This window comes from Streptomyces sp. DT190, from assembly GCF_049846985.1.
Lineage (GTDB): Bacteria > Actinomycetota > Actinomycetes > Streptomycetales > Streptomycetaceae > Streptomyces.
In genome coordinates, this window is record NZ_JBNCNM010000017.1 from 8,296 (window position 1) to 65,587 (window position 57,292).

Annotated in this window: 47 protein-coding genes, 1 pseudogene and 1 riboswitch (1 of these 49 cut by a window edge); of the genes and pseudogenes, 13 read left to right on the forward strand and 35 right to left on the reverse strand. The window is 72.5% G+C overall.

Annotation, left to right across the window (positions count from 1 at the left end):
• A pseudogene (locus ACPXCS_RS26530) lies at positions 1–750 on the reverse strand (tetratricopeptide repeat protein); the annotation flags it as partial.
• A 160-nt stretch (positions 751–910) separates the two neighbouring features.
• On the opposite strand from ACPXCS_RS26530, the gene ACPXCS_RS26535 reads away from it, so the two are divergent.
• The 3 genes from ACPXCS_RS26535 (at position 911) to ACPXCS_RS26545 (ending at position 3,294) form a co-directional block, all read left to right on the forward strand.
• Positions 911–1,414 carry a DUF6668 family protein gene (locus tag ACPXCS_RS26535; RefSeq protein ID WP_425949955.1) on the forward strand — a complete coding sequence of 168 codons (504 nt, stop codon included), beginning with the start codon at positions 911–913 and terminating at the stop codon, positions 1,412–1,414.
• The gene (locus tag ACPXCS_RS26540; RefSeq protein WP_425950200.1) at positions 1,411–2,601 is read left to right on the forward strand and encodes an amidase family protein; all 1,191 of its coding nucleotides are present in this window, start codon (positions 1,411–1,413) and stop codon (positions 2,599–2,601) included. Before ACPXCS_RS26535 ends, ACPXCS_RS26540 begins: the two co-directional genes overlap by 4 nt.
• Positions 2,602–2,712: 111 nt before the next feature.
• Positions 2,713–3,294: a flavodoxin family protein gene (locus tag ACPXCS_RS26545; RefSeq protein WP_425949957.1), complete on the forward strand. Its 582-nt coding sequence runs from the start codon at positions 2,713–2,715 to the stop codon at positions 3,292–3,294.
• Positions 3,295–3,315: 21 nt separating this feature from the next.
• Here the strand turns inward: ACPXCS_RS26545 and ACPXCS_RS26550 are convergent, their stop codons facing one another.
• The 4 genes from ACPXCS_RS26550 to ACPXCS_RS26565 form a co-directional block, all read right to left on the reverse strand.
• Positions 3,316–4,191, reverse strand: a complete 876-nt coding sequence (locus ACPXCS_RS26550) for an ABC transporter permease (protein WP_425949958.1) — start codon at positions 4,189–4,191, stop codon at positions 3,316–3,318.
• Complete coding sequence (locus ACPXCS_RS26555; RefSeq protein ID WP_425949960.1) at positions 4,178–5,158, reverse strand: ATP-binding cassette domain-containing protein; 981 nt, start codon at positions 5,156–5,158, stop codon at positions 4,178–4,180. Before ACPXCS_RS26555 ends, ACPXCS_RS26550 begins: the two co-directional genes overlap by 14 nt.
• 65 nt (positions 5,159–5,223) lie before the next feature.
• The gene (locus ACPXCS_RS26560) at positions 5,224–6,477 is read right to left on the reverse strand and encodes a LolA family protein (protein ID WP_425949962.1); all 1,254 of its coding nucleotides are present in this window, start codon (positions 6,475–6,477) and stop codon (positions 5,224–5,226) included.
• Between the two features lie 231 nt (positions 6,478–6,708).
• Positions 6,709–7,719 carry a polyprenyl synthetase family protein gene (locus ACPXCS_RS26565; protein WP_425949964.1) on the reverse strand — a complete coding sequence of 337 codons (1,011 nt, stop codon included), beginning with the start codon at positions 7,717–7,719 and terminating at the stop codon, positions 6,709–6,711.
• Between the two features lie 503 nt (positions 7,720–8,222).
• A riboswitch (cyclic di-AMP (ydaO/yuaA leader) is annotated at positions 8,223–8,401 on the forward strand.
• Between the two features lie 3 nt (positions 8,402–8,404).
• Here ACPXCS_RS26565 and ACPXCS_RS26570 point away from each other — a divergent pair.
• The gene (locus tag ACPXCS_RS26570; protein WP_425949965.1) at positions 8,405–9,163 is read left to right on the forward strand and encodes a transglycosylase SLT domain-containing protein; all 759 of its coding nucleotides are present in this window, start codon (positions 8,405–8,407) and stop codon (positions 9,161–9,163) included.
• On the opposite strand, the gene ACPXCS_RS26575 is transcribed toward ACPXCS_RS26570, so the two are convergent.
• On the reverse strand, positions 9,127–9,975 hold the full coding sequence (locus ACPXCS_RS26575) for an HAD family hydrolase (RefSeq protein ID WP_425949967.1): 849 nt from the start codon (positions 9,973–9,975) through the stop codon (positions 9,127–9,129). The genes ACPXCS_RS26570 and ACPXCS_RS26575 overlap by 37 nt on opposite strands.
• A 171-nt stretch (positions 9,976–10,146) precedes the next feature.
• On the opposite strand from ACPXCS_RS26575, the gene ACPXCS_RS26580 reads away from it, so the two are divergent.
• The 3 genes from ACPXCS_RS26580 to ACPXCS_RS26590 all read left to right on the forward strand — a co-directional run bounded on the left by ACPXCS_RS26580 (position 10,147) and on the right by ACPXCS_RS26590 (position 13,446).
• Entirely contained in the window at positions 10,147–11,232 is a 1,086-nt protein-coding gene (locus ACPXCS_RS26580; RefSeq protein WP_425949969.1) for a GNAT family N-acetyltransferase, read from the forward strand.
• A gap of 19 nt (positions 11,233–11,251) precedes the next feature.
• A complete protein-coding gene (locus ACPXCS_RS26585) occupies positions 11,252–12,547 on the forward strand; it encodes a glycosyltransferase (protein WP_425949971.1) in 1,296 nt (431 codons plus the stop codon).
• A gap of 143 nt (positions 12,548–12,690) precedes the next feature.
• Positions 12,691–13,446, forward strand: coding sequence for a polysaccharide deacetylase family protein (locus tag ACPXCS_RS26590; RefSeq protein ID WP_425950202.1), 756 nt, complete (start codon positions 12,691–12,693; stop codon positions 13,444–13,446).
• 4 nt (positions 13,447–13,450) lie between these two features.
• Here ACPXCS_RS26590 and ACPXCS_RS26595 read toward each other — a convergent pair whose 3' ends face one another.
• The 5 genes from ACPXCS_RS26595 to ACPXCS_RS26615 form a co-directional block, all read right to left on the reverse strand.
• Complete coding sequence (locus tag ACPXCS_RS26595) at positions 13,451–14,599, reverse strand: glycosyl hydrolase (RefSeq protein ID WP_425949972.1); 1,149 nt, start codon at positions 14,597–14,599, stop codon at positions 13,451–13,453.
• Positions 14,596–15,036 (reverse strand): hypothetical protein, encoded by a 441-nt coding sequence (locus tag ACPXCS_RS26600; RefSeq protein ID WP_425949974.1) that lies wholly within the window; start codon positions 15,034–15,036, stop codon positions 14,596–14,598. The genes ACPXCS_RS26595 and ACPXCS_RS26600 overlap by 4 nt, the downstream gene beginning before the upstream one ends.
• A complete protein-coding gene (locus ACPXCS_RS26605; RefSeq protein ID WP_425949975.1) occupies positions 15,033–17,033 on the reverse strand; it encodes a glycosyltransferase in 2,001 nt (666 codons plus the stop codon). The genes ACPXCS_RS26600 and ACPXCS_RS26605 overlap by 4 nt, the downstream gene beginning before the upstream one ends.
• 65 nt (positions 17,034–17,098) lie before the next feature.
• Positions 17,099–19,717 (reverse strand): lipopolysaccharide biosynthesis protein, encoded by a 2,619-nt coding sequence (locus ACPXCS_RS26610; protein ID WP_425949976.1) that lies wholly within the window; start codon positions 19,715–19,717, stop codon positions 17,099–17,101.
• A gap of 4 nt (positions 19,718–19,721) precedes the next feature.
• Entirely contained in the window at positions 19,722–20,972 is a 1,251-nt protein-coding gene (locus tag ACPXCS_RS26615; protein ID WP_425949977.1) for a DegT/DnrJ/EryC1/StrS family aminotransferase, read from the reverse strand.
• A 317-nt stretch (positions 20,973–21,289) separates the two neighbouring features.
• On the opposite strand from ACPXCS_RS26615, the gene fahA reads away from it, so the two are divergent.
• Together fahA and ACPXCS_RS26625 are read left to right on the forward strand one after the other, a co-directional pair.
• Positions 21,290–22,501, forward strand: a complete 1,212-nt coding sequence (gene fahA / locus ACPXCS_RS26620; RefSeq protein ID WP_425949978.1) for a fumarylacetoacetase — start codon at positions 21,290–21,292, stop codon at positions 22,499–22,501.
• A gap of 397 nt (positions 22,502–22,898) precedes the next feature.
• A complete protein-coding gene (locus tag ACPXCS_RS26625; RefSeq protein ID WP_425950203.1) occupies positions 22,899–23,837 on the forward strand; it encodes a M56 family metallopeptidase in 939 nt (312 codons plus the stop codon).
• Positions 23,838–23,888: 51 nt separating this feature from the next.
• Here ACPXCS_RS26625 and recQ read toward each other — a convergent pair whose 3' ends face one another.
• Complete coding sequence (gene recQ, locus ACPXCS_RS26630; RefSeq protein WP_425949979.1) at positions 23,889–26,006, reverse strand: DNA helicase RecQ; 2,118 nt, start codon at positions 26,004–26,006, stop codon at positions 23,889–23,891.
• A 414-nt stretch (positions 26,007–26,420) separates the two neighbouring features.
• Here recQ and ACPXCS_RS26635 point away from each other — a divergent pair, with 414 nt between their 5' ends.
• On the forward strand, positions 26,421–27,017 hold the full coding sequence (locus ACPXCS_RS26635) for a hypothetical protein (protein WP_425949980.1): 597 nt from the start codon (positions 26,421–26,423) through the stop codon (positions 27,015–27,017).
• Between the two features lie 73 nt (positions 27,018–27,090).
• Here the strand turns inward: ACPXCS_RS26635 and nuoN are convergent, their stop codons facing one another.
• The 14 genes from nuoN to ACPXCS_RS26705 are packed head-to-tail and all read right to left on the reverse strand — an operon-like array spanning position 27,091 to position 43,210.
• A complete protein-coding gene (gene nuoN / locus ACPXCS_RS26640) occupies positions 27,091–28,740 on the reverse strand; it encodes an NADH-quinone oxidoreductase subunit NuoN (protein WP_425949981.1) in 1,650 nt (549 codons plus the stop codon).
• Positions 28,737–30,308: an NADH-quinone oxidoreductase subunit M gene (locus tag ACPXCS_RS26645; protein WP_425949982.1), complete on the reverse strand. Its 1,572-nt coding sequence runs from the start codon at positions 30,306–30,308 to the stop codon at positions 28,737–28,739. The genes nuoN and ACPXCS_RS26645 overlap by 4 nt, the downstream gene beginning before the upstream one ends.
• A gap of 5 nt (positions 30,309–30,313) precedes the next feature.
• Positions 30,314–32,278, reverse strand: coding sequence for an NADH-quinone oxidoreductase subunit L (gene nuoL, locus ACPXCS_RS26650; protein ID WP_425949984.1), 1,965 nt, complete (start codon positions 32,276–32,278; stop codon positions 30,314–30,316).
• Between the two features lie 15 nt (positions 32,279–32,293).
• Positions 32,294–32,593, reverse strand: coding sequence for an NADH-quinone oxidoreductase subunit NuoK (gene nuoK / locus ACPXCS_RS26655; RefSeq protein WP_003992252.1), 300 nt, complete (start codon positions 32,591–32,593; stop codon positions 32,294–32,296).
• Entirely contained in the window at positions 32,590–33,432 is an 843-nt protein-coding gene (locus tag ACPXCS_RS26660; RefSeq protein WP_425949986.1) for an NADH-quinone oxidoreductase subunit J, read from the reverse strand. Before ACPXCS_RS26660 ends, nuoK begins: the two co-directional genes overlap by 4 nt.
• A complete protein-coding gene (nuoI, locus tag ACPXCS_RS26665; protein WP_425949988.1) occupies positions 33,429–34,094 on the reverse strand; it encodes an NADH-quinone oxidoreductase subunit NuoI in 666 nt (221 codons plus the stop codon). The genes ACPXCS_RS26660 and nuoI overlap by 4 nt, the downstream gene beginning before the upstream one ends.
• Positions 34,087–35,463 (reverse strand): NADH-quinone oxidoreductase subunit NuoH, encoded by a 1,377-nt coding sequence (gene nuoH, locus ACPXCS_RS26670; RefSeq protein ID WP_425950205.1) that lies wholly within the window; start codon positions 35,461–35,463, stop codon positions 34,087–34,089. Before nuoH ends, nuoI begins: the two co-directional genes overlap by 8 nt.
• Before the next feature lie 20 nt (positions 35,464–35,483).
• The gene (locus tag ACPXCS_RS26675; RefSeq protein ID WP_425949990.1) at positions 35,484–37,988 is read right to left on the reverse strand and encodes an NADH-quinone oxidoreductase subunit G; all 2,505 of its coding nucleotides are present in this window, start codon (positions 37,986–37,988) and stop codon (positions 35,484–35,486) included.
• Entirely contained in the window at positions 37,985–39,331 is a 1,347-nt protein-coding gene (nuoF, locus tag ACPXCS_RS26680) for an NADH-quinone oxidoreductase subunit NuoF (protein ID WP_425949991.1), read from the reverse strand. Before nuoF ends, ACPXCS_RS26675 begins: the two co-directional genes overlap by 4 nt.
• Positions 39,331–40,191, reverse strand: coding sequence for an NADH-quinone oxidoreductase subunit NuoE (gene nuoE / locus ACPXCS_RS26685; RefSeq protein WP_425949993.1), 861 nt, complete (start codon positions 40,189–40,191; stop codon positions 39,331–39,333). Before nuoE ends, nuoF begins: the two co-directional genes overlap by 1 nt.
• Positions 40,188–41,510 carry an NADH-quinone oxidoreductase subunit D gene (locus tag ACPXCS_RS26690; protein ID WP_425949994.1) on the reverse strand — a complete coding sequence of 441 codons (1,323 nt, stop codon included), beginning with the start codon at positions 41,508–41,510 and terminating at the stop codon, positions 40,188–40,190. The genes nuoE and ACPXCS_RS26690 overlap by 4 nt, the downstream gene beginning before the upstream one ends.
• Positions 41,507–42,286, reverse strand: a complete 780-nt coding sequence (locus ACPXCS_RS26695; protein WP_425949996.1) for an NADH-quinone oxidoreductase subunit C — start codon at positions 42,284–42,286, stop codon at positions 41,507–41,509. The genes ACPXCS_RS26690 and ACPXCS_RS26695 overlap by 4 nt, the downstream gene beginning before the upstream one ends.
• Positions 42,283–42,837, reverse strand: coding sequence for a NuoB/complex I 20 kDa subunit family protein (locus ACPXCS_RS26700; protein WP_018528252.1), 555 nt, complete (start codon positions 42,835–42,837; stop codon positions 42,283–42,285). Before ACPXCS_RS26700 ends, ACPXCS_RS26695 begins: the two co-directional genes overlap by 4 nt.
• Before the next feature lie 13 nt (positions 42,838–42,850).
• Positions 42,851–43,210 carry an NADH-quinone oxidoreductase subunit A gene (locus ACPXCS_RS26705; RefSeq protein ID WP_003974383.1) on the reverse strand — a complete coding sequence of 120 codons (360 nt, stop codon included), beginning with the start codon at positions 43,208–43,210 and terminating at the stop codon, positions 42,851–42,853.
• A 724-nt stretch (positions 43,211–43,934) separates the two neighbouring features.
• On the opposite strand from ACPXCS_RS26705, the gene ACPXCS_RS26710 reads away from it, so the two are divergent.
• The gene (locus ACPXCS_RS26710; protein WP_425949998.1) at positions 43,935–44,780 is read left to right on the forward strand and encodes a C40 family peptidase; all 846 of its coding nucleotides are present in this window, start codon (positions 43,935–43,937) and stop codon (positions 44,778–44,780) included.
• Positions 44,781–45,186: 406 nt separating this feature from the next.
• Here the strand turns inward: ACPXCS_RS26710 and ACPXCS_RS26715 are convergent, their stop codons facing one another.
• Entirely contained in the window at positions 45,187–46,470 is a 1,284-nt protein-coding gene (locus ACPXCS_RS26715; protein ID WP_425950000.1) for a geranylgeranyl reductase family protein, read from the reverse strand.
• Positions 46,471–46,708: 238 nt separating this feature from the next.
• Here ACPXCS_RS26715 and ACPXCS_RS26720 point away from each other — a divergent pair, with 238 nt between their 5' ends.
• Positions 46,709–47,047 (forward strand): PASTA domain-containing protein, encoded by a 339-nt coding sequence (locus tag ACPXCS_RS26720; RefSeq protein ID WP_425950002.1) that lies wholly within the window; start codon positions 46,709–46,711, stop codon positions 47,045–47,047.
• Here ACPXCS_RS26720 and ACPXCS_RS26725 read toward each other — a convergent pair.
• From ACPXCS_RS26725 to ACPXCS_RS26740, 4 genes are read right to left on the reverse strand one after another with little or no spacing between them, the layout of a single operon-like run.
• On the reverse strand, positions 47,034–47,729 hold the full coding sequence (locus ACPXCS_RS26725) for a demethylmenaquinone methyltransferase (protein WP_425950004.1): 696 nt from the start codon (positions 47,727–47,729) through the stop codon (positions 47,034–47,036). The two genes, ACPXCS_RS26720 and ACPXCS_RS26725, sit on opposite strands and share 14 nt — an antisense overlap.
• A complete protein-coding gene (locus tag ACPXCS_RS26730; RefSeq protein ID WP_425950005.1) occupies positions 47,726–48,841 on the reverse strand; it encodes an acyltransferase family protein in 1,116 nt (371 codons plus the stop codon). Before ACPXCS_RS26730 ends, ACPXCS_RS26725 begins: the two co-directional genes overlap by 4 nt.
• Positions 48,841–51,057, reverse strand: coding sequence for a bifunctional polysaccharide deacetylase/glycosyltransferase family 2 protein (locus ACPXCS_RS26735; RefSeq protein WP_425950007.1), 2,217 nt, complete (start codon positions 51,055–51,057; stop codon positions 48,841–48,843). The genes ACPXCS_RS26730 and ACPXCS_RS26735 overlap by 1 nt, the downstream gene beginning before the upstream one ends.
• A 14-nt stretch (positions 51,058–51,071) precedes the next feature.
• The gene (locus ACPXCS_RS26740; RefSeq protein WP_425950009.1) at positions 51,072–51,473 is read right to left on the reverse strand and encodes a hypothetical protein; all 402 of its coding nucleotides are present in this window, start codon (positions 51,471–51,473) and stop codon (positions 51,072–51,074) included.
• 209 nt (positions 51,474–51,682) lie between these two features.
• Here ACPXCS_RS26740 and ACPXCS_RS26745 point away from each other — a divergent pair, with 209 nt between their 5' ends.
• On the forward strand, positions 51,683–52,702 hold the full coding sequence (locus ACPXCS_RS26745) for a chitinase (RefSeq protein WP_425950010.1): 1,020 nt from the start codon (positions 51,683–51,685) through the stop codon (positions 52,700–52,702).
• A 9-nt stretch (positions 52,703–52,711) separates the two neighbouring features.
• Here the strand turns inward: ACPXCS_RS26745 and ACPXCS_RS26750 are convergent, their stop codons facing one another.
• From ACPXCS_RS26750 to ACPXCS_RS26765, 4 genes are all read right to left on the reverse strand, one after another.
• A complete protein-coding gene (locus ACPXCS_RS26750) occupies positions 52,712–53,374 on the reverse strand; it encodes an imidazolonepropionase-like domain-containing protein (RefSeq protein WP_425950012.1) in 663 nt (220 codons plus the stop codon).
• Positions 53,375–53,381: 7 nt separating this feature from the next.
• Entirely contained in the window at positions 53,382–54,581 is a 1,200-nt protein-coding gene (mqnC, locus tag ACPXCS_RS26755) for a cyclic dehypoxanthinyl futalosine synthase (protein ID WP_425950013.1), read from the reverse strand.
• 70 nt (positions 54,582–54,651) lie between these two features.
• A complete protein-coding gene (locus tag ACPXCS_RS26760; RefSeq protein ID WP_425950015.1) occupies positions 54,652–55,380 on the reverse strand; it encodes a prepilin peptidase in 729 nt (242 codons plus the stop codon).
• Positions 55,377–57,292, reverse strand: the 3' portion of a protein-coding gene (locus ACPXCS_RS26765; RefSeq protein WP_425950017.1) for a BTAD domain-containing putative transcriptional regulator. The gene runs 1,084 nt beyond the window's last position; 1,916 of the gene's 3,000 nt are visible here — the last part of the coding sequence; its start codon lies off the right edge, out of view — the gene reads right to left on this strand; the stop codon is at positions 55,377–55,379. Before ACPXCS_RS26765 ends, ACPXCS_RS26760 begins: the two co-directional genes overlap by 4 nt.

Here is a 57,292-nt window from a genome sequence, read left to right on the forward strand (position 1 = left end):
GGCAGGGCGCGCCGGTCCAGCCGGAGGCATGGACGTCGGCTCGGGCGGGGCGCTGTGCGCCGATCCGGCCGGGGGCATGGAAGGCCGCTCGGGCGGCGCGGTGTGCGCCGATCCCGCCGGGGCAGAGTGCGCCGGCCCAACCGAGCCAGAGTGCGCCGATCCGGCCGAGGCAGGGCGCGCCGGTCCAGCCGGAGGCATGGACGTCGGCTCGGGCGGGGCGCTGTGCGCCGATCCGGCCGGGGGCACGGAAGGCCGCTCGGGCGGCGCGGTGTGCGCCGATCCCGCCGGAGCAGGGTGCACCGGCCCAACCGAGCCAGAGTGCGCCGGCCCGGCCGGAGGCATGGAGGGCCGCTCGGGTGGGGTCGTGTGCACCGGCCCGGCCGGGGGCGGTGTTCCCGGCGTGGCCGGGGGCGTGCGCACCGGTTCGGCCGTGAAGTGGCTGGAGCCGTCCGGGTCGACCCGGAGCGGGACGACGTAGCCGATCCGCTCGTCGTGGACCGTGGCGAGGACGGCGTGGCCGGTGGCCAGGGCGATGTGGTGCAGGCGGCCGAGGACGGCCTGCTGGATCTCCTCGCCGGGGGCCGCGAAGACGCGGACGCCGCCGACCGAGGCTTCGTCGGACGCCCGGTTCGCCCCCGCTCCCGTGTCCGCTCCGGCCCCGGGGACATGGACGTCGATCGGCGCCGCCGGGGTCGCCGCGCGTGCGGCCTGCTTCTGTTCCCGCTTCTTCTCGCGGCTGAGTCGCGACATCGTCCCCTCACTGGGCGTCGTACACCTAGTGTCGAGTGTGTCCGCTCGCCCCCGTTTCTCACGTCACCGGGGTGTCACAGGCTCGTCCCAAGGCCCGTGCGCCCCGGGACGGGTCGTTCCGCAGGGCGTGAGGACCGGCTGCACGAGGGAGGAGAAGGGCATGCACACAGGCATGCGACAGGGGCCGGAGATCTGGCTGCGGCCCCCGGTGACCGGCACGGGCCCGGAGGGCCCGGAGCCCGCGCACGACCGGGCCGCGGGGCGGCGCTTCTCCTGGGTCGGCACGCACGGCGGGGCCGGCGTCTCCACCCTCGCGGCGGTCTACGGCGGTCATGACAGCGGCCGCGCCTGGCCCGGGGCCGGTGCCCCGCCGTCGGTGCTGCTGGTCGCCCGGACGCACGCGGCGGGTCTCGACACGGTCGCCGGAGCGGTGGAGGCCTTCCGGCGCGGTCAGGCCCCGCCGGAGCTGGATCTCGACGCCGTGGTCCTGGTGGCGGACGCCCCGGGCCGGCTGCCGCGTCCGCTCGCCCAGCGGGTCAGAGCGCTGGAGTCGGTCATCGACGTGTACCGCGTGCCGTGGGTGCCGGCGTGGCGGCTCGGTGAGCTCGGCCGTCCGCCGCGCGAGACGCAGGCCCTGGCGCGGCTGACGGGAGCGGCGCACTGACGGCCGTCCGGCTGCGGGCCGGGGAGATCGCGGCGGGCGTCCGGGCCCGGGAGCTGCGTGCGGCCGACGTCGTCGCGGCGGCACTGGACCGGATCGACCGGGCCGATCCGCGGCTGTGCGCGTTCACCGAGGTGTGGCACGAGGAGGCGCTGCGCCGGGCGGCGGAGCTGGACGCGCTGCTGGACGCGGACGGGGCCCGCGCCCCCGGTGAGGGCGGGCCGTTGCCGCTGGCCGGTGTGCCGATCGCCGTGAAGGGACGGCACGGGCTGCGTGCGGCGGGCCCGCTGCTCGCCGCGGGCGCCGTCGCCGTGGGGGCCACGTCCGTGCCGGGGCCGGGGACGCCGTGGCAGACCTGGGGGCTCGGTGCGCGGGGCCGGACCGTCAACCCGTGGCGGGCCGACCGGACGCCGGGCGGTTCCTCGGCCGGGGCCGCGGTGGCGGTGGCGGCCGGTCTGGTGCCGCTGGCGACCGGCGGCGACGGGGCCGGTTCGGTGCGGATTCCGGCGGCCTGGTGCGGAGTGCTCGGGCTGAAGACCACGAACGGACGGCTCCCCTCCGCCGACCCCACCGGCCTGGCCGCACCGGGTGTGCTGGCCCGCTCGGCGGCGGACGTGGCGGCCTGGTGGCAGGTGGTGTCGGGCGAACCGGCGGCCGCCCGCCCCGCCCTGCCCGTCACCGCCGTCTGGTCGCCCGACCTCGGCTTCGCCGGGCCGGACCCGGAGCCGGCCGCGCTGGCCCGGGCGGAGGTGGAGCGGCTCGTGGCGGCGGGTGCCGTTCGGCTGGTGCGGCCGCGGGCGCCGTTGCGGCTGGTGGACCCCGGGCCCGCGTGGCTCGCCCTGCGCGCGCGGGGTGCCGGGCCGTCCGGGAGCGCGCCTGCGCCCGGCCTCGCCGCGGCCCACCGGGTCCGGGCCCAGAACGACCGGCGGCTGGCCGCTCTGTTCGCCGAGGCCCCGCTGCTGCTGACGCCGACGGCCCCGACCGCCCCGCACGGCCACGACGGGCCCGGTGACCGCTACTCCACCTCGCTCACCTGGGCGTTCAACCTCAGCGGGCATCCGGCGCTGAGCCTGCCCGCGGGACTCGGCAGCGACGGCTGCCCGGCCGGACTCCAGCTCGTCGCGGCGCACGGGCGGGAGGCTCTGCTCCTGGCCGTGGCACGGGAGGCGGAGGCGCGGCTTCCGGACTGACGGGCTCGCCCGCCCCCTCCCAGTGGGGCGCCCCCTTGGCAGATTACTTGCACACTCATATGATGCAAGCGCGCATAATTGATGTACGCCGACTATGTAAGAGGGGCCGTCATGACCCGCCGCTTCCTTTTCGTCCTGGGCAGCGCCCGCAGCGACGGCAACACCGAGCTGCTGGCCCGCCGGGCCGCCGAGCAGCTGCCGCCGGGCGTCGAACAGCAGTGGATCGACCTCACCGAGCACCCGCTCCCCGACTTCGAGGACCTGCGGCACGACAGCGACCACGTCCGCCCGACCGAGGGCAGCGTCGCCCTGCTGCTCGACGCCACGCTCGCGGCGACGGACATCGTGATCGCCTCGCCCCTGTACTGGTACTCGGTCTCCGCGCAGACCAAGCGCTACCTGGACCACTGGTCCGGCTGGCTGCGCACCCCCGGCGTCGACTTCAAGGAGACCCTGGCCGGACGCACCCTGTGGGGCGTCACCGCCCTCGCACACGAGGAGGAGGTCGTCGCCGACCCGCTGATCGGCACGCTGAGCAACTCGGCCGCCTACCTGGGGATGCGCTTCGGCGGGGTACTGCTCGGCAACGGCAGCAAGCCCGGTGACGTGCTGAACGACACCGAGGCGCTGACCCGGGCCAAGACGTTCTTCACGCGGGAGGCACCGCTCGCCCGCTTCCTGTACGAGCAGTGAGGCGCGGTGCGGCCGGTCCGGCTAGGCCGTGATGTCCTTCGTCGTGAAGCGCGCCCAGGCCGCCGTGCCGAACACCGCCGCGTACAGGCCCTGCAGGCCGAGATTCCGGGCCAGTTCGTCCCAGTAGACCGGCTCGCGCATGAGGTCGGCGAAGGACAGCCAGTAGTGCGAGAAGAAGTAGGGCTGCAGGGCGTGCAGTTGCGGGATCTGGTCGAGGATCTGGACCGTGATCAGCAGGCCCACCGTCGTCGCCATCGCCGCGATGCCGCTGCTGGTCAGCGTCGACACGAACAGTCCGAGCGCCGCGACGCCGACCAGGGACGCGGCGACGGCCAGGGCGATCAGCAGGGCTCTGCCCAGCCCTTCGGCGAATCCGATCCGTGTACCGGAGATGGTCGTCAGGTCGCCGAGCGGGAACAGCAGCGCGCCGACCGTCAGCGCCGAGACGGCGACCACCAGGGTGGCGGCCAGGCAGAACAGGACGACGGTCGCGAACTTGGTGAGCAGCAGGCGGGTGCGGCCGGCGGGGGCCACCAGGAGGTAGCGGAGCGTGCCGGCGTTCGCCTCCCCGGCGATCGCGTCGCCCGCGACGACACCCACCGCCATCGGCAGGAAGAACGGCAGGGTGGCGGCCAGCGCCGTGAAGACCAGGAACAGGCCGTTGTTGGTGATCTGCGAGATGAAGGCCGGCCCGCCGCCTCCCCCGCCGGGCGAGGAACCGTCACTGGTCTCGATCTTGACGGCGATGCCGACCAGGACCGGCACACCCGCGAGGACGGCCAGCAGCGCGAGCGTGCGCCAGCGCCGGAAGGTGGTGGTGAGTTCGTTGCGCAGCAGCCCGAAGGTCCACAGCGGGCTCACCGGCCGTGCCGTACCGGCGGCTTCAGCCCGCGACATCGAATCCCTCCCCGGTCAGTGCCACGAACGCGTCCTCCAGCGAGGCCCGTTCGACGGTGAAGCCGCGCACCCGCACCCCGGCGGCGACCAGCGCCGCGGTCAGCTCGGCCAGGTCGCGGTCGGGCACGTCGCCGGTCACCCGGTCGCCTGCGACGGTGAGATCGCCGACGCCCTGCTCCTTCAGGACCCGGGCGGCCTCCGCCGGGTCCGGTGTGGTCACCACCAGCAGGCCGCGCGCCCCGGCGGCCAGCTCGGCGACCGGGCCCTGGGTGAGGAGCCGGCCCCGCGCCATCACGGCCGCGTGCGTGCAGACCTGCTCGATCTCGTCGAGGAGGTGGGAGGAGAGGAAGACGGTCGTGCCGTCCGAGGCGAGTTCGCGGATCAGGGTGCGGATCTCGCGCATGCCCTGCGGGTCGAGGCCGTTGGTCGGCTCGTCGAGGACCAGCAGCCGGCGGGGCCGCAGCAGTGCGGCGGCCAGGCCCAGGCGCTGCTTCATGCCGAGCGAGTACGCCTTGGCCTTCTTGCCGGCCGCGGCCGTCAGGCCCACCCGGTCCAGGGCGGCGGCGACCCGGGCCCGCCGGGTGCGCGGATCGGCGGCCGGGTCGGCGCAGTCCTGGCGCAGCAGGTTGTCGCGGCCGGACAGGAAGCCGTAGAGGGCCGGGCCCTCGATGAGGGCGCCGACGTGCGGGAGCACGGCGCGGGTGGCCCCGGGCATGGGCTGCCCGAGGACCCGCGCCGTGCCGGACGTGGGCTCGATGAGGCCCATCAGCATGCGGATGGTGGTGGTCTTGCCGGAGCCGTTGGGACCGAGGAAGCCGAAGACGCTGCCCACCGGGACGGTCAGGTCCAGGGCGTCGACGGCGAGTTGTCCGCCGCGGTAGCGCTTGGTGAGCGCGCGGGTGGCGATGGCCGGTTCCCCGGCCTGTTCGCCCCGCCGCTCCGGCTCCGTGGCGGACGGTTCGCCCATCGGCTTCCTCGTTCTCTCGACGTCCCGCGCCGGTGCGGGGCGGCCGCCCCGTGCGCGCGGGAGACCTACTTCCCGGCGTCGGCCGCCTTCACGAGCGCGTCCTTGGTGACGGCGCCCACGTAGACCTTGCCGTCGTCGGTGACCAGGGCGTTGATCAGTCGGGTCGAGAAGACCGTGCCCGAGCCGAACTTCCCGGTGACCTTGTCGCCGAGCGAGTCGAGGAAGCCGCCGAACTCGCCGCCGGCGTCGCCCGAGGGCACGCCCTCGCCGCCGGTGTCGAAGGTGGCTATGGCGTTCCAGCCCTCGCCGATGGTCTTCATGCCGTCGGGGCCCTCACCGTGGCCCTTTCCGGCCCCGGGAGCGTGCCCGGGCGCCCCGTCCTTGCCGAAGCGCTGCTCCAGGCCCTTGTGGGAACCCTTGCCGAGGTGCTCGCCGGCGTCCTTCTCCTCGGTGACCTTCGCACCCTTCGGCGGGGTGAAGTCGAAGGTCGAGGCGGCCGGCTTGGCGAAGCTGACCTGGGTGAAGCCCACGTCGACGACGGCCGCGCCGCCACTCGCCGGGGTCAGCGTGAACTTCAGCGGCGTGCCCGTCTCCGCGTCCACGGCGACGGTGATCGCGCCGACCGTCGAGCCGGACTGCCTCGGCTTCACGAGCAGCTTGTAGGCGTCCCGGCCTGCGACCTGGGCGGTGCCGTCCACGGTGACGGAGGTCGTGCCGTCGACGGCCTTCAGGGCCTCCTCGGCGAAGCCCTTCGGGGTGGCCGGCGGCTGCTGCTCCTCGCCGTGCTCCGCGCTCTCGGAGGCGGTGCCGTGGTAGACCTCGTTGGACTTGCTGTCGTAGGCCCAGACGTCCTTGCCGTTGTGGACGACGCTGTACTCGGCGGCGTCCTCCAGCAGCGACAGCTTCTGCCGGTCGGGACCGTCGGCGGCGACGCGCAGGGTGTGGGTGCCGGAGGCCAGTTCGGTGAGCTTGGCCGTCGGATCGGCGGAGGAGCCGCCCTCGTCCCGGCCCGCGGCGCCGGACATCAGGCCGGACTCCAGACCGCCGAGGTTCGGCAGGCCCAGGTCGGTGCTGATCTTCACCGTGCCGGAGAGCTGCTCGGTGTCCGACGCGGCGATCTTCTCGATGAGCTGCTGGGCGGTGATCTTCGGAAGGTCGGGGTCACCGGAGTCGGCGAGTGCGGGGACCAGGCCGATCGTCGCGGCCGCCACCCCCACCACCGTGACCGGGACGACGTACCGCGCGGCCTTGCGCCGCCGGGAGTGCTGCTCGTCGACCTCCCCGCCGGTCGTGCTGTCGTCGGATGCGTACGGTGCCATGTGTGCCCTACCTCCGTGGTCGGCGGCGGCTGTCCGTGTCGTCCACGCACTCGTCCCTGAGCCGCCATTCTCACCCGAACTGGTGAGGAGTGGTGTGTTCCGTGGTCTCCATCTGACCAAATCCGCCAGGGAGATACGTCAGACCCCGGACTCAACTCCGCGTACTGCTGGGGTATGACACGGAGGGTCGGCTTCTCCCCCGACCCGTAGGGGTCGGGGGTCGGCGGGCGGTCAGCCGGCCCGGTGCACCACCGCGTCGCACAGTTCCACGAGCGCGGTCTTCGCGGCGCAGTCGCGCAGCGGCGCCAGCGCGGAGCGGGCGTCCTCGGCGTAGCGGACGGTGTCCCGGCGGGCCTGTTCGAGCGCCGGGTGGGCGCGCAGCAGGCGCAGGGCCTCGGCGTGCCGGTCGTCGTCGGTGAGGTCGGAGTCCAGCAGCTCGCACAGGGCGACGTCCTCCGCGAGGCCGAGCCGGGCCGCCCGCTCGCGCAGCCGCAGCACCGGCAGGGTCGGGATGCCCTCGCGCAAATCGGTGCCGGGGGTCTTGCCGGACTCGTGGGAGTCGGAGGCGATGTCCAGCACGTCGTCCGCGAGCTGGAAGGCGACGCCGAGCCGCTCGCCGTACTGGGTCAGCACGTGCACGACCGTCTCGTCGGCGCCCGACATCATCGCGCCGAACCGGCAGGAGACCGCCACCAGCGAGCCGGTCTTGCCGCCCAGCACGTCCAGGTAGTGCTCGACCGGGTCGCGCCCGTCCTGCGGTCCGGCCGTCTCCAGGATCTGCCCGGTCACCAGCCGCTCGAACGCCTCGGCCTGCACCCGCACCGCCTCCGGGCCCAGGTCGGCCAGGATGTGCGAGGCGCGCGCGAAGAGGAAGTCGCCGGTGAGGACCGCGACGGAGTTGCCCCAGCGGGCGTTGGCGCTGTCCACCCCGCGGCGTACGGCGGCCTCGTCCATCACGTCGTCGTGGTACAGCGTGGCGAGGTGGGTCAGCTCCACGACCACGGCCGAGGGCACGATCCCGGGCGCGTGCCGGTCGCCGAACTGGGCGGCGAGCATCACGAGCAGCGGCCGGAACCGCTTGCCGCCGGCCCGCACCAGGTGCTGGGCGGCCTCCGTGATGAAGGGCACCTCACTCTTGGTCGCCTCTAGCAAGCCTTCCTCGACAGCCGCCAGTCCGGCCTGGACATCGGCTTCCAGAGCCTGGTCCCGCACGCTCAGCCCGAACGGCCCGACGTCGGTCACGAGGGGTCTCCTGTCTGCTGGTGTCTGCCGGTGCTTACGCGGATTGTCGATAGGTCGCTGCCATCACTCGAGTCAGCGTATCCGGTCACGTTTCGATCACCGCCAGCGCCCATGGTTACAGGCCGGGCGGTATCCGATCACGACCGCCATGTTTTCGATCAGCTCATAAGAACAGACATGTTCCGACTTTCCGGGAATTCGTGACCTATGCGAGATTTGCGGCATTGATGAAGCAAATTCCCCTTGCGGAACATTGCGCCCCGGCTCGCGATCAGTGAATTGAATCACTTCGGCCCTTCCGCGCCACCAGCGGGGCATCGAGGGGTTCCCCCTTTCCCGGAAAGCGAGTTGAGCCTTGGCAGGCGCAAAGGATCAAGCGCCCCCTCGGCCCCGGACCAAGGTCAACAGGCGCCCGGTGTGACTCCGGTGCTTGTTCCCGGCATGTGCTCTCGCATACGTTCCGGCCCAGTCCGGCGGACGCCGAATCCTGCCACCGCCCGGACTCCCCACACACACCGACTCACTCACGCAGGGCAGGAGCGGGGGACCCAGGTAAGTCGCCGGTCCGTGACAGGGACCGGCTCGGGGTGAAGCCGCGCACGACAGCACCACGCCGTGTGCGGCCGGGCACCTCCCGGCCCGAACCCGACAGCTCACCTCGCAGGCGCCGGAGAGGAACATCGCCATGCCCGGACGAGGTAAGCACCGTCGCCCCAGAAGGAACCCGATCACCCGTGGTGTCGTCGCCGCCGGCACCGGCGGAGCGGCACTGACCCTCCCGCTCCTCGGCGCCACGCACGCCACCGCCGCCGAACCCCAGAGCGCGCCCGCCGCGCAGAGCGTGCCGCAGGCGGTCAAGCCCGCCGGGTCGCTCACGTACACCGTGGCCAAGGGCGACTCGCTCTACCGCATCGCGGAGAAGTACGACGTCTCCGGCGGCTGGAAGCAGCTGTACAAGGCCAACCGCGCAGCCGTCGGCGACGACCCGAAGCTGATCCGCCCGGGTCTGAAGCTGAAGGTCGCCACGGCCGAGGCCGCCACGGAGAAGGCGACCCCGTCGTCCGCCCCGGCCAAGCCGGCCGGCGGCGTCACGCAGGCCACCCCGGCCGCCGCGCAGACCTACGCGAACAACCTCGACGGATGGATCCGCGAGGCGCTGGACATCATGGCCCAGAAGGGCATCCCGGGCTCGTACGACGGGATCTACCGCAACATCATGCGGGAGTCGTCCGGCAACCCGCAGGCGATCAACAACTGGGACTCGAACGCCGCCAAGGGCACCCCGTCCAAGGGCCTGCTCCAGGTCATCGACCCGACCTTCGCCGCCTACCACGTGCCCGGCACCCCCTACGACCCGTACGACCCGGTCGCCAACATCACGGCGGCCTGCAACTACGCGGCCGACCGCTACGGCTCGATCGACAACGTCAACGGCCCGTACTGAGCACTCCCGCCCAGCAGTCGCTCGAGGACGACGGCGATGCCGTCGTCCTCGTTCGACAGCGTGATCTCGTCGGCGACGGCCTTGAGTTCGGGATGGCCGTTGGCCATCGCCACGCCGTGCGCCGCCCAGTCGAACATCGGGATGTCGTTGGGCATGTCACCGAAGGCGATGGTGTCGGCCGGCCGCAGCCCCAGGTGCTCGGCGGCCAGCGCCAGGCCCGTCGCCTTGGTGACCCCGCACGGCTGGAGCTCCACCGTGCCGGGCCCCGACATCGTCACCGTCGCCAGTGACCCGACCACCGAACGGGCCGTCGCCGCCAGCTCGTCGTCCGACAGGTAGGGGTGGCGCAGCAGCACCTTGCTGATCGGCTCGCCCCACAGCTCGTCGCGCCGGTCGACCCGCACCGCGGGCAGCGTCGGATGCGGCATGAGGTAGCCGGGCTCGATGAGCGTGAGCCCGTCGACCCCGTCCTGGTCGACCGCCGCGTACACCTGCCCCACCTCGGCCTCGATCTTGCCCAGGGCGGTCTCGGCCAGTTCCCGGTCCAGCGTGATGGACCACAGCAGCCGGTCCGCGCCGGCGTCGTACACCTGCGCGCCCTGCCCGCACACCGCGAGCCCCGTGCAGCGCAGGTCGTCCAGGAGCGGCCGCACTCTCGGCGCCGGGCGGCCCGTCACCACGAGGTGCTGGGCACCGGCGTCCGCCACCCGCGTGAGTACGGCGAGGGACCGGTCGGACAAGGTGTCGTCGCCGCGCAGCAGCGTCCCGTCCAGGTCGGTGGCGATGAGTGAATATGCGAGGGGTGCGGCCATGATCAGAGAATACGGACAACGCGCCCGTTCGTTTCATCACACGGCTCACACCGATTGCCCGGTTGGGGGCCTCTGCACCGGTTGGCAACAACATGGTCCGCTACCTACCCGAGGGGCCGCATCGAGCGGTACCTTCCAAGTGTCCAGGGGGGACTTGATCGGGGGGTCAGGTTGAGCAGTGGGCGCATTCGCGTGGCCGGGGCCGGGGAACTCGGCGAAAAGGACAAGGAGCGCTGGCGTGCGCTGCGCGCCGCCTCGGAGTCTCCGCGCAACCCCTTCATGGAGCCGGAGTTCACCGAGGCCGTCGGTCTGGTGAGGCCGCAGGCCCGGGTCGCGGTGGTCCACGAGGGCCCGGAGCCGGCCGGCTTCCTGCCCTTCGAGCGCGGCCTGTTGGGGCAGGGCCGGGCCATCGGGCTCGGGGTCTCGGACGCACAGGGCGCGATCCTGCGCCCGGGTCTGGACCTGGAGGCGGACCGGCTGCTGCGGGCCTGCTCCCTGTCGTCCTTCGCCTTCGACAACCTGGAGGCCGAGCAGCGGCTGTTCGTCCCGTACGCGGCGGAGGAGCACGCCACCTACGTCGTCGACGTGGAGAAGGGCTACGAGACCTACGAGTCGGTGCTGCGCGCCCAGTCGCCCAAGTTCCTGAAGACCACGCTGGCCAAGGAGCGCAGGCTGGGCCGGCAGGTCGGCGAGGTGCGGTTCGTGTTCGACGAGCGCGACCCGGCCGCGCTGCGCACGCTCATGGACTGGAAGTCGGCGCAGTACCGCAGGACCGGCCGCCGGGACCGGTTCGCGCAGGAGTGGATCACCCGGCTCGTCGGGCACCTGGCCCGCACCCGGGCGCCGGAGTGCAGCGGCACGCTGTCCGTGCTGTACGCGGGCGGGCGGCCCGTCGCCGCGCACTTCGGGCTGCGCTCGGCATCGGTGCTGGCCTGCTGGTTCCCGGCCTACGAGCCGGAGTTCGCGAAGTACTCGCCGGGGCTGGTGCTGCACCTGCGCATGGCGGCGGCGGCGGCCGCCGAGGGCATCGGCACGCTCGACCTGGGGCGGGGCGCGGCCGCGTACAAGGACGCGCTGAGGACGGGCGAACTGCCCGTGTACGAGGGCGCGGTGACGCGGCCGGGGGCGGGCGCGGCGCTGCACTGGCTGAGCCGCGAGCCGGCGCGCCGCGCGCACCGCTTCGTGCGCGGCCGGCCGCGGCTCGCGGCGCTGGCCGCGCGGACGCTGAAGGGCGCGGCCCGGCTGCGCCGTACCTGACGACGAGGGGGGAGGGCGCATGGCCCGTTCGGCGCGTGCGCAGGAGGAGATACGGCGGTTCCTGGCCATCGGGGCGGTGCAGGTCGCCGAGGTGGACCTGGACGGCGAGGAGGCGGTGCTCAGATCCGGCCCGGGGAGCCGGCCGATCACGTCCGGCGAGGTGTTCGTCCTGGTCAGACGGTATGGCCGCCCGGTGGGCACGCTGCTCGGGCGGGTCCCGGAGGGCGCGGATCCGCGGGCTGTGCTGGCGGCGCGGGCCCGGGCGGAGTGCGCCGGCGTGGAGTGCGCCGGCGTGGAGACCGATACGCCGGGGGAACCGCCGTACGCGAGTGTCGTCGTGGCCACCCGGGAGCGTGCCGGGCAGCTGGCCCGGGCGCTGGACTCGCTGCTCGCCCAGGACCATCCGCGGTGCGAGATCGTCGTGGTGGACAACGCGCCCGTGACCGGTGAGACGCGGGAGCTGATCGAGCGGAAGTACGCCGAGCGCGTGCGGTACGTGTGCGAGCCGGTGCCGGGCCTGGCCGTCGCGCACAACACGGGTCTCGCGGCCGCGCGGGGCGAGGTCGTGGCCTTCACGGACGACGACGTGGTGGCCGACCCGCGCTGGCTGACCGAGCTGACCGCGCCGTTCGCCGCCGACCCCCGGCTGGGGTGCAGCACCGGGCTGATCCTGCCCGCGCGGCTGACGACACCGGCCCAGGTGCTGCTGGAGAGCCACGGCGGCTTCGCGAAGGGCTTCACGCCAAGGACGTACGACCCGGCGGACCCGCCGGGCGACGAGCCGCTGTTCCCGTTCACGGCGGGGCGGTTCGGCTCGGGCGCGAACATGGCGTTCCGTACCGAGGTGCTGCGCGCGGTCGGCGGCTTCGACCCGGCGACCGGTGCCGGGACGGCCGCCCGGGGCGGCGACGACCTCTACGGCTTCGTCCGGGTCCTGGCCGCGGGCCACCGGCTGCGGTACACGCCGTACGCCCTGGTCTGGCACCACCACCGGGAGACCTGGCGGGACCTGGAGACCCAGGCCTACGGCTACGGCGCCGGGCTCACGGCGTACCTGACCGCGGTGCTGGTGAACCGGCCCGCGCTGCTGCCGGCGTTCCTCGCGCGGCTGCCGCGCGGCCTGGCCCACGCGCGGGCGCTGACGGCCGTGCGCGAGACGGAGGGCGGGAGCACGCCGGGCGATCACGACGTGCGGACGCATCCCTGGCCGCGGCGGCTGTCGCGGCTGCAGCGCAGAGGGATGCTGTACGGGCCTGTCGGCTATCTGCGGGCGCGGCGGGCGCTGCGCCGGAGCGCGGTTGAGGGGGCGAGATGAAGACGCCGGCACGGGAGCGGGGCGAGGGGCGCGGGGACGGCAGAGGCCGGGCGGAACGGGGTGCGCAGGACGGCGAGGGGCCGATAGCGCCCCGGGACGCGGCCGGGACCCCGGTCGTCCCCGTCTTCCTGTACCACTGCGTGATGGACGACCCGCCCGGCTGGATCGCCGAGTTCACGGTCACGCCCGCGCAGTTCGGCGCGCATCTGGACGCCGTGGTGCGCAGTGGGCGCACGCCCGTCACGATCAGCGCGGTCGCCGACCATCTGGCCGGGCGGGCGCCCCTGCCGCCCCGGCCGGTGCTGCTCACCTTCGACGACGGGTTCGCCGACCTGCCCGGCCCCACCGCCGAGGCGCTGGCCGAGCGGGCGCTGCCCGCCACCGCGTATCTCACCACCGGCGCCATCGCCCCGGGCGGGCGCAGTCTGCTGCCGCCCGCCCCGATGATGACGCTGGCCGGCGTGGCGGAGCTGGAACGTTCCGGCATGGAGATCGGCAGTCACACGGTCACGCATGCCCAGCTCGACACGCTGTCCGCGAAGGACCTGGCGTACGAACTGCGCACCTCCAAGGCCGTTCTGGAGGACGCCCTCGGGCACGAGGTGCGCCACCTCGCCTATCCGCACGGCTACAACAGCCCACGCGTGCGCGCCATGTCGGCCCGGGCCGGCTACGAGACGGCGACCGCGGTCCGCCACGCCCTCAGCTCCGACCACGACGAGCGGTACCGCATCGCCCGGCTCATCGTCCGCCGCGGCCACACCGTCGCCGACGTCGAGGGCTGGCTGGCCGGGACGGGTGCGCGGGTCGCGCCCTATCGGGACGGGCCGAGGACGATCGCCTGGCGGTGGTACCGGCGGGCCCGCGCGCGGGTGCGCGGGCCCGAGTTCGCCGGCTGACCGGCTACTTCAGCGGCTGGTTGAGATACGGGTCGGCGACCGCCTCGCGCAGGCTGTCCCAGGCCGCGTCGTCGGCCAGCGCCAGGTTGCAGTGCGGTCCGGGGTCGCGGTAGTTCCACTGGAGGGCCGCCTTCACGCCCTTCAGGCCCTTGAGCACCCCGGGCACCTGCGCGTACCACTCGGCCTGCCGCTGCGGGCGGGCCGGGTCGGCCGCCGTGCCGAACTCCGAGAGCATCAGCGGCTTGTCGTCGGAGATGTTCTCGCGGATCCACTCGTGCGTGGCGTCCTGCGTCTGCGCGAAGGTGAGCCAGCCGGTGTTGTGGCAGCGGTAGTAGTTGTACTGGTTGTAGCCGATCCAGTCGACGTACTCGTCGCCGGGATACATCTTCCTGATCACGTCACCGTGGTCGAGGTAGCCGGTGGTGATCCACGTCCACACCACGTTGTCGACGCCCAGCTCGCGGAACCGGTCGTGGATGTGCCGGTACGCCTTCACGAAGTCGGCGGGCGTGCCGCTGGCCGGGGTGCGGGTGTCCATCTCCAGGTCGAAGGAGAGGAACACCTTCCTGCCGTAGTCCCTGATGCGCCGGGCCTGGACGTCGATGACCTTCTCGTCCAGTTCCCCGGCCGCGATCTGCTTCCAGGTCGGCTGCTGCCGCTTCGCACCGCCCCACCACTTGCTCTCCCAGGAGAGCAGCAGCAGGTGGTCCTCGCCGACGCGCTGCTCCTCCGGGGTGAGCAGCTGGCCCTCGCGGCGGGTGCCCTCCGGCAGGGACATGTCGTGGTACGTGTACACGATGTCGAGCGGGCGGCCGACCCGTTTCTCGTAGGCGCGCACCTTCTCCGGCAGGTCGTCCCGCTCGTGCGGCACGAACGCGCCGAACCAGGCGCCACAGGGCGGCTCCAGGAGCCTGGTGGGGCGGCAGTCGGCCTTGGCGCCGGCGGCCCCCTGGTCCTGCGGTCCGGAGGCGTCGCGCAGGGCGAGGACGGCGACCAGGACCGCGCTGACGACCGTCGCCGACGTGATCAGCAGCCGGCGCCGGCTCGACGCCAGTGGGCCGGCGGACCGGTGCTCCTCCCGCGGTGGCCTGCGGTGCTGTCCCGTCGCGTGGTGTTCGCGGCGAAAGGGACGGTGGGGACGGTTGAACCTCACGGAGCGGAACCCTTCGGTGTCCTCGGCGTCGTCCCCGCCGGCGGGGAGGCGCGCAGCGGCGGACAGAACGCGGCGAGTGTGGTCAGCAGGGTCAGCGTCAGCAGCACCCGCTGCGCGCTGAAGGTGTGCGTGGCGATCAGCACGGTCGCCACGAGCATCACGGCGCCGATGCTCAGGAACAGCGTCAGCATCAGCCGCTCCAGCAGGTCGGAGTGGCGGGCGAAGCCGGGGTCCCGGCGCTCGACGGGTCCTTCGGCGGGCCGCGCCGCGAACGCCGGAGCGCAGACCCTGACCAGGGCCGCGCCGGGGCCCGCCGCGAGGAAGAGCACGACCGCGGCGCCCCGCAGCGGCGAACCGCCGGGCAGCGCGAGCGCGGCGAGCGCCAGCCAGCCGCCGAACGGCGGCAGCATCCGGACCATGAGCTCCTGCGGTGTCATCGCTCCGCTCCCCCCGTCCGCCTCAGTTCGTACAGCCACCCGGCGTCGTTCTCCGCGACGAGCCGGAACCGCGGCGAGGCGGCGACGGCGTCCCGGACGCGGTCCAGCTGCGCCCGGGTGAGCTGCCCGTTCATCTCGGAGTTGGCCAACTGCCCCTGGGTGAGCAGGAAGTAGGCCCGGGCCGGCCGCTCCACCCCGGCCATGTCGGCGGCGAGGGTGGCGGCCGGGTCCCGGACGATCCGGTCGACGTGACTGCGGGCGTCGTCCAGGAACCAGTAGTGGTCGACGCTCCCGTAGGAGTCGTAGGCCAGCGGGTAGTTGCGGTTGGCGGCCACCACGAGCGAACCGTCGGGCGCCTGGTCGAACAGCTGCCGTACGAGGGCGACTTCCTGCGGCGGGAAGTAGTTGATCCGGTCTTTGCCGGAGTAGGCCGGGACGAACGCCAGCGTGCCGCCGAGCAGCGCGGCCAGCGGCAGCCAGACACCGGCCTGCCGGCGGGCACCCGGGGCCGGGCCGGTCGGGCGGCGGTCCGTCCCCTGCGCGGCGGCGTCGGCGGCGAGCGTGCGGACCTCGGGCAGGATCGCGGCGGCGGCGAAGAAGGCGGCCCCGGGCAGCATGAACAGCAGCACCCGGAAGATCATCTCGCTGCCGTAGCTGTTCGCCGCGAACATCGGCAGCGGGGCCGCCGCGACCAGCAGCAGCGGCCGGGCCCGGTGGCGCAGCACCCGCTGGCGCAGCACGCCGAAGGCCGCGAGCAGCAGGACCGAGCCGGACAGCAGCCGGGCCGCCCAGGAGGTCGCGATGGCTCCGGTGCCGGTCGGGGTGGCGCCGTAGCCGGTCTCGACGTTGGCCCCGACGTCGCCCACGGAGCGGATCATGTCGGGCATGGCGGCGGACAGGAAGGGCAGGGCGGCCGTCAGGCACCAGGCCAGGAAGATCACGACGGTCGTGACCACCGGGACCCAGTCGCGGTAGCGGCGGCTGAGGCACAGGGCGACCAGGCAGACCACCAGCATGCCCGGGGTGAGCTGGTGGGAGATGACGATCGCCGTGATCAGCAGCGTGATCACCACCGTCCACACCGCCTGCCGCGGCCGTCCGCGCCGTACGGCGGACCGGCCGAAACGGCGCAGGACGACGGCGAGGACGCCGACGTGCAGCGCGTACGCCACGGACTGGGGCGAGAAGTAGTCCTGCCCGACCCAGTTGGCGACGTAGAACAGCCACACCGCGGTCCAGATCAGCCGCCGGTCCTCGGTGAAGGTGCGGTAGATCAGCAGCAGCGGGAGCAGCAGCATCAGGCTGGAGGCCAGGGGCCACCAGGCCATGAACAGCGCCGACGACTCCACACCCAGCAGCCGCACCAGGGCGGCCTGCGCGGCGAAGAAGCCCGGCCACTGGTCGTACACGGCCATGTCGCCGACCTGGTCCGCCGTCTGCAGACCGCCGGCCGTCAGCAGGTGGTCGATGACCGCGTCGTGCTTCCACGCCCAGGCGTAAAGCGGGGTGGGGTAGAGCACGGCCTGGGTGACCCGCTCCATGACGAGCAGACCGAGGACGTACGCCGCCGCCCAGGCGCCCGCCCTGCGCGGATCGCGGACCGTGAACCAGAAACCGGCCGTGAGCACCACGAGTCCGGCCCAGAACGCCGGGTGCAGCGCGGTGACCAGGCCGTAGTCGTCGAGCCGCGAGACGTCCGTGTGCCGCACGGCGTACGCCCACAGCGCGAGCGCGGCGCACAGCGGGAGGCCGGGCCAGGCGAGCACGCTCCGTCCCGGCCGGACCGGGCTCAGGTCGGCCAGGTCCGTCACGGGCTCGGGGGCCGCGCTCGACGACTCCGAGGACGTGGGGCTCGAGGACTGGCTGGCGGTCTCCGGGGTGCCGCCGGGGGTGCCGCCGGGGGTGCCGCCGGAGGTGTCGCCGGGGATGTGCGCGCCGTCCCGTGCCGGTGTGGGTTCTGGCGTGGATCTCTCCTTTGGCGTTACTGGCGGACGCACGGTGGTTCCCCCCTGGCGGTTCGGCTCTTCGCGGCCCTGTTCGGCCGGTTCGGCTCTTGGCTTGGTCAGTCGCTGGTCCGGTCGGCGGGCTGGTCGCTCGGCGGGGCGGCGGGCTGGTCGCTCGGCGGGACGGCGGGCTGGTCGCTCGCCGGGGCGGCGGGCCGGTCGCTCGCCGGATCGCCGGGCCGGTCGCTCGCCGGATCGCCGGGCCGGTCGCTCGGCGGGACGGCGGGCCGGTCGCTCGTCCGGTCGTCGGGCCGGCGATCGGACGGCTCGGCGTGACGGTCTGCCGGGCGCTCGGCGCGACGGTCGGCCGGGCGCTCGGCTGTGGGCTCGGCCGGGTGGTCGGACCCGCGCTCGGCCTCGGCCCCGGGCCCGGCTCTTCGGTCGGCTCTTCCGGCTGTGGAACGGGAGAAGCGGGCGGGGCCCCACGCCGCCGCGGCGCGGCGGCACAGCGGCAGGAGCAGGGCGAGGACGGCGAGGACGGCGAGCAGGGGCGGCGCGAGGGGTGCGAGCGCATCGCGCCACACCCAGCCGCCGACCGCGACGAGATACAGAACCCCCCAGCGCCCCGGCCACGTCAGCCGTCCGCCCGCGCTCGCGAGCAGCAGCCACAGCGGCACGAGGCACAGCAGCTGGCAGACCGGCGGTGCCCAGCGCAGCAGCGGCTCGGGCCCGTCGAGCCCGAGTGCGTCCGCGAGGGAGCCGGCCGTCCTCTCGTACAACGCGCCGTCCACCGGCCGCGGTTCCCGTCCGAGGGCGACCGGCGCGGTGTACAGGGCGAACAGGACGGCGTACAGCGCCGCCCCCGGCAGCCAGGGGTCGCGCCGGGCGCACAGCGTGACCGCGGCGGCGAACACCACGAGCAGCAGGCCACCCGCGGCGAGCGACGGCAACGGCAGGCCCTCCAGCAGCTGACGCCCGGTCAGCGCGGCGTCCGAGGCCCCGTCGAGCCACGGCAGGTCCCGCAGCGGCGCGAAGAAGAACACCGCCGCCACGCCCAGCAGGCTCCACAGGGCGCCCCGCAACCGCTGCTCCCCGGGCTCCTCGTCCGGGGGCGGCTCAACGGGCTCCGGCGGCGGTTCGCTAGTGGGCCCCTGCAGGCGGAGTCCCTCCGGGCGGAGTCCCTCCGGGCGGAGTCCCTCCGGCCGGGGTCCCTCCGGCCGCACGATCAGGGCCAGTGTGTCCGCCTGGAGCGCCTCGCGCTCGTATCCGGGGCGGCCTATGAACAGCGTGACCGTGTCCTGGTCGCCGTCCCTGGGCTGGTAGGCGGCCTTGCGCGCCCAGCTGGTGCCGTACCCGGCGGTGGCGTTCAGTTTCGCCCAGCGGGTGCCGTAGGAGGGGTCGGCGGGGGTGCGGACGGCGGGTGGGCCGTCGTCGTGGCGCAGGGCCGCGCGCAGTCCGAACGTGGAGACGACGGCGATCAGGGTCATGCTGAGCAGCACCGCCCAGCCGGCGCCGGCGATCCCGGCCGGTGTGAACAGCACGGCGGCGCAGCCCAGCACCAGGGCGCACATGGCGCCTTGGAGCGCGGCGAGCACACCGGTGCGCCCCTGGACGCGCAGCACGCCGATGTACAGCTCCACCACCACCCGGGGCAGCGCGCCGAGCGCGAGCAGCCGCAGCACCGTCGAGCCGTGCTCGGCGTAGTCCGGGCTGAAGGGCGTGAGGATGTACGGGGCGAACAGGACGAGGACCAGGACGACCGGGACCAGCAGCAGGGTCATGCGCCGCAGGGCCCCCCGGACGCCGTCGGCGAGCTGGCGCGGGTCGTGCGAGGCGTGCGCGGTGAGGGACGAGGCCATGTTGATGGCCATGAACTCCATCGTGCCGCCGACGGTGTAGGCGACGTAGAAGTAGCCGTTCTCCGCGGCGCTGAAGCGGACCGCGACCATCACCGGCAGCAGGTTGATCATCGCCAGGCTGAACAGCGCGCCCAGTGAGTCCCCGGCCAGGAAGCGGCCCATGTCCCGGACCTTCGGGGGCTCCTTGTCGCGGTCGGCCTCCGCCTGGCGCGGGATGAGCCTGCGGAAGATCAGCCAGCCCAGCGGCAGCGTGGAGAAGGCGATCGCCACCGCCCAGGAGACGAAGATGCCGAGGACGGGCAGCGTGCCGGCGAAGACGGCGAGCAGGGCGAGCTTCCCGACCGAGAACACCGCGTTCCCGGCCGGTACCCACTCCGCCTTGCGCAGTCCCGTGAGCACCCCGTCCTGGAGGGTGAGCAGCGCCCAGGCCACGCTCGCGGCGACGAACACCGCGCCCGCCACGGGGGTGCCCAGCGGCGCGTAGGAGGCACCCCAGGCGTCGAGCGTGAGCAGGAAGACGGCGGCGGCCAGCGCCACGACCAGCGAACTGGCCACGTACGTGCCCCACACCAGGCGCCCGGTCTCCCGCCCCGCGCGCGGGACGAAGCGGACGACGGCGCCGATCATCGTCGTCGCCGTGATGCTGGCCAGCAGCCGCATCGCGGCGATGGCCGCGGAGCCCTGGCCGACGGCCTCCTCCGTGTAGTAGCGGGCGGCCACCAGCCAGAAGCCCAGGCCCAGTACGGCCGAGACGCCGGTGCTGAGCATGAGGAAGTAGGCGTTCTTGAACAGCGAGTCGTGCGTGTGCTCACTGTCGGCAGGCTTCGGTCCGCCGCCGGCGCGCGCGGTGGCGGGCTCGTGCACCTGGATCTCAGCCACGGGACTACCCCAGCCCTCCCGGTGTCGGCCCGCTCCGGGACAGCCGCCCCGGAGCGTCGGCCGGACGGGCCCCGGACCGCTCCAGCACCTCCACGACCGTGCGCGCCCGCAGCGGGTCCACGGGCAGGGCGTGCCGGGCGAACCAGCGGGCCGCCTCGGGGGCCGGTGAGGGATCGGTGAACCGGGCGCCCGCGTAGTCGTCCAGCGGCGGGTCGTAGAGGTAGCCGACGACGACGCCCCGCTCCGCCAGGGCCGCGATCGCCGCGTCCCGGTCCTCGACGAACAGCGGGACGCGGAACAACGGTTGCGGCCCGCACGCCCCGGGCGGCGGCTTGGCCCAGGGCGTGGCCAGCAGTCGTTCGGTGCCCCTGCGGCAGGCGTCCAGCACCTCGTCCAGCCGGTCGAGCTTGCGGGCGATGCGGCCCAGCCGCAGCCGGCCGGAGTCCAGGCGGTAGTCGTGCATGTCGACGCGCAGCCACGGGTGGTGGGCGTCGAGCCCGGGCGCCGCACGGGCGGCCAGCGCGAGCTCCTCCGGGCGCAGCGGCATCCGGATCTCCTCGCGGTCGGCCAGCCCGAGCAGCCGGATCGCGGCCCAGGCGGCCCGCCGCAGCCGCAGCCCGCGCACCGCCGCCTCCGCGTACGGCCGGACCGCGAAGGCCAGTTCGGAGCCGATCCGGCCCCGCGCGAGCAGACCCGCGCGGGTCTCCTCCACGGCCTGGCGCAGCCCCGGGTCGGCGAGGGAGAGCATGCCCCCGGCCTTGGCACCGACGTGCTTGGACAGGCTGAACACGGACGCCTCGCCCCACGCCCCGACCGGCCGGTCCCCCACCCGGCTGCCGATGGCGTGCGCCGCGTCCTCGAACAGCGGGATGCCCAGCGCGTCGCACTTGTGCCGAAGGCGCGGTGCCGGGTCCGGGTTCCCGTACAGGTTCGTGGTGAGCACGGCCGACACCGAACCCCACACCTGGTCCGGCACGGCATCGATGTCGATGGACGCGTCGAACGGGTTCAACGGCGCCTGCACCGGGCGCAGTCCGGCGGCGAGCACCACGAAGAAGATCACGTCGTCGTTGACCGGCGACATCAGCACGCGTCCACCGGGTGGGCACCAGTGGCGCAGCGCCACGAACAGCCCGAAACGGCATGACGGTACGTACACGCATTCCCGGCCGAGCCGCAGGCGCATGGTCTCTTCCAGCCGCTTCGGCCGTGAACCATGCCGCACCGAGCCCGGACCGGCCTCCCCAATGGCCATCCGCCCCCCTGGTGTGCCGTCGGAAAGCCCCCTCCCCGAGGCCTTCCGGCACCCGCCCAGAGTCGCCCCGTTCGCACCGCTCCGTCAAGATTGCGTCGCGTCCTGTGGATAACTTCCGGCACGTACACATGTGCGGTCCCGTCCGCCGCGCCGGTCACAGCCGGCCGGTTCCTCCTGTCGCACCCGGGCCCACCTGCCCCGTTTCTCCCTGCCGCCTCCGCGGACCCTGCCCAGGACGGGGGTGTCACCCGTAACGTGTGGCACGACCACGGACACGTGGCGACGACATGGCGCACCCGAAAGCGAGGCAGCACCCGATGCCCCCCTTCGATGTCCCCGAGGGCGACCCCTTCGGTCCGCACAACCTGCCGTACGGCGTGTTCTCCCGGCCCGGCTCCGCCCACCGGACCGTGGGCGTCCGGCTCGGCGACCACGTGCTGGACGCGGGCGCGGCGGCCCACGCGCTCGGCTCCCCGTACGCCTCCCTGCTCGCGCAGCCGAGCCTCAACCCGCTGCTCGCGGCGGGCCGCACGGCCTGGTCGGACGTCCGCCGGGCGCTGACGGCCTGGGTGACCGTGCCGTCCCACCGCGAGACCGTCGAGAAGCTGTTCCACCCGCTGTCCTCGGTGACGCTGCACCTGCCCTTCGAGGTCGCGGACTACGTCGACTTCTACGCCTCCGAGAACCACGCCCGCAACGTCGGCCGGATCTTCCGGCCCGACGCCGAGGACTCCCTCACGCCCAACTGGAAGCACCTGCCGATCGGCTACCACGGCCGCTCCGGCACGGTCGTGGTCTCCGGCACGGACGTCGTGCGCCCCTCGGGCCAGCGCAAGGCGCCCACCGACGCCGCCCCCGTCTTCGGCCCGTCCGTGCGGCTGGACATCGAGGCCGAGGTCGGCTTCGTCGTCGGCGTGCCCTCCGCCATGGGCCGGCCGGTGCCGCTCGGCGACTTCCGCGAGCACGTCTTCGGCCTGTGCCTGCTCAACGACTGGTCCGCGCGCGACGTCCAGGCCTGGGAGTACGTGCCGCTCGGCCCGTTCCTCGGCAAGTCCTTCGCCACGTCCGTGTCGGCGTGGATCACCCCGCTGGACGCCCTGGAGGAGGCTCTCGTGGCGCCTCCGGCCAGGACGCACGAGCTGCTGCCGTACCTGGACGACAGCGACGAGGAACCCGGCGGCTACGACCTGCGGATCAGCGTCGCCGTCAACGGCCACGTCGTCTCCGAGCCGCCCTTCGCGACCATGTACTGGACGGCCGCCCAGCAGCTGGCCCACATGACGGTGAACGGCGCCGCTCTGCGCACCGGTGACCTGTACGGCTCCGGCACGGTCAGCGGGCCCTCGGAGCGCGAGCGCGGCTCGCTGCTCGAACTCACCTGGAACGGCCGCGACCCGCTCGAACTCCCCGACGGCAAGCGGACGTTCCTGGAGGACGGCGACACCGTGACCCTCTCGGCCTGGGCCCCCGGCCCCGACGGCGTCCGCGTGGGGCTGGGCGAGGTGACGGGACGGGTGGTACCGGCCTGACCCCGTGGCCGCCCGGGCGGTCCGGCCGGGCAGCGCTCGCCCCTGACGGCCCGTCCGTCGGCGTCCGGCTCCTGACGCACACCGCCCCGGCCCGTCCGTCGGCCTCCGGCTCCTGACGCACACCGCCCCGGCCCGTCCGTCGGCCTCCGGCTCCTGACGCACACCGCCCCGGCCCGTCATACTGGCGTCGGGCGGTGTGCCCGCACGCGCGCGGTGCACGCAACGTCGGCCGCGCTCGCCGCGGTCACGGTGGTGCTCGGCGGCCGGAACTGCGGTGCGCACGGCGGTCACCTCGCCGGTGCGCACGGCGGCCGCGGCACTCGCGCGCACGGCGCCCGCCGTCCCCCGCACGACCCGTAGCCGCCCCTCTTCCGACCAGGAACCGGAGCCCGTGGCCATGACCGTCTGCCTGCTCCTGCTGAGCGTCGTCGCCGTGACGGCCGCCGTCCCCGTGCCCGGGGCGCTGACCCGGGCCTCGTGGCCGGAGCGGGAACCGGTGGTCGCGCTGTGGGTGTGGCAGTGCCTGGTCGCCACCGTCCTGCTGTGCTGCGTGACGGCTCTCGCGCTGGGCGCCGCCGCCGTGTTCGGCACGGTCCGCGCCCAGCTCTTCGCCCCCGCGCCGCCGGCCGTGACCGCCGCGTACGACCTGTCCACCGCCCCGCCCTGGGCCGCCGCCCTGACCGTACTGCTGGCCTGCGGCGCCGCCTGGACGACCGCGATGCTCGCCCGGGAGCTCGTCGAGGCGCGCCGGCGCCGCGCCCGGGCCCGCGCCCATCTGCGCGAACGCGCCCCCGACCTGCCGGCCGGGCTGCCCGCCGCCAAGGGGCCTCTGCTGGTCCTGGAGGACGAGTACCCCGACGCCTGGTGGATGCCCGGCAACCCGCCCCAGCTGATCGTCACCACCGGCGCCCTGCACCGCCTGACGGGCCACCAGCTGGACGCCGTCCTCACCCATGAGCGCGGCCACGCCCGGGCCCGCCACGACTGGCTGCTGCACCTGTCCACGGCCCTGGCCACCGGTTTCCCGCGCGTCCCGCTGTTCGCCCACTTCTGCGACCAGACCCACCGCCTGGTCGAACTGGCCGCCGACGACACCGCCTCCCGCCGCTGCGGCCACCTGACCACCGCCCTGGCCCTGATCGAGCTCAACCAGCACCGGGGCGTGCTGTCCTGCGCCTCCAGCCACCGCCTGCTCGGCGAGCGGGTCGACCGGCTCCTCGAACCGCCGCCCCGGCTCGGCCGCAGGCACCGCGCCCTGACGACCACCACGGCCGCGCTCGTCCCGCTGCTGCCCCTGCTGATCGCGTTCGCCCCGGGCCTGACGGCACTGTCGTAGCCGGCCCGGCCCGGCGGGCACGGGAGCTGCCCGGTCCGGCCGGAGCCCGGCCTATATCCAGTCGTCGGGCTCCGGCTCCGCGTCCATCTCGGGCCAGTCGTCCTCGGCGTCCCCGCCCCGGGCGGACGCCCGGCCCGGCACCGGGGACGCCGAGGGCGCACCGGCCGCCGGGGCCGCACTCGGTGGTCCGCCCAGTGACGCGAGCACCCCGAGCACCCCCTCGCCGTAGGTCACGAGCTTCTTCTCGCCGACCCCGCTGATCCCGCCGAGCTCGCTCACCGAGCCCGGCCACGCCAGGGCGATCTCCCGCAGCGTCGCGTCGTGGAAGATGACGTACGCCGGGACGCCCTGCTCGCGGGCCTGCTCGGCCCGCCAGGCGCGCAGGGCCTCGAACGCCGGCAGCAGTTCCTCGGGCAGCTCGGCTGCGACGGTCCTGCCCTTGCGCTCGCCCCGCGCGGAGCCCCCGGACGCCCCGGACCGCGAGGTCGCCGGCTTCTTCGACTCCTTGCGCAGCGGCACCTGCCGCTCCTGCCGCAGCACCGCCCCGCTGGCCTCGGTCAGCACCAGCGTGCCGTAGTCGCCCTCCACGGCGAGCAGGCCCTGGGCGAGCAACTGCCGGATCACGCCCCGCCATTCGCTCTCGGTCAGGTCCTCGCCGATGCCGAAGACGGACAGCTGGTCGTGGTCGAACTGGATGACCTTGGCGGTGCGCTTGCCCAGCAGGATGTCGACGATCTGCACCGCGCCGAACTTCTGCCCCCGCTCCCGCTGCAGCCGGACCACCGTGGACAGCACCTTCTGCGCCGCGACCGTGCCGTCCCAGGTCTCCGGCGGGGTGAGACAGGTGTCGCAGTTGCCGCAGCCGGCCGGGTCCGGGTCCTGGCCGAAGTAGGCGAGGAGCTGGCCGCGGCGGCACTGGGCCGTCTCGCACAGCGCCAGCATCGAGTCGAGGTGGGCCTGGGCCCGCCGCCGGAAGGCCTCGTCGCCCTCGCCGGACTGGATGAGCTTGCGCTGCTGTATGACGTCGTTCAGCCCGTAGGCCATCCAGGCCGTGGAGGGCAGTCCGTCGCGGCCGGCCCGGCCCGTCTCCTGGTAGTAGCCCTCGACCGACTTGGGCAGGTCGAGGTGGGCGACGAAGCGGACGTCCGGCTTGTCGATACCCATGCCGAAGGCGATGGTCGCCACCACGACCAGGCCGTCCTCCCGCAGGAAGCGGGACTGGTGGGCCGCGCGCGTGCCCGCGTCCAGGCCCGCGTGGTAGGGCACGGCCTCGATGCCGTTGCGGCTGAGGAACTCGGCGGTCTTCTCCACGGAGTTGCGCGACAGGCAGTAGACGATGCCCGCGTCGCCCGCGTGCTCCTCGCGCAGGAAGGCCAGCAGCTGCTTCTTCGGGTCGGCCTTGGGCACGATCCGGTACTGGATGTTGGGCCGGTCGAAGCTGGCCACGAAGTGGCGGGCCGCCGGCATGTTCAGCCGCTCGGTGATCTCCCGGTGCGTCGCGTGCGTGGCCGTCGCCGTGAGGGCGATCCGCGGTACGTCCGGCCAGCGCTCACCGAGCAGCGACAGCGCCAGGTAGTCGGGCCGGAAGTCGTGGCCCCACTGCGAGACGCAGTGCGCCTCGTCGATCGCGAAGAGGGAGATCTTGCCGCGGCCGAGCAGACCGAGGGTGCTCTCCAGCCGGAGCCGCTCCGGAGCCAGGTACAGCAGGTCCAGCTCACCGGCGAGGAACTCGGCCTCCACCATCCGGCGCTCGTCGAAGTCCTGCGTGGAGTTCATGAACCCGGCCCGCACGCCCAGGGCCCGCAGCGCGTCCACCTGGTCCTGCATCAGGGCGATCAGCGGGGAGACGACCACGCCCGTACCCGGTCTGACCAGGGACGGGATCTGGTAGCACAGGGACTTGCCGCCACCGGTGGGCATGAGCACGACGGCGTCGCCGCCCGCGACCACGTGCTCGATGACCGCTTCCTGCTCGCCGCGGAAGGCGCCGTAGCCGAAGACCCGGTGCAGCGCGGTCAGCGCCTCACTCGCATCGGGGCCGAGCAGCCCGGCCGGACCACCGCCGGAGGCGGCACCGCTGCCGCCGCCTGAGGCGGCACCGGTCCCCCCGCCGGGCCCAGGAAGCGCGCCGGTCCCGGCCTCGGCTTCCGTGCCGGCCCCGGCATCCATCCCGGCTCCGGCTCCCGCTCCGGCTTCCGCTCCGGCACCGGCTCCGGCACTGATATCGGTTTCGGTCACCGTGTCCCGTTCCGTCATCACACCCATCCCGCCCGTAGCGCCCATCGTTGCGTCCCCCGTGCGTCGCGCCTCGACCACTGCGTCCACCATAGGCGCCCGCACCGACAGCCCCGGAGTTGTCCACAGGTCCCACCCGGTCGGTGCGGTGCGCCCACACTCGCGTTCGACTCAGCCCAATGGACGGCCCGCGTGGCACGGCCCCACCGCCGGGGCGATGCTGCTCACGCGGTCGGGGGGCCCACGGCCCATGGCCCCCCGTCCGCCCTGTCCCCCCAGCGGGCGCCACCGCGCCCTCAGGACGGGCGCCCGTCCCCGGACGTCCCTCTCCGCAAGGAGCAACTCGACATGTCCCCCCTGAAGGCCGCCTGCGTCCTCGCCCTGACCACCGTCCTCACCCTCGCCGCCGCTCCCGCCCACGGCACCGCCCCCGCCCACGGCTACGGCTACGGCTACGGCTACGGCGCCGGACACGGTCTCGGCGCCCGACACGGTCTCGGCGCCGGACACGGTCACGACTCGGAGCCCGAGCTCGTCCGGACCTACGCCGCCACCCGCCACTACCAGCATGTGCAGCGCGCCGTCCGGGACGGCTATCTGCCCGCCGGCCCCTGCGCCGCCCTGCCCGGCGTGGGCGCCATGGGCCACCACTACGTCAAGCAGCGGCTGATCAACTCCACCGATCCGGTGCAGCCGGCCGCGATCGTCTACCACGAGGACAAGCACGGCAAGCTGCGCGCCGGGGCCGTGGAGTGGATCGTCCGGGACGCCGACCAGAAGGTGGGGACGGACCGGGACCGCCCCGTGATGTTCGGCGAGCGGCGCTTCGAGGGGCCGGAGGAGATCCCCGGACTGGGCGTCGTCTACACGCTGCACGCCTGGATCTTCACGGACAACCCCCGAGGTGTCTTCCACCCCTGGAACCCCCGGGTGCACTGCCCCTGACCCGCTCACGCGAAGGGACCCGGTCTCCCCGAGGGGAGACCGGGTCCCACGCGTGCGTGCCCGGGCGGGGGCGTCAGCGGACGAACACGCCCGCCTGTCCCGCCAGGTCTAGGAAGTACTGCGGCGCCACACCGAGCACCAGCGTGACCGCCACACCGACGCCGATCGCCGTCATGGTCAGCGGCGACGGCACGGCCACCGTCGGGCCCTCGGGCCGCGGCTCGCTGAAGAACATCAGCACGATGACGCGGATGTAGAAGAACGCCGCGATCGCCGACGAGATCACACCGATGACGACGAGCGGGGCCGCCCCGCCCTCCGCCGCCGCCTTGAACACGGCGAACTTGCCCGAGAAGCCGGACGTCAGCGGAATGCCGGCGAAGGCCAGCAGGAACACCGCGAACACGGCCGCCACCAGCGGCGAACGGCGGCCCAGCCCCGCCCACTTGGACAGGTGCGTCGCCTCACCGCCCGCGTCGCGCACGAGCGTGACCACCGCGAAGGCGCCGATCGTCACGAACGAGTACGCGGCCAGGTAGAAGAGGACGGACGAGACGCCGTCGGGCGTGGTCGCGATGACACCCGCGAGGATGAACCCGGCGTGCGCGATCGACGAGTAGGCCAGCAGCCGCTTGATGTCGGTCTGCGTGATCGCGACGATCGCACCGCCCAGCATGGTGACGATCGCCACGGCCCACATCACCGGGCGCCAGTCCCAGCGCAGGCCGGGCAGGACCACGTACAGCACCCGCAGCAGCGCGCCGAAGGCCGCCACCTTCGTCGCCGCCGCCATGAAGCCGGTCACCGGGGTCGGCGCGCCCTGGTAGACGTCCGGCGTCCACATGTGGAACGGCACCGCGCCCACCTTGAACAGCAGACCCATGACCAGCAGCGCGGCGCCGACCAGCAGCAGCGCGTCGTTGCCCATGGTGCCGGCGAGCGCCGGGTTGACGTCCTGGACGGTGCCGTCGACGACCTGCGCGATCGTCGCGTACGACATCGAGCCCGCGTAGCCGTACAGCAGCGCGATGCCGAACAGGGTGAAGGCGGAGGCGAAGGCGCCGAGCAGGAAGTACTTGACCGCCGCCTCCTGGGACATCAGCCGCTTGCGGCGGGCCAGGGCGCACAGCAGGTACAGCGGGAGGGAGAAGACCTCCAGGGCCACGAACAGCGTCAGCAGGTCGTTGGCCGCCGGGAAGATCAGCATGCCGGCCACCGCGAACAGCAGCAGCGGGAACACCTCGGTGGTGGTGAACCCGGCCTTGACCGCGGCCTTCTCGCTCTCGCTGCCCGGCACGGACGCGGCCTGCGCGGCGAAGGAGTCGACGCGGTTGCCGTGCACCACCGGGTCCAGGCGCCGCTCGGCGAAGGTGAACAGGCCGACCAGGGCCGCCAGCAGGATCGTGCCCTGCAGGAACAGGGCGGGTCCGTCGACGGCGATCGCGCCCATCGCCGCGATGCGTGCCTTGGTCGTGCCGTAACCGTCGGCCGCGAGCGCGACGACCGCGGCGAAGGCGGCCGCCAGGGCGACGACGGACACGAACATCTGCACGTAGTAGCGGGATCGGCGCGGCACGAACGCCTCGACCAGGATCCCGACGAGCGCCGCTCCCACGACGATCAGGGTGGGCGCCAGCTGGCCGTACTCGAACTTGGGCGCGTCGATCTTGGTGATCGGCTCGGCCGCGGTTGTCCACAGGCTGTGGACGGCTGATGCGCTCACTTGGCCGCCTCCACCTCGGGCTGGGGGTCCTTCTTCTGTACGTCGGACATGGTCTGCTCCACGGCGGGGTTGACGATGTCCGTGACGGGCTTCGGGTAGACGCCCAGGAAGATCAGCAGCACGACCAGCGGGGCGACCACCACGACTTCCCGCACCCTGAGATCGGGCATGGCGCTGACCTCGGGTTTCACCGGACCCGTCATCGTCCGCTGGTAGAGGACGAGGGTGTAGAGCGCGGCGAGGACGATGCCGAAGGTGGCGATGATGCCGATCACCGGATAGCGCGTGAACGTGCCGACCAGGACCAGGAACTCACTGACGAACGGCGCCAGCCCCGGCAGGGAGAGCGTCGCGAGGCTGCCGATCAGGAACATGCCGGCCAGCACCGGGGCGACCTTCTGCACCCCGCCGTAGTCGGCGATGAGCCGCGAGCCGCGCCGGGAGATCAGGAAGCCCGCGACCAGCATCAGCGCGGCCGTCGAGATGCCGTGGTTGATCATGTAGAGCGTCGCGCCGGACTGGCCCTGGCTGGTCATCGCGAAGATGCCCATGATGATGAAGCCGAAGTGGGAGATCGACGCGTAGGCCACCAGCCGCTTGATGTCCCGCTGGCCGACCGCGAGCAGCGCCCCGTAGATGATGCTGATCAGGGCGAGGACGAGGATCGCGGGCGTGGCCCACTTGCTGGCCTCCGGGAAGAGCTGGAGGCAGAAGCGGAGCATCGCGAAGGTGCCGACCTTGTCGACGACCGCCGTGATGAGCACGGCGACCGGGGCGGTGGACTCCTGCATGGCGTTGGGCAGCCAGGTGTGCAGCGGCCACAGCGGCGCCTTCACCGCGAAGGCGAAGAAGAAGCCGAGGAACAGCCAGCGTTCGGTGCTGGTCGCCATGTCCAGCGAGCCGTTGGCCCGGGCCTCGGCGATCTCCTGGAGCGAGAAGTTCCCCGCGACCACGTACAGGCCGATCACCGCGGCCAGCATGATCAGGCCGCCGACCAGGTTGTAGAGGAGGAACTTCACCGCGGCGTAGGAGCGTTGCGTCGCCGCCGCCTTCTCGCCGTGCTCGTGGGCCCGGTCCCCGAAGCCGCCGATGAGGAAGTACATCGGGATCAGCATGGCTTCGAAGAAGATGTAGAAGAGGAAGACGTCGGTGGCCTCGAAGGAGAGGATCACCATCGCCTCGACGGCGAGGATCAGGGCGAAGAAGCCCTGCGTCGGCCGCCACCGGCTGCTGCCGGTCTCCAGGGGGTCGGCGTCGTGCCAGCCCGCCAGGATGATGAAGGGGATCAGCAGCGCCGTGAGCGCGATGAGCGCCACGCCGATGCCGTCCACGCCCAGTTCGTAGCGGACGCCGAAGTCGGCGATCCAGGCGTGCGACTCGGTGAGCTGGTAGCGGTCGCCGCCCGGGTCGAAGCGGACCATGACGACGATCGCCAGGACGAGCGTGGCGAGCGAGAAGAGCAGCGCGAGCCACTTGGCGGCGGTGCGCCGCGCGGCCGGTACGGCAGCCGTGGCGATCGCCCCGACGGCCGGGAGCGCCGCTGTCGCTGTCAGCAGAGGAAAGGACATCGGTATCAGACCGCCCTCATCAGCAGGGTCGCGGCGACGATGACCGCGGCGCCGCCGAACATCGAGACCGCGTAGGAGCGGGCGAAGCCGTTCTGCAGCCTGCGCATCCGCCCGGACAGGCCGCCGACCGAGGCCGCCGTGCCGTTGACGACGCCGTCGACCAGGGTGTGGTCGACGTAGACCAGGGACCGCGTGAGGTGCTCGCCGCCGCGGACCAGGACGACGTGGTTGAAGTCGTCCTGGAGCAGGTCGCGGCGGGCGGCCCGGGTGAGCAGTGAGCCGCGCGGGGCGACGGCCGGGACCGGGCGGCGGCCGTACTGCGCCCAGGCGAGGGCGACGCCGAGGACCATCACGGCGACGGTGGACAGCGTGACCGTGAGGGCGCTGACCGGCGGGTTGCCGTGGTCGTGCCCGGTGATCGGCTCCAGCCAGTGCAGGAACCGGTCGCCGATGCTGAAGAACGCGCCGCCCGCCACCGACCCGACGGCCAGCACGATCATCGGGATCGTCATGACCTTGGGCGACTCGTGCGGGTGCGGCGGGGTGTACTCGCCGCGCGTCTCGGCCGCGGGCTCCACGTCCGGCTCGGCCGGGGACGGCGTCGGGGCGTGGCGCCAGCGCTCCTCGCCGAAGAACGTCATCAGCATCACGCGCGTCATGTAGAACGCCGTGATGGCCGCGCCCAGCAGGGCCACGCCGCCGAGGATCCAGCCCTCGGTGCCGCCCTTGGCGAACGCCGACTCGATGATCTTGTCCTTGGAGAAGAAGCCGGACAGGCCCGGGAAGCCGATGATCGCCAGGTAGCCGAGGCCGAAGGTGACGAAGGTGACCGGCATGTACTTCCTCAGGCCGCCGTACCTGCGCATGTCGACCTCGTCGTTCATGCCGTGCATGACCGAACCGGCGCCGAGGAACAGGCCGGCCTTGAAGAAGCCGTGCGTCACCAGGTGCATGATCGCGAAGACGTAGCCGATGGGGCCGAGGCCCGCGGCGAGGATCATGTAGCCGATCTGCGACATGGTCGACCCGGCCAGGGCCTTCTTGATGTCGTCTTTCGCGCAACCGACGATCGCACCGAACAGGAGCGTGACCGCGCCGACGATCGTGACGACCAGTTGCGCGTCCGGGGCGCCGTTGAAGACGGCTCCGGAGCGGACGATCAGGTAGACGCCCGCGGTCACCATGGTCGCGGCGTGGATGAGGGCCGAGACCGGGGTCGGGCCCTCCATCGCGTCCCCGAGCCAGGACTGCAGCGGCACCTGTGCGGACTTGCCGCAGGCGGCGAGCAGCAGCATCAGGGCGATCGCGGTCAGTTTGTCCTCACCGGCGGCACCGGCCAGCCCGGCCTCCTCGTGGCTGCCGAGCACCGGCCCGAAGGCGAAGGTGCCGAACCACAGGAACATCAGCATGATCGCGATCGACAGGCCCATGTCGCCGACGCGGTTGACCAGGAAGGCCTTCTTCGCGGCCGTGGCGGCGCTCGGCTTGTGCTGCCAGAAGCCGATCAGCAGGTAGGAGGCGAGACCGACGCCCTCCCAGCCGACGTACAGCAGCAGGTAGTTGTCGGCGAGGACGAGGATCAGCATCGCCGCGAGGAACAGGTTCAGATAGCCGAAGAAGCGGCGGCGCCGCTCGTCGTGCTCCATGTACCCGATGGAGTACAGGTGGATCAGCGATCCAACGCCCGTGATGAGCAGGACGAACGTCATGGACAGCTGGTCGAGCTGGAAGGCGATGTCCGCCTGGAAGCCCTCGACGGGGATCCAGCTGAACAGGTGCTGGCTCATGACGCGCTGGTCGGCGTCCTGGGCGAGCATGTCGCTGAACAGCACCAGGCCGAGCACGAAGGAGACGGCCGCGAGCAGGGTGCCGAGCCAGTGGCCGACGGCGTCCAGCCGGCGGCCGCCGCACAGCAGGACCGCCGCTCCGAGCAGGGGCGCCGCCACCAGCAGCGCAATCAGGTTCTCCACGATTCTCCCGACCCCTTACAGCTTCATCAGGCTGGCGTCGTCGACCGAGGCCGAGTGGCGGGCACGGAACAGGGACACGATGATCGCGAGGCCCACCACGACCTCCGCGGCGGCGACGACCATCGTGAAGAACGCGATGATCTGGCCGTCGAGGTTGCCGTGCATCCGGGAGAAGGCGACGAACGCGAGATTGCAGGCGTTGAGCATCAGCTCGATGCACATGAACACCACGATCGCGTTGCGCCTGATCAGCACGCCGGTGGCGCCGATCGTGAAGAGCAGGGCCGCGAGATAGAGGTAGTTGACCGGATTCACTTCGATGCCTCCTCGGGCCGCTTGAACGTGGCCGGCTCGACGGCCTTCCGCTCCAGGCGCTCCTCGGCACGCTGCTCCAGGGCCCGCAGGTCGTTGAGCGCCTCCTGCGACACGTCCCGGACCTGACCCCGCTCGCGCAGCGTCTTGCTGACGGTGAGGTCGGAGGGGGTGCCGTCGGGCAGCAGGCCCGCGATGTCGACCGCGTTGTGCCGGGCGTAGACACCGGGCGCCGGCAGCGGCGGCAGGTACGTGCCCTTGCGCACGCGCTCCTCGGCGAGTTCGCGCTGGGTCTTGGCGCGCTCGGTGCGCTCGCGGTGGGTGAGCACCATGGCGCCGACGGCGGCCGTGATGAGCAGGGCGCCGGTGATCTCGAAGGCGAAGACGTACCTGGTGAAGATGAGGGCGGCGATGCCCTCCACGTTGCCCCCGGCGTTCGCCTGGCCGATGCCGTTGAACTCCGTCAGGGAGGCGTTGCCGATCCCGGCGATCAGCAGGACGCCGAACCCGAGCCCGCACAGCAGGGCCAGCCAGCGCTGGCCCTTGATGGTCTCCTTCAGGGAGTCCGCCGCGGTGACGCCGACCAGCATCACCACGAACAGGAACAGCATCATGATCGCGCCGGTGTAGACGACGATCTGGACGACGCCCAGGAAGTAGGCGCCGTTGGCCAGGTAGAACACCGCCAGGATGATCATGGTCCCGGCCAGGCACAGCGCGCTGTGCACGGCCCGCCGCATCAGGATGGTGCACAGGGCGCCGATCACCGCGACGGTGCCGAGGATCCAGAACTGGACGGCCTCTCCGGTGGAGGTGGAGTAGGCGGCGAGCTGGGCGGTCATCGGCCGATCACCTTCTTCGACGCCGGCTCGCTGTCGCCGAAGGTCGAGTCGGCCTCCTGCACCACCTCGCCCTTGGAGTGGGCGACCTGACGCTCCGTGCCGGGGGCGGCTTCCGTCACCAGGCCCCGGTAGTAGTCCTGTTCGTCCGTGCCCGGGTAGATGGCGTGGGGGGTGTCGACCATGCCCTCCTCCAGGCCCGCGAGCAGCTGCTCCTTGGTGTAGATGAGGTTGGCGCGGCTGGAGTCGGCCAGCTCGAACTCGTTCGTCATCGTGAGCGCGCGCGTGGGGCAGGCCTCGATGCACAGCCCGCACAGGATGCAGCGGGCGTAGTTGATCTGGTAGACGCGCCCGTAGCGCTCGCCGGGCGAGTAGCGCTCCTCTTCGGTGTTGTCCGCGCCCTCGACGTAGATCGCGTCGGCGGGGCAGGCCCAGGCGCACAGTTCGCAGCCGACGCACTTCTCCAGGCCGTCCGGATGGCGGTTGAGCTGGTGCCGTCCGTGGAAGCGCGGGGCCGTGGTCTTCGGCTGCTCGGGGTACTGCTCGGTCAGCCGCTTCTTGAACATGGCCTTGAAGGTCACGCCGAAGCCGGCGACGGGGTTCATGAAGCCGGGCTTGGTGTCCTTCGGTTCCTCGGCCTGCGAACGCTCGAGTTCCTCAGCCATCGGACGCCTCCTTTCCCTCCGTAGATCCGCCCAGAGATCCGTCACTCTGAGTATCGGGCCCACCACTGAAAATCAGCTCACGCTCACGGCGCGAGGGCCGTCGCGGAACCGGCGGAAGTTCCTGTCCCGGCAGGGGCGGTACGGGGAATCCGCCCGCCATGGGGTCGAAGGCGGCCGGCGTCTCGGCCGGCGGTTCGGCCTGCTTGGTCCTCTCACGGAACATGTCGGCGACGAAGGAGAGCAGGAGCAGGGCGAGGACGGCGCCGCCGACGTAGAGCGCGATGTCGGCGAAGTCGTAGCCCTCGTTGCGCAGGGCCCGGACGCTCGCGACGAGCATCAGCCAGACCAGCGAGACCGGGATGAGGACCTTCCAGCCGAGCTTCATCAGCTGGTCGTAGCGGACGCGCGGGAGGGTGCCGCGGATCCAGATGAACATGAACAGCAGCAGCTGGACCTTGACGGTGAACCACAGCAGCGGCCACCAGCCGTGGTTGGCGCCCTCCCAGAAGGTGCTGATGGGCCAGGGGGCCCGCCAGCCGCCGAGGAAGAGCGTGGTGGCGACGGCCGAGACGGTCACCATGTTGACGTACTCGGCGAGCATGAACATCGCGAACTTGATCGACGAGTACTCGGTGTTGAAGCCGCCGACCAGGTCGCCCTCGGACTCCGGCATGTCGAAGGGGGCGCGGTTGGTCTCGCCGACCATCGTGACGATGTAGAGGATGAAGGAGACCGGCAGCAGCAGGATGTACCAGCGGTCGGTCTGCCCCTCCACGATCGTGGACGTCGACATCGAGCCGGAGTAGAGGAACACGGAGGCGAAGGCGGCGCCCATCGCGATCTCGTAGGAGATCATCTGCGCGCAGGAGCGCAGGCCGCCGAGCAGCGGGTACGTCGAGCCGGAGCTCCAGCCCGCCAGGACGATGCCGTAGATGCCGACCGAGGCGACCGCGAGGATGTAGAGCATCGCGATCGGCAGGTCGGTGAGCTGCATCGTGGTGCGCTGGCCGAAGATCGAGATCTCGTTGCCCGCGGGGCCGAACGGGATCACGGCGATCGCCATGAAGGCCGGGACGGCGGCGACGATCGGCGCGAGGACGTACACCGCCTTGTCCGCGCGCTTGACGATCACATCCTCCTTCAGCATCAGCTTGATGCCGTCGGCGAGCGACTGGAGCATGCCCCAGGGGCCGTGCCGGTTGGGGCCGATGCGCAGCTGCATCCAGGCGACGACCTTGCGCTCCATGACGATGGAGATCAGCACGGTCACCATCAGGAAGGCGAAGCAGAACACCGCCTTGATGACGACCAGCCACCACGGGTCGGTGCCGAACAGGGAGAGGTCCTCAGCGGCGAGGTACGGGCTCAGGCCTCCACCTCCTTGGGGGCTCATGCCTCCACCTCCTTGGGGGCCTCGCCGGCGAGCGTCGCCGGGCCGATGCGGACGAGGGAGCCGGGCCGCGCCCCGGTGTCGGAGGCGACGCCCCCGCCGGCGGAGTTCAGCGGCAGCCACACCACCCGGTCGGGCATGTCGCTGATCTGCAGCGGCAGGGCGACGGCTCCCTCGGGGCCGGTGACCGCGAGGAGGTCGCCGTCCTTGACGCCCGCCTCGGCGGCCGTGGCGGCCGACACCCGCGCGTGTGCGGCGTGCCGGGTGCCGGCGAGGGCCTCGTCGCCCTGCTGCAGCACGCCCTGGTCGAGCAGGAGCCGGTGCCCGGCGAGCACGGCCTCCCCGGCGGCGGGACGGGGCAGCGCGGCCGCGGTCTCCAGGGGCTCGGTGGCGCGCGGTCCGTCCCAGGCGCCGAGCCGGTCGATCTCCGCGCGCACGGTGCGCAGATCGGGCAGTCCGAGGTGGACGTCCATGGCGTCGGCGAGCATCTGCAGCACGCGCGCGTCGGTGGGCGCGAGCGTGCGGGTCATCTGGTCGGGCTTAAGCGCGGCCTCGAAGGAGCGGACCCGGCCTTCCCAGTTGAGGAAGGTGCCGGCCTTCTCGGCGACCGCCGCGACGGGCAGGACCACGTCGGCCTTGCGGGACACCTCGCTGGGCCGCAGTTCGAGCGAGACCAGGAAGCCGACCTCGTCGAGCGCCGCACGCGCGCGTGCCGGGTCGGGCAGGTCGGCGATCTCCACGCCCGCCACCAGCAGTGCCTGCAGCTCACCGGTCGCGGCGGCCTCGACGATCTGGCCGGTGTCCCGGCCGTAGCGGTGCGGCAGTCCGGCGACGCCCCAGACGGCGGCGACCTCGTCCCGCGCGCGCGGGTCGGTGGCCGGGCGGCCGCCCGGCAGCAGCGACGGCAGCGCGCCCGCCTCGACGGCGCCGCGCTCCCCGGCCCGGCGCGGGATCCACACCAGCCGGGCTCCGGTGGCGGCGGCGGTGCGGACGGCGGCCGTCAGACCGCCGGCCACGGCGGCCAGCCGCTCACCGACGACGATCACCGCGCCCTCGGCGCGCAGCGCCTCGGCGGCGAGCGCCCCGCCGTCCTCCAGGCCGACACCGCTCGCGAGCGCGTCCAGCCACTCGGTCTCGGTGCCGGGAGCCGCCGGGAGCAGGGTGCCGCCGGCCTTCTCGAGACCCCGGGTGCCGTGGGTGGCGAGCGAGAAGGTCCGCTGCCCGTGCTTGCGCCAGGCCTTGCGCAGCCGCAGGAAGACGCCGGGCGCCTCCTCCTCCGCCTCGAACCCGACGAGCAGGACGGCCGGGGCCTTCTCCAGCGCGGAGTACGTGACGCCCGTGCCGTCGAGGTCCCGGCCGCGCCCGGCGATCCGGGCGGCGAGGAAGTCGGCCTCCTCGCCGCTGTGCACGCGCGCGCGGAAGTCGATGTCGTTGGTGTCGAGCGCCACGCGCGCGAACTTGCTGTACGCGTAGGCGTCCTCGACCGTGAGGCGGCCGCCGGTCAGCACGCCGGTGCGGCCCCGGGAGGCGAGCAGTCCCTGCGCGGCGATCTGCAGGGCCTCCGGCCAGGAGGCCGGTTCGAGGTCGCCCTCGGCGTTGCGCACCAGAGGCGTCTGGAGCCGGTCGCGCTGCTGGGCGTACCGGAAGGCGAACCGCCCCTTGTCGCAGATCCACTCCTCGTTGACCTCGGGGTCGTTCGCCGCGAGCCGGCGCATGACCTTGCCGCGCCGGTGGTCGGTGCGCGTGGCGCAGCCGCCGGAGCAGTGCTCGCACACCGACGGGGAGGAGACCAGGTCGAAGGGGCGGGAGCGGAACCGGTACGCCGCCGAGGTCAGCGCTCCCACGGGGCAGATCTGGATGGTGTTGCCGGAGAAGTACGACTCGAACGGGTCGCCCTCGCCGGTGCCGACCTGCTGGAGCGCGCCCCGCTCGATCAGCTCGATCATCGGGTCGCCCGCGACCTGGTTGGAGAAGCGGGTGCAGCGGGCGCACAGCACGCACCGCTCGCGGTCGAGCAGCACCTGCGTGGAGATCGGGACGGGCTTCTCGTAGGTCCGCTTGCGGCCCTCGAAGCGGGACTCGGCGTCGCCGTGCGACATGGCCTGGTTCTGCAGCGGGCACTCGCCGCCCTTGTCGCAGACCGGGCAGTCCAGCGGGTGGTTGATGAGCAGCAGCTCCATCACACCCTTCTGGGCCTTCTCCGCGACCGGCGAGCTGAGGTGGGTCTTGACGACCATGCCGTCGGTGCAGGTGATGGTGCAGGAGGCCATCGGCTTGCGCTGGCCCTCGACCTCGACGATGCACTGGCGGCAGGCGCCGGCCGGGTCCAGGAGGGGGTGGTCGCAGAACCGGGGGATCTCGATGCCGAGCTGTTCGGCGGCCCGGATGACCAGGGTGCCCTTGGGCACGCTGACCTCGGCGCCGTCGATCGTCAGCGACACGAGGTCCTCCGGCGGGACCGCCGCTTCTCCCCCGCCGGAGGGAGAGCTGGTGGTCACGGTCATGCGTTCACCTCCGTGCGGTCGGCCCAGGCCGTCGACTTGGCCGGGTCGAAGGGGCAGCCCCGGCCCGTGATGTGCTGCTCGTACTCCTCGCGGAAGTACTTGAGCGAGGAGAAGATCGGCGAGGCGGCACCGTCGCCGAGGGCGCAGAAGGACTTGCCGTTGATGTTGTCGGCGATGTCGTTCAGCTTGTCGAGGTCGGACATGCGTCCCTTGCCGGCCTCGATGTCGCGCAGCAGCTGCACGAGCCAGTAGGTCCCTTCACGGCAGGGTGTGCACTTGCCGCAGGACTCGTGGGCGTAGAACTCGGTCCAGCGGGTGACGGCGCGGACCACGCAGGTCGTCTCGTCGAAGCACTGGAGGGCCTTGGTGCCGAGCATGGAACCCGCGGCGCCCACTCCTTCGTAGTCAAGGGGGACGTCGAGGTGCTCGTCGGTGAACATCGGGGTCGAGGAGCCGCCCGGCGTCCAGAACTTCAGGCGGTGCCCGGGGCGCATCCCGCCGCTCATGTCGAGCAGCTGGCGGAGCGTGATGCCGAGCGGCGCCTCGTACTGACCGGGGCTGGCGACGTGGCCGGAGAGGGAGTAGAGCGTGAAGCCGGGCGACTTCTCGCTCCCCATCGACCGGAACCAGTCCTTGCCCCGGTTCATGATCGCGGGAACCGACGCGATCGATTCGACGTTGTTCACCACAGTCGGGCACGCGTAGAGGCCCGCGACGGCAGGGAAGGGGGGACGGAGCCGCGGTTGGCCCCGGCGGCCTTCGAGCGAGTCGAGCAGTGCGGTCTCCTCACCGCAGATGTACGCGCCCGCGCCCGCGTGCACGGTGATGTCGAGATCGAGCCCGCTGTCCAGGATGTTCTCGCCGAGGAAGCCCGCCGCGTACGCCTCGCGTACGGCGGAGTGCAACCGCCGCAGGACCGGGACGACTTCACCACGCAGGTAGATGAAGGCGTGCGACGACCGGATGGCGTAACACGCGATGATCATGCCCTCGATGAGGCTGTGCGGGTTCGCGAAGAGGAGCGGGATGTCCTTGCACGTCCCGGGCTCCGACTCGTCGGCGTTGACAACAAGATAGTGCGGCTTTCCGTCCCCCTGCGGGATGAACTGCCACTTCATGCCCGTCGGGAACCCGGCGCCGCCGCGTCCGCGCAGTCCGGACTCCTTGACGTACGCGATCACGTCGTCCGGCGACATGGCGAGCGCCTTGCGCAGCCCTTCGTAGCCGTCGTGCCGCCGGTAGACGTCCAGCGTCCAGGACTCGTCCTGGTCCCAGAAGGCCGACAACACCGGTGCGAGCAGCTTCTCGGGGCTCATGTCTTTCAGCTCGGGTGCCAAGGTCATCACTCCCCCTCCTCGGCTGCGGGCCCGGCCGGGTGGGCCGGGTCGGAGGCCGACGTGTCCTGCGGCGCGTCGTGCGAGCTCAAGTGCTCCGTCGGTGACGGGTCGTGCGGTGCCCCGGTGCGGGCCGCCTCGCCGCGCGGGTGCACCACGCGCGCGGGGGACGCCTCGCCCTTGGCGAGCTTCAGGCCGACCAGGGAGGCCGGTCCCGCGCTCCCCCCGGACTCGACGGCGCCGTCCCGCTCGTCGGGGAAACCGGCCAGGATCCGGGCGGTGTCCTTGAAGGTGCACAGCGGGGCCCCGCGCGTGGGCGTGACCGGGCGTCCGGCGCGCAGGTCGTCGACGAGGCGCTTGGCGCTGTCGGGGGTCTGGTTGTCGAAGAACTCCCAGTTGACCATCACGACCGGCGCGAAGTCGCAGGCCGCGTTGCACTCGATGTGCTCCAGGGTGACCTTGCCGTCGTCGGTGGTCTCGCCGTTGCCGACGCCGAGGTGCTCCTGGAGCTCCTCGTAGATCGCGTCCCCGCCCATGACGGCGCACAGGGTGTTGGTGCACACCCCGACCTGGTAGTCGCCGCTGGGGCGGCGCCGGTACATGGTGTAGAAGGTCGCGACGGCGGTGACCTCGGCCGTGGTCAGGCCGAGCACGTCCGCGCAGAACCGCATGCCGGTGCGCGTGACGTGGCCCTCCTCCGACTGGACGAGGTGCAGCAGCGGCAGCAGGGCGGACCGGGAGTCCGGGTAGCGGGCGATGATCTCGCGCGCGTCGGTCTCCAGCCGGGCCCGGACGTCGTCCGGGTAGGCCGGTGCGGGCAGTTCGGGCATGCCCAGGCTGACGCCCCGCTCGGAAGAAGAGGTGGTCACCGGTCGACGCCTCCCATCACGGGGTCGATGGACGCGACCGCGACGATGACGTCGGCGACCTGGCCGCCCTCGCACATCGCCGCCATCGCCTGCAGGTTGGTGAAGGACGGGTCGCGGAAGTGGACCCGGTAGGGGCGGGTGCCGCCGTCGGACACGACGTGCACCCCGAGCTCGCCCTTGGGCGACTCGACCGCCGCGTAGGCCTGGCCGGGCGGGACCCGGAAGCCCTCGGTGACCAGCTTGAAGTGGTGGATCAGGGCCTCCATGGAGGTGCCCATGATCTTCTTGATGTGGTCGAGGGAGTTGCCGAGCCCGTCGGGGCCCAGGGCGAGCTGGGCGGGCCAGGCGATCTTCTTGTCGGCGACCATGACCGGGCCGGGCTGGAGCCGGTCCAGGCACTGCTCGATGATCCTGAGCGACTGGCGCATCTCCTCCAGCCGGATCAGGAAGCGCCCGTAGGAGTCGCAGGTGTCGGCGGTCGGGACGTCGAAGTCGTACGTCTCGTAGCCGCAGTACGGCTGCGCCTTGCGCAGGTCGTGCGGCAGGCCGGTGGAGCGCAGGATCGGGCCCGTCGCGCCGAGGGCCATGCAGCCCGCCAGGTCGAGGTAGCCGACGTCCTGCATACGGGCCTTGAAGATGGGGTTCCCGGTGGCGAGCTTGTCGTACTCCGGGAGGTTCTTCTTCATCTTCTTCACGAACTCGCGGATCTGGTCCACGGCGCCGGGCGGCAGGTCCTGGGCGAGACCGCCGGGGCGGATGTACGCGTGGTTCATCCGCAGGCCGGTGATCAGCTCGTAGATGTCGAGAATCAGTTCACGATCACGGAAGCCGTAGATCATGATCGTGGTGGCGCCGAGCTCCATGCCGCCGGTGGCGATGCACACCAGGTGCGAGGACAGCCGGTTCAGCTCCATCAGGAGCACGCGGATGACCGAGGCGCGGTCCGGGATCTGGTCCTCGATGCCGAGGAGCTTCTCGACGCCGAGGCAGTACGCCGTCTCGTTGAAGAACGGCGTCAGGTAGTCCATGCGCGTCACGAACGTGGTGCCCTGCGTCCACGTCCGGTACTCGAGGTTCTTCTCGATGCCGGTGTGGAGGTAGCCGATGCCGCAGCGGGCCTCGGTGACGGTCTCGCCCTCGATCTCCAGGATCAGGCGGAGCACGCCGTGCGTGGACGGGTGCTGCGGGCCCATGTTGACGACGATGCGCTCGTCGTCGGCGCGGGCGGCGGACTGGACGACCTCGTCCCAGTCGCCGCCGGTGACCGTGTAGACGGTGCCTTCGGTGGTCTCCCGAGGGGAGGCGTGGGAAGTGCTCATGAGTACGACCTCCGCTGGTCCGGAGCCGGGATCTGGGCGCCCTTGTACTCGACGGGGATGCCGCCGAGGGGGTAGTCCTTGCGCTGCGGGAAGCCCTGCCAGTCGTCCGGCATCATGATCCGCGTCAGGGCGGGGTGGCCGTCGAAGACGATGCCGAAGAAGTCGTACGTCTCGCGCTCGTGCCAGTCGTTGGTCGGGTAGACCGAGAACAGGGACGGGATGTGCGGGTCGCTGTCGGGGGCGCTGACCTCCAGGCGGATCACCCGGTTGTGGGTGATCGAGCGCAGGTGGTAGACGGCGTGCAGCTCGCGGCCCTTGTCGTTCGGGTAGTGGACGCCGCTGACGCCGGTGCACAGCTCGAAGCGCAGGGCCGGGTCGTCGCGCAGGGTGCGGGCGACGCGGACCAGGTGCTCGCGCTCGATGTGGAAGGTCAGCTCGTCGCGGTCGACGACCGTCCTCTCGATGGCGTTCTCCGGAAGCAGTCCCTGTTCCTCCAGGGCCCCCTCCAGTTCGTCGGCGACCTCGTCGAACCAGCCGCCGTAGGGGCGGTTCGCCGGTCCCGGGAGCCGGACCGAGCGGACGAGGCCGCCGTAGCCGGAGGTGTCGCCGCCGTTGTTCGCGCCGAACATGCCGCGCTGGACGCGGATCTCCTCGCCGCCCTGGCCGCGCTGGCCCGGGAGGTTCGACGCGCTGAGGTCCTTCTCGGGGTTGGCGCCACCCGCGCCACCCGCGCCGTTCGCGCCACCAGCGCCGTTCGCGCCGTTCGCGTCGCTCATCGCAGCAGCCCCTTCATCTCGATCGTGGGCAGGGCCTTGAGCGCCGCCTCCTCCGCCTCGCGGGCCGCCTCCTCGGCGTTCACGCCGAGCTTGGAGGACTGGATCTTCTGGTGGAGCTTGAGGATGGCGTCCATCAGCATCTCCGGCCGTGGCGGGCAGCCGGGGAGGTAGATGTCGACCGGCACGATGTGGTCGACGCCCTGGACGATCGCGTAGTTGTTGAACATGCCGCCCGAGGAGGCGCAGACCCCCATGGAGATCACCCACTTGGGGTTCGGCATCTGGTCGTAGACCTGTCGCAGCACCGGCGCCATCTTCTGGCTGACCCGGCCGGCGACGATCATCAGGTCCGCCTGCCGCGGCGAGCCCCGGAAGACCTCCATGCCGAAGCGCGCCAGGTCGTAGCGGCCGGCGCCGGTGGTCATCATCTCGATGGCGCAACAGGCGAGTCCGAACGTGGCGGGGAAGACGGACGACTTGCGCACCCAGCCCGCGGCCTGCTCGACGGTGGTCAGCAGGAAGCCGCTCGGCAGCTTTTCTTCGAGTCCCATGACGTGTGGCCCCTCAGTCCCATTCCAGGCCGCCGCGCCGCCATACGTACGCGTACGCGACGAAGACGGTGAGCACGAAGAGCAGCATCTCCACGAGCCCGAAGATCCCCAGGGCGTCGAAGGTGACGGCCCAGGGGTAGAGGAAGACGATCTCGATATCGAAGATGATGAAGAGCATCGCCGTCAGGTAGTACTTGATGGGGAAGCGCCCGCCGCCGGCCGGCGTGGGGGTCGGCTCGATACCGCACTCGTACGCCTCGAGCTTGGCGCGGTTGTACCGCTTCGGACCGATCAGCGTGGCCATGACCACGGAGAAGATCGCAAAGCCTGCCCCGAGGGCTCCCAGTACGAGGATGGGCGCATAAGCGTTCACCGCTCCTCGCTCCTCTCAGTCGGCACTGACTGCTGGCGGTTTGCATCGGACTCACAGCCGGCCCACCCGTTCCCTGAACCTCGCCCGCCCCGGCGAAGATCGGGAACATGTGAAGCAGGTCACAAGCCCAACCGCGTGCATCTTATGCCCGACGCTCTGTGATCTGCGACACGGGGTATTGCACAAGCTTTGTGATCTCCACCACCTGACGATCGATCATGAAGTCGGATGAGCGGTGATCTTCACACGCGAAGCGTCCGAGTGATCACCAGAGGTGACATTTTGGCTCGTCAGCGCAGCTCGGAGGGCGCGTCTCAATATCAAGAGAGTTCGCGTGCATGCAAATTGGCGATGGACTCGATCTCTTGATAGAGGCGCGTTCACACCTCAGGGGGGTCATGGGGCGGGGTGTGGACGCGTGCAAACGTTCACGATCTTCGCGGGGCCGTGATCCGGCCGTGATCCGCGCGCCGGGACGCGACGACCGGGACGACCGTTCCGTGACCTCCGTCACATTGATGAGAGGTCCATGAGAACGGGGCTTGGCCAATCAACCCAACCAGTGGTAGGCGCGGGGCAATTCGGGCGTATTGATCAAACACCGTGATCACAGGCCGGTTACACCGCGCCCGCAATGTCCGTTACGGCGTCAATAAAGGGGCTCGTTCGGGGGTTTTGGGCCCTCGGTTGAACAACTGTGGCGCAGCACACGTTTCTTGAAGATATGAAGGAGCCCCTGGTACCGGTTGTTCCCATGTCCCACACCGCTCACATACGCAGCCACCGGAAGCCCCGCCGCAGCGCGACCTCTTCGATCGCCATGCGTGCCGGAGTTGCCGGTGGCGTTCTCAGCATGGCAGCGGCGGGTGCGTCGGCCTCGGCGAACGCCGCCGAGCCGGTGACGCAGACCATCGAACTGCCCACCCTGACGGCCGACATGTCCGCTCAGGTCGCCCAGTCCGCGGCCGCCACGCAGCAGGCCGCCGCGAACTACGAGCTGCGCGCAGAGCGTGACGCCGCCGCCGCCAAGGCCGCCGCGGAGGCCAAGAAGGACCTCGCCGAGGCGAAGAAGAAGGCCGAGGCCAAGAAGAAGGCCGCCGAGGCCGCTCGCAAGGCCGCCGCCGAGCGCGCCGAGCGCAGCGCCGAGCGCGCCACCCTGTCCGCGTCCACGTCCACGTCCGCCTCCGCCTCCACGTCGGTCTCGGCGCCCGCCAGCGGCAGCGTCGCCACCGTCATCGCCTTCCTCAAGGCGCAGGTGGGCGACGCCTACGTCATGGGCGCCACCGGTCCCAACGCCTGGGACTGCTCCTCCCTCGTGCAGGCCGCGTACAAGCAGGTGGGTGTGGACCTGCCGCGCGTCTCGCAGGACCAGTCGATGGCCGGTACGGACGTGCCGCTGTCCGACGTCCAGGTCGGCGACATCCTGTACTGGGGCGGCAAGGGCTCCGCGTACCACGTGGGCGTCTACATCGGCAACGGCCAGTACCTGGACGCGGCCAACCCGTCCAAGGGCGTCGTCATCCAGGACCTGTCGGGCTACCCGGCGTCGGGCGCGGTGCGCGTCCTCTGACATCACTTCCGCACTGACGCACGCATAAGGGGCAAGAGGGCCGCTGCCGCTCGGGGGCAACGGCCCTCGCGGCCTGTCCGGGACACCCCGGTGCGTCTTCACGGCCCTCCAGGGCCCCTGTGAGCGCCTCGCCGGGGCCGAAGGCATTCGGGCGAGGCGAGCCGGCGCCGCGGCTCGTCCACGCGCTTCAGGGGGCTCCGGACCCGGCGGTCGGCACGGCTCCTGGGCCCGGCGGCACCCTGTGCCCGGATTGTTCCCACCCGGCGGTGTCTTGACGGGGCGTGAGAAGACGGCGGGGCGTGAGGGGACGACGGGGCGTGCGCACGAGGGCGCGCCGCGGCGGCCGGCGGCCCGGCGCGCCGAGGTGCGCGCGCCGGGAGCCGGCGTCCCTGCCCCGGGCGGCCGGTCAGGCCTTCGGTGCGACCTTGCTGAGCCCGTTGATGATCCGGTCCATCGCGTCGCCGCCGGTCGGGTCGGTGAGGTTCGCGAGGAGCTTCAGCGTGAACCTCATCAGCAGCGGGTGCGTGAGACCGCGCTGGGCGGCGATCTGCATGACCTTCGGGTTGCCGATGAGCTTCACGAAGGCGCGGCCCAGCGTGTAGTAGCCGCCGTAGGTGTCCTTCAGCACGCGCGGGTAGCGCTGCAGCGCCAGCTCGCGGCCGGCCGGGGTGGAGCGGGCGTGGGCCTGGACGATGACGTCGGCGGCGATCTGGCCGGACTCCATGGCGTAGGCGATGCCCTCGCCGTTGAAGGGGTTCACCAGGCCGCCGGCGTCGCCGACGAGCAGCAGGCCCTTGGTGTAGTGCGGCTGGCGGTTGAAGGCCATGGGGAGCGCGGCGCCGCGGATGGGCCCGGTCATGTTGTCGGGGGTGTAGCCCCAGTCCTCCGGCATGGACGCGCACCAGGCCTTGAGGACCTCGCGCCAGTCGAGCTCCTTGAAGGACTCGGAGGTGTTGAGCACGCCGAGGCCGACGTTCGAGGTGCCGTCGCCCATGCCGAAGATCCAGCCGTAACCCGGCAGCAGGCGGTCCTGGGCGCCGCGGCGGTCCCACAGTTCGAGCCAGGACTCCAGGTAGTCGTCCTCGTGGCGGGGGCTGGTGAAGTACGTCCGCACCGCCACGCCCATCGGGCGGTCCTCGCGGCGGTGCAGGCCCATCGCGAGGGAGAGCCGCGTGGAGTTGCCGTCGGCGGCGACGACCAGCGGGGCGTGGAAGGTGACCTCGCGCTTCTCCTCGCCGAGCTTGGCGTGCACGCCGGTGATACGGCCCGTGCGGCCGTCGACGACCGGCGCGCCCACGTTGCACCGCTCGAACAGCCGGGCGCCGGCCTTCTGGGCCTGCCGGGCGAGCTGCTCGTCGAAGTCGTCGCGCTTGCGGACCAGGCCGTAGTCGGGGAAGGAGGCGAGATCCGGCCAGTCGAGCTGGAGGCGCACTCCCCCGCCGATGATCCGCAGGCCCTTGTTGCGCAGCCAGCCGGCCTCTTCCGAGATGTCGATGCCCATCGCCACGAGCTGCTTCACGGCACGCGGGGTGAGGCCGTCACCGCACACCTTCTCGCGCGGGAACTCGGTCTTCTCCAGCAGCAGTACGTCGAGTCCGGCCTTGGCGAGGTGGTACGCGGTGGTGGAGCCGGCTGGCCCCGCGCCGACGACGATGACATCGGCGGTGTTTTCGGAGAGGGGCTCGGTCACGGCGGGATCTCCCCAAGGTTCGAAAGCTGCGTGCCGACCGGCACAGGACACGGGCAGTCTATTCAGCGCACTTGATCACCCGGCCGAAGGGCCGCCCCCGGCGCGACACGGACGGTCACCTTCAGTAGTCGTCTGTCACAGAAAGCCATCTGCCGCTTCCGGCCGCCGCGGGGCCGGAGTTACCCTGCCTGTACCGCTGGGGGTGACATCTGTGCACATGTCCCGCAAAACACCCGACGTGCGTGTACCGCGCCTGGTGGGTCTGATGGCCGTGGACGCACGGGAGGCGGCCCGGGCCCGGGGGCTGCTGCTCAACGCGCCGGACCGGCCCGACCTTTCTCTCGCCGTGGTCGACTACGTCGTGCGCCAGTACCCGCAGCCCGGCGCCGAGGTGCCGCGGGACTCGCTGGTCTACGTGTGGTTCGACTTCGGGCCGGGCGAGGGCGGCGGCGGGGTCCACGAGCCGCGGCTGCCGCGTCCGCCCCGGGGCGGTCTCCGGCGGGAGCTGGACGAACCGGGCGACGCGTCCCTGATGCCCGGCGACCACCGGGCCGCCGCCGGGATCAGCTCTCCTTGAAACCCCGGTGCAGCGCGACGATCCCGCCGCTGAGGTCGCGCCAGGCCACCCGCGACCAGCCGGCCCCGCCCAGCCGCCGCGCCAGGGCGGGCTGGTCGGGCCAGGCGCGGATCGACTCGGCGAGGTAGACGTAGGCGTCGGGGTTGGAGGACACGGCCCGGGCCACCGGCGGCAGGGCGCGCATCAGGTACTCGGTGTAGACGGTGCGGAACGGCGCCCACGTCGGGTGCGAGAACTCGCAGATCACGATCCGCCCGCCGGGCCGGGTCACCCGGTGCATCTCGCGCAGCGCGGCGTCCGTGTCCTGCACGTTGCGCAGCCCGAAGGAGATGGTGACGGCGTCGAAGCTGTCGTCCCTGAAGGGCAGCCGCGTCGCGTCGCCGGCCGTGTACGGCAGCCAGGGGCGGCGCTGCTTGCCGACCTGGAGCATGCCCTGCGAGAAGTCGCAGGGCACCACGTAGGCGCCGGTGCGGGCGAAGGGCAGCGAGGAGGTGCCCGTGCCCGCCGCCAGGTCGAGGATCTTCTGCGCCGGGCGCGCGTCGACCGCCTTGGCGACCTCCTTGCGCCACCGCCGGTCCTGGCCGAGGGACAGCACGTCGTTGGTCAGGTCGTACCGTTCCGCCACGTCGTCGAACATCGAGGCGACTTCGTGCGGCTGCTTGTCCAGGGATGCGCGGGTCACGGGCCCATTGTTGCAGTACGCCCGCACGGCAGGAGCCGGGGTGGGCGCCGGGCCGCCACGTCCTCGACCCAGCCGCACAGCAGCACGAACACCGCGATCAGCACCCAGGCCACGCCGAACAGGAACCACTGGCTGTCCAGCGGCAGATGCGCCTCGAAGGCGGGCACGTCCCAGAACCGGTCGATCAGCGGCACGGCCAGGATCAGCGCGATCTCGTGCCACAGGTAGATCGTCACCGCCCGGGCGTTGAAGAGCGTCACGAGCCGGTCGAGACGCCGGTGCCGGGCCAGGGCAGCGAAGTCGGTGCCGTGACGGGCCTTGGCGTACATCAGCAGCGTCACGAACCCGGCCGACCAGAAGGCCTGCGCGAGCGGGTTCTCGTCCAGGTCGTACGTGCCGTACCCGGCCCGGTGCGCCAGGGCGTACCAGGCGCCGTACGCCAGGGCGGCCGCCGCGAGCGGGAGCACCGCGGCGGGCCTGAGCCGGGCCAGGACGCCGTCGTGGTGCGCGAAGCCGAGGAGCCAGCAGCACAGGAAGGTCGCCAGGTCCGTGAGGGCCGCGCCGAGCCGGCCGTCCGGCGGTCGCCAGAGGTGGGTGAGGGCGACGACCGGGGCGAGGGAGGCCAGCAGGACCGGGACGGGGGCGAGCCGGAACAGCCGCAGCAGCAGCGGGGACAGGAGCACGAACCACAGGTAGGTGCGCAGGTACCAGACGATCTCCCAGGCCTGTTCGCCCCGGGCGCTGCCGGGCGGGTCGCCGAGCGGCACGACCCAGTAGACGATCTGCCGGCCCGGCATCCAGCCGTGCGCCAGCATCGCGCCGGTCACGAAGAGGCCCCAGAACCAGAAGGGCGGCAGCAGCCGGCGGACCCGGCTCGCGATCACCCCGGGGGCGGGGCGCCGCAGGGACCGGGCCATCAGGCTGCCGGCCAGGCCGAACATCACCCCCATGGAGGGGAAGACCAGTCCGGCCCAGGCCCACTCGAAGGTGTGATAGGCGACGACCCGGACGAGGGCGACCGCCCGGAGCGTGTCGAAGTAGCGGTCGCGGCCGGCCGGCGCCGTGGCGCGGATCCGGTCCGCGGCCACGGCGCCCTTGCGGTGGGCTCCCATCAAGGCGCCCCCGCCGGGGTGCCGACCTCGCCGGTCCGCTTCAGCTTCTGCCAGCGCAGCCGGCCGCCGGTGAGGGCGGTGACGCAGGAGTGGATGAGGACCAGGTACATCATCTGCCGGTAGGCCAGCTGCTGCAGCGGCATCATCAGCAGGTACCGGTACTTCTCGCGGTCCAGGCGGAAGGCGTAGGCCGCGCACAGCAGCTGGACCCCGAGCACGGCCGCCCACGCCAGCAGGGACGCCCTGAGGTCGACGAAGATCATCGCGTAGACGGTGAACACGTCGATCAGCGGGGCGAAGACCGGTGTGACGATCTGGAACAGCACCACCAGCGGCATCCCGACCCGCCCGAAGCGGCCCGAAGGCCCCCGGTCCGTCAGGGACCTGCGGTGCTTCCACAGCGCCTGCATGGTGCCGTAGGACCAGCGGTAGCGCTGCGACCACAGCTGTTTCAGGGAGCCCGGTGCCTCGGTCCAGGCGCGGGCGTGCTCCTGGTAGACGACCCGCCATCCGGTGCGGTGCAGCGCGATGGTGATGTCGGTGTCCTCGGCGAGGGTGTCCTCGCTCATGCCGCCCGCCTGGAGCACCGCCTCGCGGCGGAACGCCCCGATCGCGCCGGGGATGGTGGGCATGCAGCGCAGCAGGTCGTACATGCGGCGGTCGAGGTTGAAGCCCATCACGTACTCGATGTGCTGCCAGGCGCCGATGACGGTGGCGCGGTTGCCGACCTTGGCGTTGCCCGCGACCGCGCCCACCTCCGGGTCGGCGAAGGGCTGCACCAGCTGCCGCACGGTGTCCGGCTCGAAGACGGTGTCGCCGTCCATCATCACGACGATGTCGTACCGGGCGCTGCGCACCCCGTTGTTGAGCGCCGCCGGCTTGCCCGCGTTGGCCTGGCGGATCACCCGGACGTTGGGCATGCCGAGGGCTTCGGCGATGTCGGCCGTGCCGTCCGTCGAACCGTCGTCGACGACGATGATCTCGATCGGATGGGTGCTCGCGGCCAGGGAGTTGAGAGTGTTGGCGATGCACTCCTTCTCGTTGTACGCCGGGACGATCACGCTCACCGGCCGGGTGACGGGCGGTCCCCAGCCGAAGCGGCGCCGGTTGCGCTGCCGGTGGTGGCGGCGGGCCAGGAGCAGCATCATCCCGAAGCGGCCCAGCACGGCCACGCCGACCACCATGAGGCCGACGGACAGCGTCGGCACGGCGGCCTCGGCGACGGCGACGGCCGCGACCAGGGCCTTGCCCTCGTACAGGAGCGTGCCGGTCGCCTCGCGGTGGGCGGCCTGGAGCCGGGAGCCCCGGGCCTGCGGCGCCCCGGCCGAGGCCTGCCGCTGCTCGTCGAGGACGCCGCTGACGGTGGTGAAGGTGTAGCCCTTCGCCCGCATCTTCTCGATGTACTCCGGCAGCGCGGCGATGGTCTGGGAGCGTTCGCCGCCCGCGTCGTGGAAGAGGACCGAGGCGCCCTCGGTCTTCTCCGGTGTGGCCCCTTGGACGATCTTCGAGACGCCCGGCCGCTTCCAGTCGTCGCTGTCGGTGTCGACGAAGACGCTGGTGTAGCCCTCCTCGCCGAGCTTTCGGTACACGGGCCAGCTGTAGTTGTCGATGGCGTCGGTCTGCGAGGAGTAGGGCGCCCGGAACAGGGTCGTGGTGATGCCGGCCGCGCCCGCGAGCGCGAGCTGGGTCTGCTCCATCTCGCGCCGCACGCGGGCGTCGCTCTGGTACGACAGGTCGACGTGCGTGAAGGTGTGGATCCCCACCTCGTGGCCCTGGTCGACCAGGTCGTCCACGATGTCCGGGTAGCGCGACACCATCGAGCCGACCACGAAGAACGTGGCGGGCACGTCGTACTCCTCCAGGACGGCCAGCACCTGGGGCGTCCAGGTGGGGTCGGGGCCGTCGTCGAAGGTGAGCGCGATGGTCCGGTCCGGCACGGACACGGTCGTGGCCTGGCCGCCGCGGAAGGTGAGGATCGGCCCGCCGTCCAGGATGTCGTCGGGTACGTCACCGGAGCTGGCCCCGGTGCGCACGCGCTGGTCGCCGCCGACCTCGGCGCGCAGATAGCCGTCGAGGAGCATCACGCAGACCAGCGCGAGCAGGAGCAGCAGGGCGAGGACGACGCGCGGCCTCTGCAGCGCGGCCGCCCGGCCGGCGGCCCGCTCCATCCGGGAGGGGGCGCGGCGGCGGCCGCGGGAGGGGGTGGTCGTGGTCATGGGGCGGCCCCCGGTCAGCCGGCGACCGCGGCGGCGGACGCCGCGGCGGAGGCGGTCGGTCGCGGGGAGGGCACGGCGGTTCCGGCTCCGGACGGGGGCGGCGCCGTCGGGACGCCCGCCCCGGCCGGGACCGTCGGACCACCTGGGCCCGGGCCGCCGGGGCCGCCGCCGGGCCCCGCACCCGCGAACGGCAGCAACTGCGCCGGTGTCAGCGAGGTGCCCCAGCCCATGAAGGCCGCGCCGAGCACGGCCGCGTACCCGAGGCAGACGGCCCCCAGGACAAGGCCGATCCGGCGCAGCAGCCGGGCGCGGCGTCCGGAGGTGTCGACGAACACGGGCCCTTCGGGCGACCCGTTGCCGCGTTTGCGGCGGCGACCGCGAGAGGCGCGGTTCTCGATGGCGGGCTCGGAATGCATTCCCCGGACACTAGGGCGGCTTCATGTGACCTAAACTCAGGTTTCCCTGTGTGAGAGCCATGAGAAACGGCGCGAGCTGTCCCTTCTCTGAGAGTTCTCGAGAACGCCCACGGAACGCGTCATGTGCCCCCACCGTCGTGAGACGTTTGCGGCTGGGAAACGTACTGAGCCTCGACCTCCGAGACCTCACGAGAACGGGAGCGCGCGTCATGAGGAGTCTTCGCAGACCGGCCGCCGGGATCGGCTGTCTGATCGCCCTCGCCTCCTTCGTGGGCTGTTCGGGCCAGGACGGCCCGGCCCGCGCCGCCCCCGCGGCGACGGCGTCGCCCGGCACCTCGGCCGCCGCCGGGTCCGGCACCGCGTACGCCCCGTACGTCAGCGCCACCGAGGCCGCCGCGACCGACGCGGCCGGCTCCCCCACGACATACAACCTGGCCTTCGTCGTGGCCGGGGACGGCGACTGCACGCCGCGCTGGAGCGGCAGCCACGCCCTGCGCGACACGGCGGTCGCCGCCCGCGTCGCGGCGCTCAAGGAGGACGGCGGCCGGGTCCGGGTCTCCTTCGGCGGCGCCTCCGGGAAGGAACTCGCGGCGGCCTGCGACAGCGTCTCCGTCCTGGCGGCGGCCTACGGCGAGGCCCTCGACGCGGCCGGCACCACCCTGGCCGACTTCGACATCGAGGGCGACGAGCTGTCCGACTCGGCGTCCGTGGCGCTGCGTTCGCAGGCGATCGCGCGGCTGCAGGAGGAACGGGAGGACGTGGAGGTCTCGTTCACGCTGCCGGTGATGCCCTCCGGCCTGGACGAGGACGGCCTGGCGCTGCTCGCCTCGGCCAACGACCACGGCGTGCGGGTCGCCACCGTCAACCTGATGACGATGAACTACGGCTCCTCCTACGACGGCGACATGGGCGGCTACGCGCTCACCGCCGCCAGGGCCGCGCACACGCAGCTGCGGAAGGTCTTCGGCACGTCGGACGCCGAGGCCTGGCGGGGTATGGCGCTCACCTCGATGATCGGCGTCAACGACGTGGCGGGCGAGACCTTCACGCTCGCCGACGCGGCCGAGGTCCGCGCCTTCGCCGAGGACAAGGGCATCGCCTGGGTGTCGATGTGGTCGGCGGCCCGGGACCGGCAGTGCGCGGCCGGCACCGCGACGGACGAGGCGGCCACCGACTGCAGTGGGGTGACACAGGCTTCGGGGGCGTTCGGCAGGGCCTTCGCGGGCTGAACCCCGGCGTCAGCGGGCCCGGTACACCAGCCGGCCGCCCAGCACGGTCGCCACGCAGGTGACCGCGCCGCGCTCGCGCAGGGCCGTCTCGTCGGGCACGTCGAACACGGCCAGGTCGGCGCGGCCGCCGATGCCGAGCGGGGCGTGGACCGTGCCCGTCAGGTCGTGGCCCTCGGCGAACGGGTCGAGGTCGGGCCGCTCGCCGAGCAGCGAACCGGGGGCGTCCGTGGTGCCGACGACGCTCAGGCCGCAGCGGGCGACGGCCATGGCCACCAGCGGGTCGCGGAACCGGGCCCCGGGTGAGGCGACCGCCGTCGTGCCGTACCGCAGCATGCGCTGCACGCCGCGCCGTACGCTGCCCGCCCAGCGGGTCTCGCCGAGGTCGCCGAGGGCGGCCAGCCGCTCGCCCCACAGGGGCTCCTCGCCCAGCTCGCCGGCCTCGCGCGGGTCGGGGTGGTAGCACTGGCGCAACAGCCACAGCGGGTGCCACTGGCGCAGCCCCGGTGTGAGCACACCCGGCCAGCGCCGCACGCGCGCGCCGGGCGCCTCGTCGGCGACGTCCTCGTACGGCCCGACGGCCGTGATCCGGTCGCCGTCGACCGCGACGGCTCCGTCCGCGACGGGGGCCGCGCCCACCGGCAGGACCAGTGGGGCGGTGTGAATCGTCAGCACGATCGGGTCAGTTGGACGCCAGCAGCTTCAGCTCGGGGTGAGCCGTGCCGCCCTCGATGGCCGTGGAGGAGATGTGCGAGACCACGCGGTCGTCGACGGGGTCGTTCGCCGGGTCGTCGTGCACGACGAGGTGCTCGTAGGTGGTCGAGCGCTGCGCGGGCACGCGCCCGGCCTTGCGGATGAGATCGATGATCTCCATCCGGTTGGACCGGTGCTTGGCACCGGCCGACGACACCACGTTCTCCTCCAGCATGATCGAGCCGAGGTCGTCGGCGCCGTAGTGCAGGGAGAGCTGGCCGACCTCCTTGCCCGTGGTCAGCCAGGAGCCCTGGATGTGGGCGATGTTGTCCATGAACAGCCGCGCGACGGCGATCATGCGCAGGTACTCGAAGAGCGTCGCCTGCGTGCGGCCCTTCAGGTGGTTGTTCTCGGGCTGGTAGGTGTACGGGATGAAGGCGCGGAAGCCGCCCGTGCGGTCCTGGACGTCGCGGATCATGCGCAGGTGCTCGATGCGCTCGGCGTTGGTCTCGCCGGTGCCCATGAGCATGGTGGAGGTGGACTCCACGCCCAGGTTGTGCGCGATCTCCATGATCTCCAGCCAGCGCTCGCCGGACTCCTTCAGTGGGGCGATGGCCTTGCGGGGCCGCTCGGGCAGCAGCTCGGCGCCGGCACCGGCGAAGGAGTCGAGGCCCGCGGCGTGGATGCGCCGGATGGCCTCCTCGACGCTGACCTTGGAGATCCGGGCCATGTGCTCGACCTCGGACGCGCCGAGGGAGTGGATCACCAGCTGGGGGAAGGCGTCCTTGATCGCCTTGAAGTGCTTCTCGTAGTACTCGACGCCGTAGTCCGGGTGGTGCCCGCCCTGGAACATGATCTGGGTGCCGCCCAGCTCGACCGTCTCCGCGCACCGGCGCAGGATGTCGTCCAGGTCGCGCGTCCAGCCCTTGGCGGTGTCCTTGGGCGCGGCGTAGAAGGCGCAGAAGCGGCAGGCCGTGACGCACACGTTGGTGTAGTTGATGTTGCGCTCGATGATGTACGTCGCGATGTGCTCGGTCCCCGCGTAGCGGCGCCGCCGTACGGCGTCGGCGGCGGCTCCCAGGGCGTGCAGCGGGGCGTCCCGGTACAGCGCGAGCGCCTCGTCCGGGGTGATCCGCCCACCGGCGGCAGCACGGTCGAGGATGGGCTGAAGGTCGGCCTTCTCGGTCACCGGGCGTCCCTTTCGTAAGGGTTGTGGACGGACCAGGCCAGCGTACGCCAGGGGTTCGAGGGGCTGGACGTCAGGCCGTGTACGCGCCCACCAGCAGGCCCAGGAGCGCGCCGGTGATCAGGAACGGGCCGAAGGGGATGGCCGTCTTGCGGGTGGCCCGGCGGGTGAGGACCAGGGCCAGGCCGTACAGGGCGCCCAGGAGGAAGCCGGCGAGGGTGCCGAGCATCACCGTGGCCCAGCCGTACCAGCCGAGGACGGCGCCCGCGCCGAGGGCCAGTTTCACGTCGCCGAAGCCCATGCCCGCCGGGTTGATGAGGAAGAGGACGAAGTAGCCGCCGCCCAGGGCCAGCGACCCGAGGAGTGCGGTGGTCCACCGCCCCGCGTGTTCGGGGACGAGGGCGGTGAGGCCGAGCAGGGCCAGGGCGGTGGCGGCGAAGGGCAGGGTGAGCGGGTCGGGCAGGCGCCGTACGCGGAAGTCCACGACCGTCAGCAGCACGCCGGCCGGGGCGAGCAGCAGCCAGACGGCGAGCTCGGGGCGGGTGCCGGTCGCGGCGGCGAGGGCGGCGCAGACGGCGGCGGTGGCGATCGCCAGGGGGGCCGTGCGCGGGCCGTGCCCGGGTTTTGCGCAGGACCGGCAGGAGGCCGGGCCCAGCCAGCCGGCGACCGCGTGCCCGCCGGGGCACTCCTCGCGCCACGGCTCACCCGACGGCACCGAGAACCGGTAGGCCGCGCGCGGCAGCGACGCTCCCGCCGCCGCGCCCCACAGCGCGGCGGCCAGGACCAGCAGCCCGGTGCTCATCCCACCGCCGCGATCGCGTCACGCCACGTCGGCAGCAGCTCGTCGAGCAGCGCCTCCGTGCGCGGCGGCAGCCCGCGGGCCCCGCTGCGGCCGATGAGGTCGCCGGCGAGGGCCGTCAGCCGGTCCCGGTCGCCGGTGGCGTGGGTCGCGCGCAGCAGTTCCTGCCACAGGCGCTCGTCCTCCGGGGCGGTCCGCAGCGCGGCGCCGAGGGCCTCGATGGCCTTCTCCGCGCGCCCCTTCTCCATGTGGAACGCGCACAGCGCGAGCCCGGTGTCCGCGACCAGCAACGGCAGTTGGGCGTCGACGATCTCGTGGGTGAGCCACCGGTAGCGGCCCTCGGGCCGGTCGGCGAGCAGCGGACCGCGCACCAGCACCAGCGCGTCGGTGAGCAGCCGCCCGCGCACGGCCCGGCTGCCGGCGCCCCGGCCCTGCGTGGCCTCGTGGTACAGCGACCGCAGCACGTCCAGGTCGGAGACGACCGACTTGGCGAGCGTGAGCCGGCCGCTGCCGTCGGTGGTCAGGCGGGGGGTGCCGTCGGGGTCGGTGCCGAGCCAGTCGCGCAGCCGGTCCAGCAGCGCGCCGCGCACGTCGTCGGTGACTCCGCGCGGCCACAGCGCCGAGGACAGCACCCGCGGGTGCACGCCCTCGCGGTGCAGGAGCAGCAGCGCCAGCGCCTCGTGCAGCAGGGCGCTGCGCTCCCCGTCCGGGGTGTCCAGGCCGATGATCTCGTAGGGACCGACGAGCCGGGCGTAGACGGCCGGGCGGCCCTGCTCGCTGATGTCGACGAGGAACGGCGGCGTGGTCGCGGGCCCGTCGCTCGCGCGCTCGGGGTCGGCCTCGACGAACAGCTCGACGACGGCGTGCTGCTGCTCGGCGGGCAGCACCTGGGCGTCCAGTTCCAGGCCGAGCAGCGGCGCGAGCAGCTTGCCCTCGCCGGTGATCTCCATCTCCCAGGCGGCGCCCGGCAGCTCGCCGGTCTCGGTGCCGACGAGGTAGCCGATGCCCAGCCGGCTCGCCTCGGCGGCGAGTTCGGCGAGCTTGACGGCGTCCTCGGCGGACGGCTGGGCGGCGAGCAGGACGAGGTGCGGGGCCCAACGGGTGTGCCGGGCGGGCCCGGTGCGCCCGGTGAGCACCGAGTCGTGCCCGGCGGCGCCCAGCGCCCCGCGCCGCTGCCGCGTCTCGGCCTCCATGGTCTCCACGAGCGCCTCGACGTCCTCCAGGTGCCTGATCCGGTTCGGGGCCAGCGGCGTGAGGTCCTCGCCGAAGCCGACGAGCGTGATGGTCATGCGGTCGGACCAGCCGTTGGTGGCCAGTTCGGCGGCGACCGAGGCGAAGACGGCGGCCCGGTCGGCCTCCCGGCCGGAGAGGGACACGATGCCGGGCACCGCCTCCAGGTTCAGCAGCAGCCGCGAGTCGTCCATGGTGCCGAGGCTGACGAGCCCCGGGTAGGGCGCGGCCGTGTCGACGTCGCCGTAGCCCTCGGCGTCCGTGCGGGCCAGCATCCAGAACGTCTGGTCCTGCCCCTGCTGCCAGGGCGCGGGCGGCTTGCCCGACGGCTGGGCGAGCTGCAGGTGCAGGTCGCCGTTGCTGAGCCAGGCCGCGTACACGACCGGCAGCGGCCGCGACTCCTCGGCCAGGGAGGCGGCGAGGCCGCGCAGCGACCGGTCGAGCAGCCGTACGCCCTCGGGGTCGGCGCCGACGAGCAGCGCGTCCTGGACGTCCTGGGCGTCCCCGCTCGGCGTGGGCGGCTCCATGCCGCGCCGCCCGCCGACGGAGCCGAACGCCGACTGCCACAGCGCCTGCCGGCGCCGCCGTCCGAGGGCGCCGAGGAGACCGGCGGCGAGCAGGGGGGCGGCCAGGAGGGCCTCGGGGAGACCGAAGGAGCTGTCGGACTCGGTGGACGCCGTGGCCT

Bases quoted from the DNA above. Each gene is read 5' to 3' on its own strand.
- ACPXCS_RS26675 (WP_425949990.1), bottom strand. From the start codon at position 37,988: ATGACCGTGACCACCAGCTCTCCCTCCGGCGGGGGAGAAGCGGCGGTC.
- ACPXCS_RS26570 (WP_425949965.1), top strand. From the start codon at position 8,405: ATGCCCGGACGAGGTAAGCACCGTCGCCCCAGAAGGAACCCGATCACC.
- ACPXCS_RS26745 (WP_425950010.1), top strand. From the start codon at position 51,683: ATGAGGAGTCTTCGCAGACCGGCCGCCGGGATCGGCTGTCTGATCGCC.
- ACPXCS_RS26625 (WP_425950203.1), top strand. From the start codon at position 22,899: ATGACCGTCTGCCTGCTCCTGCTGAGCGTCGTCGCCGTGACGGCCGCC.
- ACPXCS_RS26635 (WP_425949980.1), top strand. From the start codon at position 26,421: ATGTCCCCCCTGAAGGCCGCCTGCGTCCTCGCCCTGACCACCGTCCTC.
- nuoI (WP_425949988.1), bottom strand. From the start codon at position 34,094: ATGGCTGAGGAACTCGAGCGTTCGCAGGCCGAGGAACCGAAGGACACC.
- ACPXCS_RS26575 (WP_425949967.1), bottom strand. From the start codon at position 9,975: ATGGCCGCACCCCTCGCATATTCACTCATCGCCACCGACCTGGACGGG.
- ACPXCS_RS26555 (WP_425949960.1), bottom strand. From the start codon at position 5,158: ATGGGCGAACCGTCCGCCACGGAGCCGGAGCGGCGGGGCGAACAGGCC.
- ACPXCS_RS26550 (WP_425949958.1), bottom strand. From the start codon at position 4,191: ATGTCGCGGGCTGAAGCCGCCGGTACGGCACGGCCGGTGAGCCCGCTG.
- ACPXCS_RS26615 (WP_425949977.1), bottom strand. From the start codon at position 20,972: ATGGCCATTGGGGAGGCCGGTCCGGGCTCGGTGCGGCATGGTTCACGG.
- ACPXCS_RS26760 (WP_425950015.1), bottom strand. From the start codon at position 55,380: ATGAGCACCGGGCTGCTGGTCCTGGCCGCCGCGCTGTGGGGCGCGGCG.
- ACPXCS_RS26735 (WP_425950007.1), bottom strand. From the start codon at position 51,057: ATGACCACGACCACCCCCTCCCGCGGCCGCCGCCGCGCCCCCTCCCGG.
- nuoF (WP_425949991.1), bottom strand. From the start codon at position 39,331: ATGACCTTGGCACCCGAGCTGAAAGACATGAGCCCCGAGAAGCTGCTC.
- ACPXCS_RS26740 (WP_425950009.1), bottom strand. From the start codon at position 51,473: ATGCATTCCGAGCCCGCCATCGAGAACCGCGCCTCTCGCGGTCGCCGC.
- recQ (WP_425949979.1), bottom strand. From the start codon at position 26,006: ATGGATGCCGGGGCCGGCACGGAAGCCGAGGCCGGGACCGGCGCGCTT.
- ACPXCS_RS26660 (WP_425949986.1), bottom strand. From the start codon at position 33,432: ATGACCGCCCAGCTCGCCGCCTACTCCACCTCCACCGGAGAGGCCGTC.
- ACPXCS_RS26645 (WP_425949982.1), bottom strand. From the start codon at position 30,308: ATGTCCTTTCCTCTGCTGACAGCGACAGCGGCGCTCCCGGCCGTCGGG.
- ACPXCS_RS26590 (WP_425950202.1), top strand. From the start codon at position 12,691: ATGGACGACCCGCCCGGCTGGATCGCCGAGTTCACGGTCACGCCCGCG.
- ACPXCS_RS26535 (WP_425949955.1), top strand. From the start codon at position 911: ATGCACACAGGCATGCGACAGGGGCCGGAGATCTGGCTGCGGCCCCCG.
- ACPXCS_RS26700 (WP_018528252.1), bottom strand. From the start codon at position 42,837: ATGGGACTCGAAGAAAAGCTGCCGAGCGGCTTCCTGCTGACCACCGTC.
- fahA (WP_425949978.1), top strand. From the start codon at position 21,290: ATGCCCCCCTTCGATGTCCCCGAGGGCGACCCCTTCGGTCCGCACAAC.
- ACPXCS_RS26730 (WP_425950005.1), bottom strand. From the start codon at position 48,841: ATGGGAGCCCACCGCAAGGGCGCCGTGGCCGCGGACCGGATCCGCGCC.
- ACPXCS_RS26560 (WP_425949962.1), bottom strand. From the start codon at position 6,477: ATGGCACCGTACGCATCCGACGACAGCACGACCGGCGGGGAGGTCGAC.
- ACPXCS_RS26695 (WP_425949996.1), bottom strand. From the start codon at position 42,286: ATGAGCGACGCGAACGGCGCGAACGGCGCTGGTGGCGCGAACGGCGCG.
- ACPXCS_RS26690 (WP_425949994.1), bottom strand. From the start codon at position 41,510: ATGAGCACTTCCCACGCCTCCCCTCGGGAGACCACCGAAGGCACCGTC.
- ACPXCS_RS26585 (WP_425949971.1), top strand. From the start codon at position 11,252: ATGGCCCGTTCGGCGCGTGCGCAGGAGGAGATACGGCGGTTCCTGGCC.
- ACPXCS_RS26545 (WP_425949957.1), top strand. From the start codon at position 2,713: ATGACCCGCCGCTTCCTTTTCGTCCTGGGCAGCGCCCGCAGCGACGGC.
- ACPXCS_RS26710 (WP_425949998.1), top strand. From the start codon at position 43,935: ATGAAGGAGCCCCTGGTACCGGTTGTTCCCATGTCCCACACCGCTCAC.
- ACPXCS_RS26600 (WP_425949974.1), bottom strand. From the start codon at position 15,036: ATGACACCGCAGGAGCTCATGGTCCGGATGCTGCCGCCGTTCGGCGGC.